Origin of the sequence: Paraburkholderia sejongensis, from assembly GCF_020880815.1 — a bacterium.
GTDB classification, from domain to species: domain Bacteria; phylum Pseudomonadota; class Gammaproteobacteria; order Burkholderiales; family Burkholderiaceae; genus Paraburkholderia; species Paraburkholderia sejongensis.
Genome location: NZ_JAJITD010000016.1, coordinates 1 through 55,068, shown reverse-complemented (window position 1 = coordinate 55,068; position 55,068 = coordinate 1). Strand labels below are relative to the sequence as shown.

The 55,068-nt window shown below is 66.1% G+C and carries 58 protein-coding genes and 1 pseudogene (1 of these 59 only partly in view); 19 read left to right on the top strand and 40 right to left on the bottom strand.

What is annotated here, in order from left to right; genetic code table 11:
- From LJ656_RS34985 to LJ656_RS26455, 6 genes are all read right to left on the bottom strand, one after another.
- Positions 1–610 carry the beginning of an amino acid ABC transporter permease/ATP-binding protein gene (locus tag LJ656_RS34985; protein ID WP_329958903.1) on the bottom strand. Its footprint begins 1,238 nt before the window's first position, so 610 of the gene's 1,848 nt are visible here — the first part of the coding sequence; it begins with the start codon at positions 608–610; its stop codon lies off the left edge, out of view.
- A gap of 19 nt (positions 611–629) precedes the next feature.
- Positions 630–1,982, bottom strand: coding sequence for an LLM class flavin-dependent oxidoreductase (locus LJ656_RS26475; protein ID WP_230512488.1), 1,353 nt, complete (start codon positions 1,980–1,982; stop codon positions 630–632).
- A 39-nt stretch (positions 1,983–2,021) separates the two neighbouring features.
- Positions 2,022–3,023 carry an LLM class flavin-dependent oxidoreductase gene (locus LJ656_RS26470; RefSeq protein WP_230512487.1) on the bottom strand — a complete coding sequence of 334 codons (1,002 nt, stop codon included), beginning with the start codon at positions 3,021–3,023 and terminating at the stop codon, positions 2,022–2,024.
- 46 nt (positions 3,024–3,069) lie between these two features.
- Positions 3,070–3,999 carry an ABC transporter substrate-binding protein gene (locus LJ656_RS26465; RefSeq protein ID WP_230512486.1) on the bottom strand — a complete coding sequence of 310 codons (930 nt, stop codon included), beginning with the start codon at positions 3,997–3,999 and terminating at the stop codon, positions 3,070–3,072.
- Between the two features lie 44 nt (positions 4,000–4,043).
- Positions 4,044–4,595, bottom strand: a complete 552-nt coding sequence (locus LJ656_RS26460) for a GNAT family N-acetyltransferase (protein ID WP_230512485.1) — start codon at positions 4,593–4,595, stop codon at positions 4,044–4,046.
- Between the two features lie 233 nt (positions 4,596–4,828).
- Positions 4,829–5,854, bottom strand: a complete 1,026-nt coding sequence (locus tag LJ656_RS26455) for a succinylglutamate desuccinylase/aspartoacylase family protein (protein ID WP_230512484.1) — start codon at positions 5,852–5,854, stop codon at positions 4,829–4,831.
- A gap of 200 nt (positions 5,855–6,054) precedes the next feature.
- Here LJ656_RS26455 and LJ656_RS26450 point away from each other — a divergent pair, with 200 nt between their 5' ends.
- The 3 genes from LJ656_RS26450 to LJ656_RS26440 are packed head-to-tail and all read left to right on the top strand — an operon-like array spanning position 6,055 to position 8,772.
- Positions 6,055–7,095 (top strand): aliphatic sulfonate ABC transporter substrate-binding protein, encoded by a 1,041-nt coding sequence (locus LJ656_RS26450; protein WP_230512483.1) that lies wholly within the window; start codon positions 6,055–6,057, stop codon positions 7,093–7,095.
- A 52-nt stretch (positions 7,096–7,147) separates the two neighbouring features.
- On the top strand, positions 7,148–8,038 hold the full coding sequence (locus LJ656_RS26445) for an ABC transporter permease (protein WP_230512482.1): 891 nt from the start codon (positions 7,148–7,150) through the stop codon (positions 8,036–8,038).
- Positions 8,035–8,772, top strand: a complete 738-nt coding sequence (locus LJ656_RS26440; RefSeq protein WP_230512481.1) for an ABC transporter ATP-binding protein — start codon at positions 8,035–8,037, stop codon at positions 8,770–8,772. Before LJ656_RS26445 ends, LJ656_RS26440 begins: the two co-directional genes overlap by 4 nt.
- 35 nt (positions 8,773–8,807) lie before the next feature.
- On the opposite strand, the gene LJ656_RS26435 is transcribed toward LJ656_RS26440, so the two are convergent.
- The 8 genes from LJ656_RS26435 to LJ656_RS26400 all read right to left on the bottom strand — a co-directional run bounded on the left by LJ656_RS26435 (position 8,808) and on the right by LJ656_RS26400 (position 15,526).
- Positions 8,808–9,545: an amino acid ABC transporter permease gene (locus LJ656_RS26435; RefSeq protein ID WP_230512581.1), complete on the bottom strand. Its 738-nt coding sequence runs from the start codon at positions 9,543–9,545 to the stop codon at positions 8,808–8,810.
- A complete protein-coding gene (locus tag LJ656_RS26430) occupies positions 9,545–10,273 on the bottom strand; it encodes an amino acid ABC transporter permease (protein ID WP_230512480.1) in 729 nt (242 codons plus the stop codon). Before LJ656_RS26430 ends, LJ656_RS26435 begins: the two co-directional genes overlap by 1 nt.
- 94 nt (positions 10,274–10,367) lie before the next feature.
- Positions 10,368–11,186: an ABC transporter substrate-binding protein gene (locus LJ656_RS26425; protein ID WP_230512479.1), complete on the bottom strand. Its 819-nt coding sequence runs from the start codon at positions 11,184–11,186 to the stop codon at positions 10,368–10,370.
- Positions 11,187–11,365: 179 nt separating this feature from the next.
- Positions 11,366–12,247, bottom strand: a complete 882-nt coding sequence (locus LJ656_RS26420) for an ABC transporter permease subunit (RefSeq protein WP_230512478.1) — start codon at positions 12,245–12,247, stop codon at positions 11,366–11,368.
- A complete protein-coding gene (locus tag LJ656_RS26415) occupies positions 12,247–13,026 on the bottom strand; it encodes a taurine ABC transporter ATP-binding protein (protein ID WP_230512477.1) in 780 nt (259 codons plus the stop codon). Before LJ656_RS26415 ends, LJ656_RS26420 begins: the two co-directional genes overlap by 1 nt.
- Positions 13,023–14,081: a taurine ABC transporter substrate-binding protein gene (gene tauA, locus LJ656_RS26410; RefSeq protein ID WP_230512476.1), complete on the bottom strand. Its 1,059-nt coding sequence runs from the start codon at positions 14,079–14,081 to the stop codon at positions 13,023–13,025. The genes LJ656_RS26415 and tauA overlap by 4 nt, the downstream gene beginning before the upstream one ends.
- Before the next feature lie 182 nt (positions 14,082–14,263).
- Positions 14,264–14,707, bottom strand: a complete 444-nt coding sequence (locus LJ656_RS26405; protein WP_230512475.1) for a zinc-finger-containing protein — start codon at positions 14,705–14,707, stop codon at positions 14,264–14,266.
- Between the two features lie 138 nt (positions 14,708–14,845).
- Entirely contained in the window at positions 14,846–15,526 is a 681-nt protein-coding gene (locus LJ656_RS26400) for a DJ-1/PfpI family protein (RefSeq protein WP_230512474.1), read from the bottom strand.
- Positions 15,527–15,675: 149 nt separating this feature from the next.
- Here LJ656_RS26400 and LJ656_RS26395 point away from each other — a divergent pair, with 149 nt between their 5' ends.
- Positions 15,676–16,650: a GlxA family transcriptional regulator gene (locus LJ656_RS26395; protein WP_230512473.1), complete on the top strand. Its 975-nt coding sequence runs from the start codon at positions 15,676–15,678 to the stop codon at positions 16,648–16,650.
- 50 nt (positions 16,651–16,700) lie between these two features.
- Here LJ656_RS26395 and LJ656_RS26390 read toward each other — a convergent pair whose 3' ends face one another.
- The 13 genes from LJ656_RS26390 to LJ656_RS26335 all read right to left on the bottom strand — a co-directional run bounded on the left by LJ656_RS26390 (position 16,701) and on the right by LJ656_RS26335 (position 28,480).
- Positions 16,701–17,363, bottom strand: coding sequence for a hypothetical protein (locus LJ656_RS26390; protein WP_230512472.1), 663 nt, complete (start codon positions 17,361–17,363; stop codon positions 16,701–16,703).
- Positions 17,364–17,682: 319 nt separating this feature from the next.
- Positions 17,683–18,693, bottom strand: coding sequence for a vWA domain-containing protein (locus LJ656_RS26385; protein ID WP_425606016.1), 1,011 nt, complete (start codon positions 18,691–18,693; stop codon positions 17,683–17,685).
- Positions 18,690–19,247 (bottom strand): tetratricopeptide repeat protein, encoded by a 558-nt coding sequence (locus LJ656_RS26380; RefSeq protein WP_230512471.1) that lies wholly within the window; start codon positions 19,245–19,247, stop codon positions 18,690–18,692. The genes LJ656_RS26385 and LJ656_RS26380 overlap by 4 nt, the downstream gene beginning before the upstream one ends.
- Positions 19,244–20,230 (bottom strand): vWA domain-containing protein, encoded by a 987-nt coding sequence (locus LJ656_RS26375; RefSeq protein WP_230512470.1) that lies wholly within the window; start codon positions 20,228–20,230, stop codon positions 19,244–19,246. The genes LJ656_RS26380 and LJ656_RS26375 overlap by 4 nt, the downstream gene beginning before the upstream one ends.
- Positions 20,227–21,141 (bottom strand): calcium incorporation protein MxaA, encoded by a 915-nt coding sequence (locus LJ656_RS26370; RefSeq protein ID WP_425606015.1) that lies wholly within the window; start codon positions 21,139–21,141, stop codon positions 20,227–20,229. The genes LJ656_RS26375 and LJ656_RS26370 overlap by 4 nt, the downstream gene beginning before the upstream one ends.
- A complete protein-coding gene (locus LJ656_RS26365) occupies positions 21,138–22,001 on the bottom strand; it encodes a DUF58 domain-containing protein (protein WP_230512469.1) in 864 nt (287 codons plus the stop codon). The genes LJ656_RS26370 and LJ656_RS26365 overlap by 4 nt, the downstream gene beginning before the upstream one ends.
- A gap of 22 nt (positions 22,002–22,023) precedes the next feature.
- Positions 22,024–23,046, bottom strand: a complete 1,023-nt coding sequence (locus LJ656_RS26360) for an AAA family ATPase (protein ID WP_230512468.1) — start codon at positions 23,044–23,046, stop codon at positions 22,024–22,026.
- Positions 23,047–23,110: 64 nt separating this feature from the next.
- A complete protein-coding gene (locus LJ656_RS26355; RefSeq protein WP_425606022.1) occupies positions 23,111–24,079 on the bottom strand; it encodes a LysR family transcriptional regulator in 969 nt (322 codons plus the stop codon).
- 41 nt (positions 24,080–24,120) lie between these two features.
- Positions 24,121–24,246 (bottom strand): hypothetical protein, encoded by a 126-nt coding sequence (locus LJ656_RS34915; protein WP_268998793.1) that lies wholly within the window; start codon positions 24,244–24,246, stop codon positions 24,121–24,123.
- A 32-nt stretch (positions 24,247–24,278) separates the two neighbouring features.
- On the bottom strand, positions 24,279–25,040 hold the full coding sequence (locus tag LJ656_RS26350) for a hypothetical protein (protein ID WP_230512466.1): 762 nt from the start codon (positions 25,038–25,040) through the stop codon (positions 24,279–24,281).
- Positions 25,037–25,948, bottom strand: a complete 912-nt coding sequence (locus tag LJ656_RS26345; RefSeq protein WP_230512465.1) for a substrate-binding domain-containing protein — start codon at positions 25,946–25,948, stop codon at positions 25,037–25,039. The genes LJ656_RS26350 and LJ656_RS26345 overlap by 4 nt, the downstream gene beginning before the upstream one ends.
- Positions 25,949–25,999: 51 nt before the next feature.
- Positions 26,000–26,419: a c-type cytochrome gene (locus LJ656_RS26340; protein WP_230512464.1), complete on the bottom strand. Its 420-nt coding sequence runs from the start codon at positions 26,417–26,419 to the stop codon at positions 26,000–26,002.
- A gap of 243 nt (positions 26,420–26,662) precedes the next feature.
- Positions 26,663–28,480, bottom strand: a complete 1,818-nt coding sequence (locus LJ656_RS26335; protein ID WP_230512463.1) for a methanol/ethanol family PQQ-dependent dehydrogenase — start codon at positions 28,478–28,480, stop codon at positions 26,663–26,665.
- 428 nt (positions 28,481–28,908) lie between these two features.
- Between LJ656_RS26335 and LJ656_RS26330 the strand changes: the two genes are divergently transcribed.
- The 9 genes from LJ656_RS26330 (at position 28,909) to LJ656_RS26290 (ending at position 37,121) form a co-directional block, all read left to right on the top strand.
- Entirely contained in the window at positions 28,909–29,298 is a 390-nt protein-coding gene (locus tag LJ656_RS26330) for a 4a-hydroxytetrahydrobiopterin dehydratase (RefSeq protein ID WP_230512462.1), read from the top strand.
- 337 nt (positions 29,299–29,635) lie between these two features.
- Positions 29,636–30,661: a beta-ribofuranosylaminobenzene 5'-phosphate synthase family protein gene (locus LJ656_RS26325; RefSeq protein ID WP_230512461.1), complete on the top strand. Its 1,026-nt coding sequence runs from the start codon at positions 29,636–29,638 to the stop codon at positions 30,659–30,661.
- 130 nt (positions 30,662–30,791) lie between these two features.
- Positions 30,792–31,718 carry an NAD(P)-dependent methylenetetrahydromethanopterin dehydrogenase gene (locus LJ656_RS26320; RefSeq protein ID WP_230512460.1) on the top strand — a complete coding sequence of 309 codons (927 nt, stop codon included), beginning with the start codon at positions 30,792–30,794 and terminating at the stop codon, positions 31,716–31,718.
- Positions 31,719–31,728: 10 nt separating this feature from the next.
- Positions 31,729–32,943: an ATP-grasp domain-containing protein gene (locus LJ656_RS26315; RefSeq protein ID WP_230512459.1), complete on the top strand. Its 1,215-nt coding sequence runs from the start codon at positions 31,729–31,731 to the stop codon at positions 32,941–32,943.
- Positions 32,918–33,955: a methenyltetrahydromethanopterin cyclohydrolase gene (gene mch / locus LJ656_RS26310; protein ID WP_230512458.1), complete on the top strand. Its 1,038-nt coding sequence runs from the start codon at positions 32,918–32,920 to the stop codon at positions 33,953–33,955. Before LJ656_RS26315 ends, mch begins: the two co-directional genes overlap by 26 nt.
- Entirely contained in the window at positions 33,952–34,977 is a 1,026-nt protein-coding gene (locus tag LJ656_RS26305) for an ATP-grasp domain-containing protein (protein WP_230512457.1), read from the top strand. The genes mch and LJ656_RS26305 overlap by 4 nt, the downstream gene beginning before the upstream one ends.
- A gap of 41 nt (positions 34,978–35,018) precedes the next feature.
- Positions 35,019–35,948, top strand: a complete 930-nt coding sequence (locus LJ656_RS26300) for a triphosphoribosyl-dephospho-CoA synthase (RefSeq protein WP_230512456.1) — start codon at positions 35,019–35,021, stop codon at positions 35,946–35,948.
- A gap of 138 nt (positions 35,949–36,086) precedes the next feature.
- Entirely contained in the window at positions 36,087–36,596 is a 510-nt protein-coding gene (gene fae / locus LJ656_RS26295) for a formaldehyde-activating enzyme (protein ID WP_230512455.1), read from the top strand.
- A gap of 114 nt (positions 36,597–36,710) precedes the next feature.
- Positions 36,711–37,121 (top strand): hypothetical protein, encoded by a 411-nt coding sequence (locus LJ656_RS26290; protein ID WP_230512454.1) that lies wholly within the window; start codon positions 36,711–36,713, stop codon positions 37,119–37,121.
- Positions 37,122–37,182: 61 nt separating this feature from the next.
- Here LJ656_RS26290 and LJ656_RS26285 read toward each other — a convergent pair whose 3' ends face one another.
- Entirely contained in the window at positions 37,183–37,677 is a 495-nt protein-coding gene (locus tag LJ656_RS26285) for a dihydroneopterin aldolase (RefSeq protein WP_230512453.1), read from the bottom strand.
- Between the two features lie 456 nt (positions 37,678–38,133).
- On the opposite strand from LJ656_RS26285, the gene LJ656_RS26280 reads away from it, so the two are divergent.
- The 3 genes from LJ656_RS26280 to LJ656_RS26270 are packed head-to-tail and all read left to right on the top strand — an operon-like array spanning position 38,134 to position 42,229.
- Positions 38,134–40,203: a sigma-54-dependent Fis family transcriptional regulator gene (locus LJ656_RS26280; protein ID WP_230512452.1), complete on the top strand. Its 2,070-nt coding sequence runs from the start codon at positions 38,134–38,136 to the stop codon at positions 40,201–40,203.
- Positions 40,200–40,868: a flavoprotein gene (locus LJ656_RS26275; RefSeq protein ID WP_230512451.1), complete on the top strand. Its 669-nt coding sequence runs from the start codon at positions 40,200–40,202 to the stop codon at positions 40,866–40,868. The genes LJ656_RS26280 and LJ656_RS26275 overlap by 4 nt, the downstream gene beginning before the upstream one ends.
- Complete coding sequence (locus tag LJ656_RS26270; protein WP_230512450.1) at positions 40,847–42,229, top strand: DUF6513 domain-containing protein; 1,383 nt, start codon at positions 40,847–40,849, stop codon at positions 42,227–42,229. Before LJ656_RS26275 ends, LJ656_RS26270 begins: the two co-directional genes overlap by 22 nt.
- Positions 42,230–42,256: 27 nt before the next feature.
- Here LJ656_RS26270 and rpe read toward each other — a convergent pair whose 3' ends face one another.
- From rpe to LJ656_RS26235, 7 genes are all read right to left on the bottom strand, one after another.
- The gene (gene rpe / locus LJ656_RS26265) at positions 42,257–42,964 is read right to left on the bottom strand and encodes a ribulose-phosphate 3-epimerase (protein ID WP_230512449.1); all 708 of its coding nucleotides are present in this window, start codon (positions 42,962–42,964) and stop codon (positions 42,257–42,259) included.
- Positions 42,965–43,026: 62 nt separating this feature from the next.
- A complete protein-coding gene (gene fba / locus LJ656_RS26260; RefSeq protein WP_230512448.1) occupies positions 43,027–44,064 on the bottom strand; it encodes a class II fructose-bisphosphate aldolase in 1,038 nt (345 codons plus the stop codon).
- Positions 44,065–44,110: 46 nt separating this feature from the next.
- Positions 44,111–44,983 (bottom strand): phosphoribulokinase, encoded by an 873-nt coding sequence (locus tag LJ656_RS26255; RefSeq protein ID WP_230512447.1) that lies wholly within the window; start codon positions 44,981–44,983, stop codon positions 44,111–44,113.
- A gap of 91 nt (positions 44,984–45,074) precedes the next feature.
- On the bottom strand, positions 45,075–46,178 hold the full coding sequence (locus LJ656_RS26250; RefSeq protein ID WP_230512446.1) for a class 1 fructose-bisphosphatase: 1,104 nt from the start codon (positions 46,176–46,178) through the stop codon (positions 45,075–45,077).
- Positions 46,179–46,234: 56 nt separating this feature from the next.
- Positions 46,235–47,221, bottom strand: a complete 987-nt coding sequence (cbbX, locus tag LJ656_RS26245; protein WP_230512445.1) for a CbbX protein — start codon at positions 47,219–47,221, stop codon at positions 46,235–46,237.
- Positions 47,222–47,321: 100 nt separating this feature from the next.
- The gene (locus tag LJ656_RS26240) at positions 47,322–47,750 is read right to left on the bottom strand and encodes a ribulose bisphosphate carboxylase small subunit (RefSeq protein WP_230512444.1); all 429 of its coding nucleotides are present in this window, start codon (positions 47,748–47,750) and stop codon (positions 47,322–47,324) included.
- A 59-nt stretch (positions 47,751–47,809) separates the two neighbouring features.
- Complete coding sequence (locus tag LJ656_RS26235) at positions 47,810–49,309, bottom strand: ribulose-bisphosphate carboxylase large subunit (RefSeq protein ID WP_230512443.1); 1,500 nt, start codon at positions 49,307–49,309, stop codon at positions 47,810–47,812.
- Between the two features lie 388 nt (positions 49,310–49,697).
- On the opposite strand from LJ656_RS26235, the gene pqqA reads away from it, so the two are divergent.
- The 3 genes from pqqA (at position 49,698) to LJ656_RS26220 (ending at position 51,326) form a co-directional block, all read left to right on the top strand.
- Positions 49,698–49,862, top strand: coding sequence for a pyrroloquinoline quinone precursor peptide PqqA (gene pqqA, locus LJ656_RS34980; protein ID WP_329958904.1), 165 nt, complete (start codon positions 49,698–49,700; stop codon positions 49,860–49,862).
- 100 nt (positions 49,863–49,962) lie between these two features.
- A complete protein-coding gene (locus LJ656_RS26225; protein WP_230512442.1) occupies positions 49,963–50,565 on the top strand; it encodes a DUF447 domain-containing protein in 603 nt (200 codons plus the stop codon).
- A 20-nt stretch (positions 50,566–50,585) separates the two neighbouring features.
- Complete coding sequence (locus LJ656_RS26220; RefSeq protein WP_230512441.1) at positions 50,586–51,326, top strand: (5-formylfuran-3-yl)methyl phosphate synthase; 741 nt, start codon at positions 50,586–50,588, stop codon at positions 51,324–51,326.
- 61 nt (positions 51,327–51,387) lie between these two features.
- On the opposite strand, the gene LJ656_RS26215 is transcribed toward LJ656_RS26220, so the two are convergent.
- The 5 genes and pseudogenes from LJ656_RS26215 to LJ656_RS35135 form a co-directional block, all read right to left on the bottom strand.
- Positions 51,388–51,858 (bottom strand): ribonuclease, encoded by a 471-nt coding sequence (locus tag LJ656_RS26215; protein WP_230512440.1) that lies wholly within the window; start codon positions 51,856–51,858, stop codon positions 51,388–51,390.
- A 239-nt stretch (positions 51,859–52,097) separates the two neighbouring features.
- Positions 52,098–53,621: a D-arabinono-1,4-lactone oxidase gene (locus LJ656_RS26210; protein ID WP_230512439.1), complete on the bottom strand. Its 1,524-nt coding sequence runs from the start codon at positions 53,619–53,621 to the stop codon at positions 52,098–52,100.
- A gap of 105 nt (positions 53,622–53,726) precedes the next feature.
- On the bottom strand, positions 53,727–54,056 hold the full coding sequence (locus LJ656_RS26205; protein ID WP_230512438.1) for a hypothetical protein: 330 nt from the start codon (positions 54,054–54,056) through the stop codon (positions 53,727–53,729).
- A 257-nt stretch (positions 54,057–54,313) separates the two neighbouring features.
- Complete coding sequence (locus tag LJ656_RS26200) at positions 54,314–54,610, bottom strand: hypothetical protein (RefSeq protein WP_230512437.1); 297 nt, start codon at positions 54,608–54,610, stop codon at positions 54,314–54,316.
- A gap of 249 nt (positions 54,611–54,859) precedes the next feature.
- A pseudogene (locus LJ656_RS35135) lies at positions 54,860–54,949 on the bottom strand (peptide transporter); the annotation flags it as partial.
- Positions 54,950–55,068: the final 119 nt, after the last annotated feature.

Genomic DNA, 55,068 nt, shown 5'->3' with positions numbered 1-55,068 from the left:
CCGCTTCGAGCTGGCCGTGATCGACCGACTGAATCCCGCCGCGTATTACTTCCGCCGAAAACGCCGCGTGATTGAGCGTCAAGCCGAGTACCGCGGCGAGAAATGGACTGATCAACTCGGTAGTCGGCACGTCGAGCAGCAGCACGTTCGTGAACGGCACGCCGAGCCGCACGGTTTCATACAGATAGCCGAGGTTGTTCAGGATCAGCAGCAACACGATCAGCGGAATCGAGCGGAACAGCCACACGAATGCCCACGCGCAACCGGCCAGCAACGGCGAGCGCGACACGCGCGCGAGCGCGAGCGGAATTCCGAGCGCGAAGCCGAACACCGCGCCGAGCGCGGTCAAGAGCAAAGTGCGGCCGAGTCCGGACAGCACCGGCTCGGACAGAAACCACTCGGCGAATACCGGCCAGCCCCAACGCGGATTGCCGAGTACCGAATGCAGCACGAGGCCGATCAGCAGCGCCGCCGCGAGGGTGCCGAGCGTGCGTGCGCGATGCCTGGCCGGCACGATCCGGAAGTGGTCGCGCTCGCGTGGCGAGTCGGCGTGCGCGCCGGCGTGCGCACCGGACAGCGGCGGGTTGGCGAGTTCTGCGGTGTCGTTCATCGTCGTCTGCTCCGTGCCGTCAGGCCGCTGCGGCCACAGTGGCCCGTTCCGGCGCCGCTGCCGCCGTCGCATAACGGCTCGCCTTGCGCGGCAAACCAAGGTGGTCGCGCAACGTCGCGCCCGTCAGCGTGCGCTCGTAGCGGCCGCGCTGTTCGAGTTCGGGCACCACATAGCGCACGAAATCGTCGAGGCCTTGCGCCTGTACCGCGAAGCCGAGAATGAAGCCGTCGGCCGCCCCCGCGTCGAGCCAGCGGATCAGCTCGTCCGCGATCTGCGCGGGCGTGCCGATAAAATGCGTGCGCGGCGTCGCCACTTCGAGCGCGACTTCGCGCAGCGTCGAGCCGTTCTTGCGGGCATCGGCCTTGATGCGGTCGGTGGTCGAACGGAAACTGTTGCGGCCGATCTCGCCCAACTCGGGGAACGGCTCGTCGAGCGGGTACTGGGTGAAGTCGTGGTGATCGAAATAGCGGCCCAGATACGCGAGCGCTTCGTCGATCGTCAATAGCTCGCGAATTGCGCGGTATTTTTCTTCCGCTTCTTCCGGCGTCGCGCCGACGATCGGGCTGATACCGGGGAAAATTTTCACATCGTCGCGGCTGCGGCCGTGCTCGACCGCGCTGTCTTTCACACGCTGCGCGAACGCGCGGGTTTCTTCGAGCGACACCGAATGCGTAAACACCGCATCCGCGTATTTGCCGGCGAGCTCAATGCCCGCATCCGACGATCCCGCCTGAAAGATCACCGGCTGTCCCTGCGCCGAGCGCTGAATATTCAGCGGCCCCGCTACCTGGAAGAACTTGCCCGCGTGATTGAGCGTATGCAGCTTGTCGCGCTCGAAAAACACTCCGCTCTCGCGTTCGCGCACGAATGCATCGTCGTCCCAACTATCCCACAGCCCTTGCGCGACGCTCAGGTATTCGTCGGCGATCTCATAGCGCAACGCGTGCTCCGGGTGCGAGCCGCCGTAGTTTTTCGCGGTCCCTTCGAGCGGCGTCGTCACCACGTTCCAGCCGGCCCGGCCGCCACTGATCAGATCGAGCGACGCGAACTGCCGCGCGACCGTAAACGGATCGCTATACGACGTCGATACGGTGCCCGCCAGGCCGATTTTCGACGTAACCGTCGCGAGCGCCGACAGGATCGAGATCGGTTCGAAGCGGTTCAGAAAGTGCGGGATCGATTTTTCGTTGATATACAGGCCGTCCGCGACGAACGCGAACGAAATTCCGAACGCCTCGGCCTTGCGCACCGTATCGACGAGAAACTTCAGGTTCACGCTCGCGTCGGCGGGCCCGGCCGGATGCTTCCACGCATTCATATGGCTGCCGGCGCCTTGCAGCATGATGCCGAAATTGAGTTTGCGAGTACTCATGGGATCGTCCGCGAATCGATGATGGGTCGTTGGGAAAGGTCACGCATACGCGGGCTCGATAGTGCCGCCGAGCAGCTCGACCGAGCGCAGGCGCGCCGGATAGTGTTGCAGCGGCGAATCGATCACGAATTCGTCGATGCCGTAGCGACGGCTCAGCGCGTCCAGCTGCTCGCGCACCTCCCCGGCCGTGCCTTTGACGACGTGCGGACGACGCTCTTCGAGCGTGTAGTCGCTCACGCCCGCTTGCCGCGCGTATTCCTGCGCGGCTTCGACGCTCGGCAGATTCACGCTCTGGCCGCCGGCCAGTTGCAGACGGAAAACCCGCAGCGGTCCGCTGAGCCGCTCCGCTTCGTCGCGTGTAGTTGCGGCGAGCGCGTACAGCGCCAGCAACGGCGCGCGGCCGCTTGCGTCGCGATACGTCTGCACGGTGCGCTCGATATTCGCTTCGTCGCCATTGAAATGGCCGGCGTAGCAGAACTGCCAGCCCTGGCGTGCGGCGAGCGCCGCGCTGTCGGGACTGCCGCCCAGCACGACGCGTTCGAGCGGCGCGGGCGCAATGGGAAACGCGAGCGCGCCCGCCAACGGATGGTCCGCGTCGACGCCGTCGCCGAGAAACGCATCGAGTTGCGCGAGCTGCGTGTCGAAGCCCGGCTTGTTGTGCCGGTCGTGCAGCCATTGCAGTGCCCGCGTGGTCTGCGGCAGTCCGCCCGGCGCCTTGCCGACGCCGAGATCGACGCGGCCCGGCGCGAGCGCCGCGAGCAGCTTGAACGATTCGGCGACCTTGAACGGACTGTAGTGCTGCAACATCACGCCGCCCGAGCCGACCCGGATCCGCGACGTATGCGCGAGCAGATGCGCGACCACCAGTTCCGGTGCGGAACTCGCGAGGCCCGGCGCGCCGTGATGTTCGGCGACCCAGAAGCGTTTGAAGCCGAGCGCTTCGGCGCGCTTCGCGAGCGCGACCGTGAAGCGCAGCGCGTCGGCCGCGCTCGCGCCGGCGGCGATCGGGCTTTTATCCAGTAACGAAAGCGAATAAGTCATGGGATAGCGAATAGGCGAAGAAGGGAGACGACACGCGCTCGCGGGTTCAGGATTTCGGCAGACCCGGCGGATTGGTCGCGGCTTTGTCGATCGCTTCCGAGCCGAGATTCCAGCGCTCCAGCACCGAGCGGTACTGGCCATTGCCGATCAGATCGTTCAGCACGATCGTCACCGGCGCCGCGAGCCCGCTGCCTTTGCGCGTGGTCACCGCGACTTCGGCGGTGCGCGGCCAGCCGCCGCTGACGGTGCCGACCTGGCGGGTCTTGCCGTGCGCGGCCGAGTCGTACGACAGCGCGGCATTGACGCTGAAAATCGCGTCGGCGCGGCCCGATTGCAGCGCGACCGATTTGACCGCGTCGTCGTCGTAGTACTGCACCTGGATCGGCTTCAGTCCGTGCGCGACGTTGTCCTTGTCCCATGCCAGCAGGATCTTTTCCTGATTCGTGCCGGCGTCGGTAATCACGCGAAGGCCCGCCACGTCCTTAGGTTCCCTGATCGATTTGATCGGGCTGTCGGTCTTCACGAAGAAGCCGACCTCATCGCGCCGGTAAGTCGAGAAGTCGAACTTGGCTTTGCGCTCTTCGGTCACCGTGACGTTCGAAATCACCGCGTCGACCTTGCCGGATGCAAGCGCGAGCGGCCAGTCCGGCCACGAAAGAATCACCACGTTCAGTTTGCGGCCCAGGCTGTCCGCGACCAGTTGCGCGAGATCGGGATCGAAGCCGACCACGGTTTTCGCATCGGTCGCGTAGGTGCTGATCGGCGGATGCGCGACCACGATGCCGATCGTCAACGCGTCTTTCGCGACGAACGGAAAGTTCGCGGGCAATGCCTTGGTCGCGGCCACGTCCTGTTGTGCGCGAATCCGGCTGTGCTGTTCAGGGCTCAGATCGAACGAGGTCGCGGCGAACGCGCTGCCGCCCGCATACAACAGCGCGGCCGCCACGAGCGACGACAGTTGCAATACTGCTTTCATGTTTTGGTCCGTTGCAGGGTGGGGAGGGTGAAACGAATGGCTATCTACCGCGCCGCCAGTGTCGCGTCTTGTGCGCGCAGATCGTCGAGCGTGTCGATCCGTTGCGGCGCGAGCAGGTCCTTGCCGTAGCGCAGCTGCACGTGTACTTCCGGCGGCAACGCGGGATCGAACAGGGACGCGTAACCGGTGCGCTCGTAAAGCGCCCACGCTTCAGGCTGTTTGAAGCCGGTGGTCAGATAGATGCGGGTATAGCCCTGTGAGAGAGCGCGCTCTTCGAGCGCCTCCACGACCTGGCGGGCGAGTCCCTGGCGACGCAGATCGTCGCGCGTCCAGATGCGTTTGAGTTCGGCCGTGCGCGCGTCATAGCGCTTGAACGCGCCGCCGCCGACCGTCTCGCCGTCGCGGATCAGCAGTACGAATGCGCCATGCGGCGGCGCGAACAGCTCGGCCGGATAGCGCGCCATTTCCTGCGCGGCGGCCGCGCCGCCATCCTTGCGATACTCCTCGTAGCGGCTCGCGTATTCGAATAGCAGCGCATCAAGCAGCGGCTTGGCGCGCGGATCGTGCGGCGTGGTGTCAACGACGATAGTGCTCATGAACGATCGACTCGAAGTCGGCGGATATTCAGGAGCTCATACGATAGCGTGCGGCCACGTTGCCGCTAACGAAGCAATTTCGCTATGTTTATCTAGTATCGAGATTCGCTGCGATCGTTGCGAAACGTGCTGCGATAGCGGCTTCGAATGACGATGCGATGCCGTGATGGAGGCCGTAGCGAACGGCCGCGCGCAGTGTCTGTTCGATGTGCGATGCGCGCCGCATTGCACTTTTAGCGGGTCACTTCTTCGGCGAGATGGAATAGACAATCGCCGCGCCTGACGAGCGCGGGCACGCGTTTGCAGACCACTTCGCCCGCGCTCTGGAATACGCAGGTCACCGGTTCCTTTAACGGCGTGTCGGGAAAATGAATGCGCGCGGCCGGCTGCCCTTCAATGACCCGTTCGCCCAGTTCGACCAGCGGCTCGAACAGACCATTGTCGTATGCATACACATAGTGACGCGCGCCGGCCACGCGCAGAAAGCGCGTGTCGGCCGGCGGCGCATCCGGCACGAGCGGACCGTGCAATAGTTCGATCGCGCCGAGAAAATGCAACAGGCCGTGGCGCGCCTCGCGCAGCAGCGTTGCATCGACGGTGCCCGCGCCGCCCAGTTCGGCTGTGATCGACAGCGCCCGTTGCCGGCGCGCGGCGCTCGCCGCGTGCACCGGATTCTCCGCATGCACGAACGCGCTCGGCAAACCGAACGCGCGCAATGCGTATTGCAGTCGCCGCCGTTCTTCGTCGTCGCGCGGCTCGATCGCCAGCATATTGTTGCCGCGATACAGCAGCGAACTGCCGCCCGAATGCAGATCGAGCAGATAGTCCGCGCGCGCCAAGAGTCGGTGCTCGATGAAATCGGCGATCACCTGGGTCGGTGTGCCTCGCGGATTGCCGGGAAACTCGCGATTGAGATTACCGCCGTCGAGCGGCGACGTGCGCAAACCGGCCTCGGCGGCCGGCGCATTGGCCATCGGCAGAAGAATCAGCTGGCCGGACACGGTGGCCGGATCGATTTCGCGGATCAGTTGCGAAACGAGAATCTGGCCTTCGTATTCGTCGCCGTGATTGCCCGCCATCACCAGCACGACCGGCCCCGCGCGGTTGCGGATCGACGCGATCGGGATCGGCAGCCAGCCATACGCGGACCGATGCACCGAATGCGGCAAGCGCAGATAGCCGGCGTGCTTGCCGGGCGCGTCGAGGTCGATTTCGCAGCGGATGGGATTCGGGTGGGTCGAGGAGGCTGGTTGGTTCATTGGATGATTCGCGGAAGTTGACGGGCGGGCTGCCGTCCAGTTGTGCAGTATTGCCCCACTGTATTGCCCCACTATTACCCGCTCGGAGCCCGAACCGCAAAGCGCCAAAACTGCTTTGATTCTTACCTTTAATTGGTTAGCCCGCGCGCGAGCATCCGCTACATTCGGAGTCTGACCACACGCAACCATAAGGACAACCGATGTCACTCGCCCGGGGCCTGGCATTCTCCACTCGGCGTCGCCTGCTGAAAGCGGCAGCGGCAGCAGCGGCCGCCGCACTCGCATTCGGCCTGGCCGGCAACGCGCACGCCGCGCCTCTGGGCGAACTGAAACTCGACTACGCGTACTACTCGCCGGAAAGCCTGGTGATCAAACGCAACGGCTGGCTCGAACAGGAGTTCGCCGCCGACCATACCCAGGTCAAATGGATACTGAGCCTCGGCAGCAATCGCGCGCTCGAATACCTGAATAGCGGCGCGATCGACATCGGTTCGACCGCGGGACTGGCCGCGGTACTCGGCAAGGCGAACGGCAACCCGATTCGCGCGGTGTATATCTTCTCGCGCCCGGAATGGACCGCGCTCGTCGTGCGCAAGGATTCGCCGTACAAAACTCTCGCCGATCTGAAGGGCAAGAAGATCGCCGCGACCAAGGGCACCGACCCGTTCCTGTTCACGCTGCGCGCGTTGCACACGGCCGGTCTGTCGCGCGACGACGTCGAGATCGTCAATCTGCAACACCCGGACGGCCGCGTCGCGCTCGCCAACGGCCAGGTCGATGCATGGGCCGGCCTCGATCCGCATATGGCCGCCGCGCAGATCGACGACGGCGCGCGGCTTCTGTACCGCAATGTCGACTTCAACACCTGGGGCTTTCTGAACGCGCGCGAAGACTTTATTCGCGAGCATCCGGAAGCGCTCGCGCGGGTGTTGAAAGTCTACGAAAAAGCCCGCGTATGGATCGCCGCGCATCCGGACGACACCGCGAAGATCGTCGCGGAAGAATCGAAGGTATCGCTGCCGGTCGCGAAGCTGCAACTGAGCCGCAATGATTTCAGCCAGCCGCAACCGGGCCCACGCCAGATCGCCGCGCTGAAAGCCGCCGCGCCGATTCTGGTCGACGAGCAACTGGTGAAGAGCGGCACCAATCTGAACCAGATCATCGATACGCTGATCGACCCGCATATCGCCGGCGCAGCGCTCGCAACCGCCGCCACAAATAACACCGGCAGCACGCAATAACGCATCGAATCGAATCCCCGCGTGGTGTTGCCGCGCGGGTTTCCGTCAAATCATGACAGTCGCAGAAGAATCCGTCGCCCGCCTCGGCCACGCCGACGAACGCACCGGCGAACGCACCGACGAACGCACCGCGGGCAATGCAACCGCACCTGCCCAACCCACGCGCGATCCATTGCGACGCTGGCGCTATGCAGGCCTCGCGCTGCCGTTTGTGTTTCTCGCCGCAATCGAAGCACTGGTGCGCGCGTCAGTGCTGCCCGCGCATCTGGTGCCGGCCCCCAGCTCGATCGCGCAAACGCTGTGGGACCTCGGCGCCGCCCGCCTCGCCCGTCATATCGGCGCAAGCGTGCTGCGCGTGTACGCCGGCTTCGCGCTCGGCGCGGTGTTTGCAGTGCTGATCGGCGCGGCGATGGGTTTGAGCCGGCGCATCGATGCATTGCTCGACCCGGCGTTCCAGGCGTTGCGCGCGATTCCGTCGCTCGCGTGGGTGCCCATTCTGCTGCTGTGGATGGGCATCGACGAAGCGCCCAAAATCACGCTGATAGCAATCGGCGCGTTCTTTCCGGTGCAACTCGCGGTGGTCGCCGGCATCCGGGGCGTCGATCGCAAGCTGATCGAATTTGGCCAATTGAACCGCTTGAGCCGGCGCGCGCTGTTCACCCGTATTCTGCTGCCGGCATCGATGCCGCAGATTTTCACCGGCTTGCGTACCGGATTGAGCCTCGCATGGATGTTCATGGTCGCCGCCGAACTGATCGCGGCGACGCGCGGACTCGGCTATCTGCTCAGCGACGGCCGCGAGACCGGCCGTCCCGATCTGGTGTTCGGTGCGATTCTGCTGCTCGCGCTGCTCGGCAAACTGAGCGACGGCCTGCTGAAAGCGCTGGAAATACACGTGTTGTCGTGGCGCGATGCACACGAAGTATCTGGAGCCGCGCGATGAATCAGGCACTCGCCCCGCTGCTCGAAGTGCGCGCGCTATCGCGGCGCTTCGCCGGCCGCAAGATTTTCGATCAGGTCTCCTTCACGCTCGCACGCGGCGAGATCGTCAGCCTCGTCGGTCCGAGCGGCTGCGGCAAGAGCACATTGTTGCGCGCGCTGGCCGGTCTCGATCATGACACCCAGGGCAGCGTGCTGTTCGAGCGCGAGCCGCTTCGCGAACCGTCGCCGCGGGTCGGCATGATCTTTCAGGAGCCGCGTCTGCTGCCGTGGCTCAGCGTCGCCGATAACATCGCATTCGCCGCCGGCCCGCGCGCGGGCGACGATCCGCGCGTCGCCGCGCTGCTCGCCGAAGTCGGTCTCGCGGGCGTGCACGATGCACTGCCGAAGCAGCTGTCCGGCGGCATGGCGCAGCGCGTTGCGCTCGCGCGCGGTCTGTTCACCGAACCCGATCTGCTGCTGCTCGACGAACCGTTCAGCGCGGTCGACGCGCTCACGCGCGCGCGCCTGCAGCAGTTGCTGCTCACGCTGAAGCAGGCACGCGGCACGACAGTGCTGCTGGTCACGCACGATCTCGACGAAGCGCTGGCGCTGTCCGATCGCGTTCTGCTGCTATCGCCGGCGGGCACGGACGGGCCCAGCCGGATTGCGCGAGAACTGCCGATTACATTGCAGCGGCCGAGAAATCCGCGCGACGCATCGCTGGATGCGCTGCGCGACGTGCTGCTCACAATGTAACGAGGGGTAGCGCGGACGCTATTTCACGACAGCGTTCACACGCGAAAAGGCAACGTCCATTTGCGCTTTGCCGCGCGAGCCGCCGGCGCGCTTCCGGCTTCCGCGCGACGACTCAACAAACGCGTCGCGCCGTATTGCAGCAGCGAACACAACAGCAGATAAACGACGCCGACGAATAGAAAGATCTGCACCGGGTAGATCATTAGCCGGTTATTGACCTGATTGGCGAGAAAAGTAAACTCGGGCACGCCGACGATATACGCAAGCGACGTATCCTTCACCAGCGACACCCACTGATTGACGAACGACGGCGTCATGATCCGGATCGCCTGCGGCAACTGCACGTAGCGTAGCGCCTGCCAGCGCGTCATACCGAGCGAAACCGCCGCCTGCGCCTGCCCCACGCCGACCGCTGCAATTCCCGCCTGCACCGAATGCGACAGATACGCGCCGCCGATCAGCGCGAGCGCGCAGACCACGGTCGCGAGGCCGGGCACGTCGACGTGCAACAGCATCGGCATCAGGAAGAAAGTCCAGAAGATCAGCATCAGCACCGGAATCGCGCGAAAGAAACCGATAAGCGCGGTCAGCGCGAGATGCGCGGCGCCGCGCGTGAGCGACAACGCAATGCCGCCGGCGAGACCGAGCACGGCCGACAGCAGCGCCGACACGAGCGCCAGCGCGACCGTCAACGCGAGGCCGCCGAGCGGTCCATCGGGGAACGTGCCGAGCAGCAGATAGCGCAGCGTCGGCAACCAGTCGAGCGCGCTCATCATTGCCCCGCCTGCCATGCGCGTGCGCTGCCGCGCTGCCAGAGCAGCAGCGCCGCTTCGATCACCGCGATGATCGCGATATACAGCACGGTCGCCGCGCCGAACGCCTGAAAAGTCTTGAACGTCTCGGTATCGACCTGGCGCGATACGTACGACAGTTCCGCGAGACCGATGGTCATTGCCAGCGACGAATTCTTCACGAGGTTCATGTACTGCCCGGCCAGCGGCGGCGTCGCGATGCGGATCGCCTGCGGCAGGATCACGTAGCGGAAGGCGGCGAGAGGCGTCAGCCCCAACGCGGCGGCGGCCTGATGCTGCGCGTCCTTCACGCCGCGCATGCCGGCGCGAAATTCCTCGCCGACGAACGCGGTCGTATAGCAGGTGAGCCCGACCCAGCCGGCGACGAATTCGAACGGCGGCCACGCGATATGCCAGCCCCACAGTGTGAGCGTGTGACCCGCATTGAGCCATTCCATCCAGCTTTGCGGCAGCAACGTCGCCGCGCCGAAATACCAGAACAGCAATTGCACGAGCAATGGCGAATTGCGGAACGCCAGCACGTAGAGCGCCGCGCTTCGCGCGAGAGCGGCGTGGCGCGCATCACGCGCGAGCGCCAGCACGAAACCGGCAAACGTCGCCGCGATGCCCGCGCATGCGGATAACAGCAGCGTCAATAGAAAGCCGTGGGCGATCCAGCCAAGGTACTTCGGTTCCAGCCAACCGTTCATGCCGTTCTTCTGCTCGGATATTTACGTTGCGAAATGAAATGCGGCCCGCCGTGTCGATCCGGCGGGCCGCTCACAAAAGTTCTGATTCGCCGACTCAGCTCTTTTGCGGATCGCCGATCTTGAACAGACGCGGCAGCGGCGCGCGGCTCTCCGGTCCGAACCAGTGGTCATAAATCTTCGCCGCGCTGCCGTCCGCTTCGAGGCTCTTGAGCGTATCGTCGACCGCGTTCAGCAGACGCACTTCGCCTTTCGGCACGCCGACGCCTTCGTAGTCGTTCGAAATCGTGAAAGCGGGAATCTCGTAGTTCGTCTTGTCGGGTATGTTCGCGAGCAGCGCGACCAGTTTCGGGCCGTCCTGAGTGATCGCCTGCACGTTGCCGGCACGCAGCGCGGCGAACGCGAACGGCGTGTCGTCGTACGCGACGATCGTCGCGCCCGGGAATTGCGCGCGCACCTGCTGTTCGTTGGTGGTGCCCTTGTCGGCGCCGACGCGCAGCGTATTGAGCTGCTGCGGCGACTTCAGCACACCCTTCTTCGCGATGAACTGCGTGCCCGACGAAAAATATGGGGTGCTGAAATCGACTTCCTTTTTACGCTCGTCGGTGATCGTGAAGTTCGCGAACACGAGGTCTACCTTGCCGGACTTCAGGAACGCGATCCGGTTAGCCGGATTGGTCGGCTGGATTTCGAGCTTCACGCCGAGCTTGTTCGCCACCGCGCGCGCATAGTCGACGTCGAGCCCGACGATCTGGTTGCTCTTCGCGTCGACGAAACCGAACGGCGCATTGCTGTCGAAGGTGGCCACGCGCAGCACGCCGGCTTTCTTGATGTCGTCGAGACGGTCGGCGTGGGCGGCGCCGGAAAGTGCGAGCAGCAACCCCATGACTGCTGCGCCAGCGATTCTGATCTTCATGATTTGGCCTTGTTTTTGAGTGTGGGCGCGGCGCAATGCATTCAATCGTGCGTTCCGCCGGCGTCATTCGGGACTGTCATTCGGGACTGCGAGACGCGACTGTAGCAACGCGTCGCGCGGCGGCGAACCAATCAATCGTCAGGAGCTATGCGGCATAACTGATATGCGGCGAACGGCGCTCATTGCTTGCCTTTCCACGGCACCAGCCGGCGCTCGAGCGCGCGCATGCCGAGATCGAACAGCCACGCGATCAGACCGATCAGCACGATGCCCATCACGACCACGTCGGTGCGCAGAAAGCCCGATGCGTTCAGCACCATCTGGCCGAGGCCGGCGGTCGCCGCGACCATTTCGGCGGCCACCAGCGTGGTCCAGCCGAAGCCGATCGCGATCCGCAGGCCGGTGAGAATTTCCGGCAGCGCCGCGGGCAACACCACGTGCAGCACCACCTGGCGGAAACTCGCGCCGAGCGACCACGCGGCGTTGACCTGCTCGACGCTCGCGCTGCGCACCCCGGCGCGCGCGGCCATCGCGATCGGCGCGAAGCACGCGAGCCAGATCACGACGATCTTCGCGGTCTCGTCGATGCCGAACCAGATCACGACGAGCGGCAGGTACGCGAGCGGCGGCAGCGGCCGGTAGAACTCCAACGGCGGATCGAGCAAACCGCGCGCGATCCGGCTCACACCCATCAGAATGCCGAGCGGAATCGCGGTGACGGCGGCGAGCAGGAATGCGCCGAACACGCGAAGCGCGCTCCACAACAAATGCTCGGACAACGGCAGGCCGCCTTGCAGACGGCCGTTCCATGCATCGACGAACGCGTGCCAGACCGCTTCCGGTGCGGGCAGGAACAGCGGTGCAAGCCAGTGGAAATGCGTGGCGGTCCACCACAGGATCGCAAACGCGACGACGCAGCCCACGCTGAGCCAAGCGGTCGGCCCTTCGCCGGGCATCCCGCGAAAGGTCTTTCCAGCGCGTACAGCGAAGCGCTTGCCGCGCGGTTGCTTCGCGCTACCACGCGATCCGCGAGCGACGCGCGACGATTCGAGCACGCTCATCAGGCAGCCTCCCGCAAGGTTTCATGCAACCGCCGCGTAAGCCGCTCGCGCCAGCCGATGAAATCCGCCGACGACTTCACCGCGCGCGCGTCGCGGCTCGCCAGATACTCGCGGGCGAACGGCAGGTCGTGAACCTCGGCGATGCGGCCGGGGCCCGGCGTCATCAGCACGAGTCGGGTGGCGAGAAACAGCGCCTCCTCGACGCTATGTGTGATGAAAAACACCGTCTTGTGCGTGCGGTCCCACACGTCGAGCACGAGTTCCTGGATCGTCTCGCGGGTCAACGCGTCGAGCGCGCCCATCGGTTCGTCCATCAGCAGTACTTCGGGATCGCTCGCGAGCGCGCGGGCAATGCCGACCCGCTGCTGCATGCCGCCCGACAGCGCATAGATCTTCGCGTGCGCATGACGTTCGAGCCCGACCAGCGCGAGCGTGCGACGCGCGATCTCCTCGCGCTCGGCGCGCGCGACACCGCGAAAGCGCAAGCCAAGCGCGACGTTGTCGAGCACGTCGAGCCACGGCATCAGCGCATGCTTCTGGAACACCACGCCGCGCTCGGCGCCCGGCCCGGCGATCGGCTCGCCGTTCAGACGCACCTGCCCTTCGCTCGGATCGACGAAGCCGGCGATGCAGTTCAGCAGCGTGGTCTTGCCGCAACCCGACGCGCCGAGCGCGACCACGAATTCGCCGCGCTCGATGCGCAGATCGACACCCGCGAGCGCGGGCTCGGCCGCGCCGTCGTAGGTCACGCGCAGTCCGCGGATGTCGAGCATGCTCATCGCGCGGCCTGCTGCGCGAAGCGCGGATTGACGGCCGTCGAGTAGTCGGGCAGCACGTTCTGGATCGTGCCCTGGGTCTTCAGAAACGCCGCGGTGGCCGCCAGCGATTGCGCGGCGCCCGACTGCTTGCCGCCGCCGAGCCACGTCGGCGATGCCTGTTCGGCCGCGCTCGGGAATGCGTACAGCGCGAGGCTCGCGGGCACGTCGGCGGCCGTTGCGCCGGACTCCTGAGCAACCGCCTGCACCTGCTTCGAGGTCGCGGTCCAGTCTGCCTTGTGATCGCGATACAGCGCGTCGGTGTCGGCGAGCACCTTGACGAGGCCGGCCATGAAAGCGGCGTTGTCGCGCTCGAACTGACGCGACGCGACGAAGCCGTCGAAGGTCGCCTTGCCCGATTGCTTCGCGACGTCGCCGGACGTGATCAGCACCTTGCCGTTCTGCTTGACCTTCGCGAGCACCGGGTCCCAGATATAGGTCGCGTCGATGTTGCCGCGCTGCCACGCGGCGGCCACTTCGGGCGGACGCAGATTGAGGATTTTCACCGTCGCGGGATCGACGCCCGCCTGCTGCAACGCCACCAGCGTGTGGAAATGCGAAGTCGACACATACGGCACGCCGATGGTCTTGCCCTTCAGGTCCGCGAGTCGGCTCACGCCCGAACCGTCGCGCGCGACCAGCGCTTCCGCGTCGTTGATGTTGTCGAGAATCCAGAACAGCGACAGGTCGACACCTTGCGACAGACCCGCCGCAATCGGGCTCGACCCCGCCTCGCCCAGCTGGATCGAGCCGGACGCGAGCGCGCGCACCACGTCGGCGCCGCTGCCGAGCTTGCGGTAGGTGACCTTGTAGCCGGTGGCTTTTTCGACCGCGCCGGTGGCCTGCGCGTAGCGCCACGGCACGACCATGTCCTGATAGCCGATTACGACTTCGCGGCTTTGCGCGTGCGCGGATGAAGCGAACGGCGAAAACGCGGCGACAGCCGCCGAAGCCGCGACGAACGCGACGGCACGCAGCGCGCGGCGGGCGCGCAGCAAGGAAGTATTGAGCGGGAGCATGCGGATGGAATGAGGTTCGGTGAAGGCTCCGACTATAGGGAGTTTTCAGCGGCTTCGTTCCAACGAATCGTGCATTGCTAATGACGGCGCGGCGCGATTGCTCCGCGATGTTCTGTTTTACCGCCGGCTAGCGCTGGGTCGTGCTGGTTCGCGCCGGGTCGTGCTGGTGAGTGCCGGCTCGCTTACCCGCCCGGGCGCCGCGCCGCCATAAACGCCTCGACGTAACGCAACGCCTGTTCGCATTGCTCAGGCGTTAACGCATGAATACTGCCCGGCAGCGGCTCGAAACCGAGTTCGATCGCGACCCAGCGGATCGCCTTGGCGCGCGCCTCGAATGCATTAACGCCGTCGCGCCGCACCTTGCCGGCGACCAGCGGTTCGAGCGCGTCATGCAGATTGCTCTTCGCTTCGCGCAATGCGGCGTCGGCGAGACGGCCGAGCGGCACGTTGTGTTTGCTGCGCGCATATACGCCGATCCACGCCTGACAAGCGGTGCAGATCCACAGCGGCCCCTGGTCGCCGCGATACGGATAGCTGTCGTCGCCATAACGGACGAGCAGCGCGCGGCTGCCGCAATAGTCGCAGGACGGTTGCGGCAGCGCCTTGACGGGTTTGCCTACACGCATCGGGATGCCTCCCGCGCGAACTGGGTGCGCTTCATCGGATAAACGTGGCTTACGTAACACTTGAGTAAGCCAGCAGTTTAATGGAAACGACACGCGGTACCCGGCCGGAAAGGCACAGCCAGCGCGATGCGGATCACGTCAGGCGCCGCGCTGCGCGATCTCCATCACGATTCGACGCCGCTCGGCAAAGCCGGACGCCGAACGCTGCTTGACGAGTTCGACCACGTCGCGCGGCGCGGTCCGCGGGTCCCCGGCGGCAAACGGCGGCGCCGGCGCATATTCGAGTTCGAGCTGGATCGCCTGCGCCTCCTGCTGCCCCGCCAGTTCGGCCGCCACGGTCAAGCCGAAATCGATGCCCGCCGTCACCCCGCCACCGGTAATCAGATTGCCGTCACGCACGACACGCGCCTGGGTCGGAATCGCGCCGAGCGGTTCGAGCAGCGCGTGAAATGCCCAGTGCGTCGTCGCGCGACGGCCGCGCAGCAAACCGGCCGCGCCGAGCAGCAACGCGCCGGTGCACACCGACGTCACATAGCGCGCGCCCGCCGCCTGGCGGCGCACGAAGTCGACGGTCTGCGCGTCCTGCAACAGCGCGGTGACGCCGCTGCCGCCGGGCACGCAGATGACGTCGAGCGCTGGACAGCTTTCGTAAGTCACGTTCGGCGTCAGCACGAGCCCGTTAGTCGACACCACCGGCTCGAGCGTCTTGCCGATCAGGTACGTGGTCGCGCCGGGCACCGATGCGAGCACGTCGTGCGGGCCGGTCAGGTCGAGTTGCTGGACTTGCGGAAACACCAGAAAGCCGATGTGCAGCGTCATAGGGAAACCTTATTTGATGGAGGAATCGGACTGCAACGCCGGTTCTGTTGCAGGTGGACGAATCGATTCTAGGCGCGTAGTCTTTGGCGAGATTGCCAATCATCCCTTGTTTTCTGCCACGCTTGCCGGTGGCGGCATCCCACCTTGCCATGTCTGACGAACCGCGCTCCGTCGTACTGCTCACTTTCCCGAACGTGCAATTGCTCGACGTGAGCGGCCCGTTGCAGGTATTTGCATCCGCCAACGCACTCGCCGCGCAGCGCGGTCTCGCTCCGCTGTATGCGCCGCGCGCGGTCGCGGCCGAAGCCGGACCGGTTACGTCTTCTTCGGGTCTGGCGTTGGTCGCCGGTTCGATTCGTTCGGTGAAAAACCCGCTCGATACGCTGATCGTTCCCGGCGGCTTCGGCGTGAACGACGCGTTGACCGACAGCCGGCTGATCCGTTGGACCCAGCGCCAGGCGACGCGCGCGCGGCGCGTCGCGTCGGTCTGCTCCGGCGCGTTCCTGCTCGCGGAGGCGGGGCTGCTCGACGGCCGGCGCGTGGTCACGCACTGGGCGCGCTGTGACGAGCTCACGCAACGCTATCCGCAACTGCGCGTCGAAGCCGATCCGATCTTTATTCGCGATGGCGCGATCTGGACGTCGGCGGGCGTGACCGCCGGCATCGATCTCGCGCTGGCGCTGCTCGAAGAAGATCACGGCCGCGCGCTCGCGCTCGATGTCGCGCGCGACCTCGTCGTGTTTCTGAAGCGACCCGGCGGGCAGTCGCAGTTCAGCGCGACGCTGTCGCTGCAAAACGCCGACGATCGCTTTGCGCAATTGCACGCGTGGATGGCCGCGCATCTGGCGGCGGATCTGTCGGTGCCCGCGCTGGCGCGGCGCCTGCATATGAGCGAGCGCAGTTTCATGCGCCACTACAAGGCGCAAACCGGGCGCACGCCGGCTCGCGCGGTCGAGCAATTGCGTTTGGAGACCGCGCAACGCTTGCTTAGCGAGACCTCATGGTCGATCAAGCGGATTGCCGCGCGCTGTGGCTTCGGCAGTGAGGAAACGATGCGGTGCAGTTTCGTGCGGCTGTTGAAAGTCGCACCGCAGGTTTACCGGCAGAGGTTTTCGTTGCAGTGAGATGCGGGACGTTCAATTTCGGGAGATTGGAAAGGGGTAATCCGGACATCTCAGTACTTCTTCTTAACAATCAAAGTCGCCCCAGTATCATGCGAGCGCAACAGCGCGACCCTTGCCGTCCCCGTGAACACCCAATCATCGACGGTCAGCGACAGCCGCCGTTGCGGCGAAGCGCCGATCGACAAGGTTGAACTGTTCATCTGAACGATCGAGATTTGCGGCCCGGTTCCCGAAGTGAAATGAACGGCCGTGGAAGCCTGCTTCGAAACCGGCCCGGAGACAGTCCCGGAAGCCGCCCCACCATCCCCATCGGCACCAGAAACAGACCCAGCCTCACCAGCCGACCCAGGCGCCATCCCCGCCTCGAACGCAGGATCGAAGCCCGCCCCACTCACCGGCAGGAACTGCACCGTCGACGAAACCAGCGGTTTACTCTCACTGAGCCGCACGTCATGCGTCACGTCCGCGCTATAAAAATTCTCGATTTGCGCATAAAACGGCTTGTCGTGATTCGACTGATATTCCATCGCGTAGCGCTGCTGCTGAAAGTAGCGCTTCGGCTCAGGTATTCGCGGCACGACTTCGGCGGGTACCGCGACGATGTTCGCGACGATCATCGGTTGGGGCGAGTCGAACACCGGGCCGCCCGCGAACGCGGAGCCGCTCAGCACGACGAAAATCGCTCCCACAATCCTCTCGTTCGGGCACGTCATGCATGCCTCCAGTAAAGGAGTGCAACCTCATCTGCCTGTCGGTCATGGCCGAACAGACCTCCCCGCCGCTGCGCCGGCATTCACCCATTGTAGTCAGCGATTTGCGCAACGGTAGGTCAAAGTGTGAGGTATCGCGTGCGCTCGCGAATACAGCGGAGCAGCATCATTCGCCGGAAGCGCTTTCAGGGAATAAATGACCGGCACACGGCGAGCCCGATACCCTCCCGTCGCCCACGCCCGGCAAGTCTTGCAGCGTAGGCCGCGTCGCATCGTTGCAACCGTCCATGCTTGCAGAGTCAACCTTTGCCGGAGAAACGTTTCATTCGACGCGCGGCCGCCGGTTCGACATCCGCGGTACCCGCCAAAGTGCCGTTCGAATCCGTCGCGGCCATGTGCTCAACCACTGCCAGGCCACGTCGGGTACGAAGCGCGCGACCAGCAACAGCAACGCGAGCAACGCCGGCGCCCAGCGCAAATCGGTCGGCACCGGTTCCCGACGAACGAAGCGCGCATCGAGCAGCGCGTCGCCGAGCGTGGTCACGGCCCACAGGCGTCGATAGTCGAAGCCCGTTTGCGCCGCCACCGACGCCAGATACTGCCCGCGCAACTGCGACAACTCCTCGTGAGAGTCCTCCTGCACGGCGGCGCCCGGCACGGTCGGCAGCTGGATCACGTCGGCGGCTTGCCAGTAGCCGATTCGCTTGCCGTCCGCGTCGCTCTTCGGAATCGCCGCCGGCTGGTCGCCGCCCACGCCGATCAGCCAGCCCTTGATGCGCGCGGCATTGATATCCGGCATCAGCGCGCGCGACGCGGCGACCGGCGGCGCCTCCTGCCCGTCGGTGACGAACACGATCGCCGCGCCGTCGCCGACGCCCTGCGCGACCCGCACCGCCGAGTAAAGCCCGCCCTCGGCAATCCGGCTCCAGTTGGTCCAGCGCATCCGTCCATCGATGCCGTCGAGCGACCCCAGCAGCGCATCGTAGTTGCCGCACACTTCCACCGGCGGCAGCAGCAGCAGGGTCTGTTGCCCGGTAAACACGCTCCAGCCGACCTTCGAGCCGCACGGCAAGCGGCCGAGCGCATCGCGCATCGCGGCCTGCGCGAACTTCAACCGGCTCAGCGGCGCGCCGTTGAGCAGCACGTCCTCGACATCCATGCTCTGGGTGATATCGAACGACACGATGTAGTCGTACGTGTCGCGCGGCAGCGTCACGTCCGGCATCGCGACCGCCGCGATCAACGCGGCCAGCGCGAGCGGCGTCGACCATTGCCGCCATCCGGCCAGGCCGCCGCTGCCGCTATCGCCCCTGCCTCGCCGCGTGCCCCTCATGGCAAATCCTGACTCTGCGCGCCGCGCAGCTTGACGCCGTGCTGCTCCTTCACGTCGGGGCGTTCGAGCGCGGCGCCGGTTTCCGGTGCGAGCCACAGCGCGCGTTCGAGGTTGTAGCGCGCGTCCCAGTCGTCGGGCGCCGCGCGCAGCACGAGCCGGTAGCGCGCCTTCGCCTCGCCGATCATCGCGAGCGATTTCAGCGCCTGCGCGCTGCCGTCGATGCTGCCCTCGCGCAGATACAGGTTGCCGAGATCGAACAGCGCCGCGCGGCCGACCTCGTCGAGTCGTCCGCCGTCGGGAACCAGACCGTTATAAAGCCGCGCGGCCTGCTCGTAGGAGCCCGCTTTCGACAACGCGATCGCACGCGCCAGTTGCACCTGGCGGGCGTCATCGGCGGCGCGGTCATTGCGCGGATCCGCGTGCGGCGTGCTCGCCGCGACGACGGCCGCGTTGATCCGCTCGGCCTGTTGCAGACGCGCCCAGCCGTACGCGGCCGACACCGCGCAAGCGACGGCGACGCCGCCGAACATCGCGTGTATCAGCGTGCGCTTCATGCCCAACTCCTCAGCTGCAACGTGTGCAGCAGCACCAGCAGCGCCGAGCACAGCAGCGCAAGCGCGAAGCAATACGGACTCAGGTCCTGGCGCGGCAGATGCTCGATGAACGTGGTGGCCGCGTTCTGCTGGCGGTTGATCTCGGCGATCGCGGCCATCATCCCCTTCGCGTCCTCCGCCTGGAACAGCCGGTAAGGGGTGCGAAGCGTCAGAAAGAAGCGATGCAGCTCGGCTTCGGCCGAGCTTTCGCTGGCCGGCAGCCGCGCGTTCAGATCGGGGCTGTAGACGCTGCTGCGCAAGTAGATGAAGTACAGCGAGATATTCTGCCGTTGCAGCGCCGTCTGAATGCGCCGCTGCACGTCCGCTTCGAGCCGCGCGCCGCCGTCCGACACCAGCACGATCGCGCGACGCCCCGAACTCGGCTGGTCGTCGAACTGTTCGAGCGCGGCCAGCATCCCGCGATCGAGTTCGGTGTCGGGCATCCCGCGGCCGATCGCGGTCGCCGCGATCGCCGCATCGATCACCCGATGGTTGTACGTGAACGGCATCGCCAGCACCGGGCTGGTGCCGAACATCATCAGCGCGAGCCGGTCGTTGGGCCGCAATTCGACGAAGCGCGTCAGCGCGGCGCGCGCGACCTTGTTCTTCGAATCGCCGCGCGGCGACTCGACGCCCTTGCTGCCCATCGGCTCGTCCATGCTCGCGCTGCGGTCCATCAGCACCAGGATCTGCGCGCCGCTGCCCGTGCGGACCACTTGCAGTTGCGAGCGGCCGGGCCCGGCGAGCCCAACCACGATCGCCGCGATCGACAGCACCGCGCAGCCGCGTTCGAGCCAGCTGGCCCAGCGTCCGAGATGATCGGCCGGCAGCCACGCGACGCTCGCGAACACCAGCGTATCGCTGCGCCTGCGCAGCAGCGGCAGCAGCGCGAGCGGCAGCAGAAGCAGCAGCCACGGAAACACGAAATCGACGGGCCGGCTCATTGCTGGTGACGCCGTTCGGCCCGGTACAGCGCGCGACTGAGCGCCTGCAACGGAAACTCGGCGGCGCCCGGCGCCGGCGTGAAAAAACGCTCGGACGACACCCGGTAGAAATGTTCGAGTTGCGCGCGCAACGGTTGCAGATACGGCGCGCGCGTCAGCAACGCGGCCAGCGATCCCGCATGCACGACCTGACCGGCCGCTTCGTTCAGCGCGCGGTGCACGCACAACCACGCATCGCTCGATGCCGCCGCCTGCGGGTCCGGCACGCGTTGCATCTGTTGCCACGCGCGCGCGAACGGCAGCCGCGCCGCTTCGCGCCGGTTGCGCCACCCCCACCAGCCGGCCCACGCGAGCAAGCTCACGAGCAACAGCCCGAGCGACCACGCGATCTGCCGGCGCCAGCCGGCCGTCGGCAACGGCGGCGCCGCGCGGTCCGGGCGCAACGGCAGCAGGTCGCCGCTCGCGAACGCGCTCGGCGGCGTCAGCGGCCCGATGCTGGCCGGCCATTCGGCGACCTGCAACTGCGCGCCGCTCGCCGAGGTCAGCGTCAACGCGGGCAACGCGATCTGCGTGAGCGTTTGCGGCGCGTTGACGACCTGATACGCGATCACCATCCACGTGCGGCCGCCCGCATCGGTTTCGAGCGCCACCGGCCGGCGTTCGAGCCACAAGCCAGTGCGGCCGACCGACGGCGGCGCGACGGCGTCGATGTTCTGGCCGTTCGCCTGCAGCAGCACGCGCTGGATCAGCACGTCGCCGACCGTATAGCCGAACGCGCGCGGCTCCTGCACGGTCGCGGGCAGCGGGGCCGCCGCGACGGCGCAGGGCGCGAAAGCAAATACACACGCAAAGACGAACGCGCCTACAGCGCCGGCGCAAACGCAGCGCCCCCACCGCCGCCGCCCATTCATACCGTCATCTCCAGGAAGTACCGCGACATCGCTTCCGGATCGAACTCGCCTTCCAGATAGAACGGCCGCATCCCGCGCGCGCCGAACAGCGCGGCGAGTTCGTCGCGCCGCTTCGCGACGCCGTCGCGCCAGCGCTCGCGCATCGCGCGGCTCAGCCACACGCGGCGTTCCTCGCCGGACTCGGCATCGTTGACCGCCAGCAGTTGCGCGCGGCGCGGCGGCGCGGTCTCCGCTTCGTCCCACACGACGACCGGCACCACGCACGCATGCACCAGCATGTCGAGCACCGGCGCCAGTTGCGCGAGCGGCCAATGAAAATCGGAGACGACGAACACCAGCGCCTGGCGGCCGGCGAGCCGCACCCCGCAGCGCCGCAAGCCTTCCACCGCGCCGCTGCCGGCCGGGCGGCTGGCGCAATCGCGCAGCATCGTCGCGAGCAGATGGCCGGTGCCCCGGCCGGTGCGCGGCGGCATGAACAGGTCGTCGCGCTCGCGCGTGTCGAAGGCCATCATGCCGAGCCGGTCGCCGACCCGAAACGCGCTATGGCCGAGCGCTTCGACAAAATCCGCGGCCACTTGCAGCTTCGCGCGGCGCCGGCCGAACTGCATCGACGCCGACACGTCGACGATCGCGACCACCTGCACCGCGACCCGTTGCAGATGCACACGCACCAGCCACTCGGAGCGCGCCGCGCGCAAGCTCGCGCGCAGATCGAGGCGGCGCGGATCGGGGTAGTCGAACAGGCGGCCGTGCATCGCGAACTGCTGGCCCGAGCCGAAGCTCGCGCCGGGGTGCGAACCGGGCCGCGCGCCGGCCGCGCGCATCGGCAGACGGTAGTGGAATTCGGCAGTGCCGTTCATGATCGTTCAGTTATCCAGACGTTCAGCGCGGCACCGCGATCGTGGCCTTGATCCGCGCGATCAGCGCTTCAGCCAGCTCATGACGGCGCAGCTCGTAGATCGGCGTGAAGAACACCCGGTGACCGAGCGCCGGCAGCAGCACTTCGTGAATGTCCTCGGGCAGCAGATGGGTTCTGCCCGCGAGCCACGCGACCACCCGCGCGGCCCGCAGCAGCGCGCTCATCCCGCGCGGACTCGCACCGGCGAGAATCAATTGCTCCATATCGACACCGTCGAGCGCGATGCCGAAGCGCGCCGGCGTTTCGGTCGCCTGCCAGATGTCGAGCACGTAGCGCTCGATCGTCTCGCTCGCGTGCACGCCCTGCTGGATCGCCGCGCCGATCCGGTTCAGTTGCTCCCACGGCACGATCGACGGCGTCAGCTGCGCGAGCAGAGCATCGACGTCGTGAAAGCGCGTGTCGAACACCAGCGCGCGGCGCGCGTCGGCTTCCTCCGGGGTCGGCATGTTCAGCTCGAACAGGAAGCGGTCGCGCGCCGCCGACGCCAGCTCGAAGGTCTCTTCCTTCTCGACCTTGTTGCGGTCGGCGAACACGGTCATATGCGGAAAGCGGTGCTCGCGGCCGAACGCCCATACCGAGCGCTCGGCCATCGCGCGCAACAGCAGCGACTGCACCTGCGGGCGGGCGCGATTGATCTCGTTGAAGAAGAACGTGGTCAGTTGCTCGCCGTGGCGCAGCAGCGGACCGGGCTCGATGCGCGGCTTGCCGTCGACGTCGACATAGGTGTGATAGACGAGGTCGCCCGGCATCAGATCGATCGTGCCTTCGACGCGCTCGAAGTCGCCGCCGACCACCCGCGCGAACGCGCGCAGCACGGTGGTCTTGCCGACCCCGACGCCGCCTTCGAGCAGCACGTGACCGCGCGCGAACAGCGCGACGTTGATGAGCCGCAGCGTGTGCTGCTGACCGACCACGACCCGCGCGACTTCGGATTCGATCTGCTCGGCGTGAGCACGCCAGTCCTGAAGCTGTTCGGCGGAAACCATCGTTGCGCTCCCCTTCGCCGGTAGTGGGCGTTGAAACTGGAACCAAACCCGCCTGAACCTCGGGCTACCGCTGCGCGTCGACCGGCGCCTTCGCGAAACCACCGGTAAACGCCGCATATTCCTGCTCCAGATGCAGCGCCGCGTGATCGAGCAGAAACTGCCGGAACATCATGCTGGTCGGCGACAACTGCTTCGAGCGCAGATGCACGATCTGCCACGTACGCTCGATCGGCGTGCCGTTCACGTCGAGCACCGCGATCTCGCCGGTGCGCAATTCGAGCAGCAACGTATGCAGCGAAATCAGACTCACGCCCATCCCCGCCATCACCGCCTGCTTGATCGTCTCGTTGCTGCCGAGCGTGACGGTTTTCGCGGGCGTGAACAGATGCTGGCGAAACATCGCCTCGGCGGCGATGCGCGTGCCCGAGCCCGGTTCGCGCAACAGAAACGTGTCGCCGCGCAGCTCCTGCAGATCGAAGCGGCGTGCACCGCGCAACGGGTGATTCAACGGCGCGATCAGCACCTGCGGATGGCTCGCCAGCGGCTCGGCGGTCGTGTCGAGTTCCGGCGGCGGGCGGCCCATGATCGCCAGATCGATCGCGTTGTCCTGCAACAGCCGCAGCAGCGCGTCGCGATTGCCGACCGAGAAATGAATATCGACCTTCGGGTAAAGATGCGAATACATCGCCAGCAGCTTCGGCGCGAAATAAGTCGCGGAACTGACGATCCCGACGTTGATCGAGCCGCTGTCCGCCTGCTTCAGCGACATCATCGCGTCCTCGGCGTCCTTGATCTCGCCGAGAATGCGGCTCGCGTGATGGGTCAGCACCTCGCCCGCTTCGGTCAGCGTGAGCTTGCGCGCGACGCGCTCGAACAGCCGCAGGCCCACCGCGTCTTCGAGCTGATGAATCTGCATCGAGACCGCCGGCTGCGTCAGATGCAGTTCTTCGGCCGCGCGCGCGAAACTCGTATAACGGCTCGCGACCACGAAGATCTGCAACTGCCGCAGCGTCAGCGTGCGGACGAAATTCAGCTTGATCCGGCTCGCCGCCGCACGCGCGCTTTGCATCGGGACTAGCCGCTTTGCCGACCGAACGCGTCGAGCGCCTTGGAGCCCGCCAGCGTGGCCGGCGCGGCCGCGCCGAGCTGGCCGAGCGCTTCGAGAAGTTTCGGCGTGTAGTCGCTGGTGTCGATCAACATGCATGCGCTCCATGCGAAGGGAAACGGTGTGCTCAACGGCTCGCCCGCGGCGCGTTCGCCGCCGGCTTCGCCGGCATCCTGTCGGACGGCAGCTTGCGCAACGCGGACTGGAAACTCAGCGTCTCGCTATGGGCCGGATGCGCGAAATCGTTGTTCGGCCCCGGCACGTCGGTGCGAATCTGCACGATCTGGCCGGGCACGTCGTCGGCGAGCACGAACGTGTAGCGCTTGCCCGTCAACTGCTCGAAGCGCGCCGCGTTCGGATCGTGCAGATACGGTTGCACGACGATTCGCCGCGTATTGACCTGCTTGCCGCCGAACTGGCCCGGCGCGTTCTCGATCTTCGGCCCGGCGGCGAGCGCCAGACGCAAACGCTGCTGGAAATAGCGGCGCTGCCCGCCGGTCGCGCCCTGCATCTCCGCGATGTCGTGCTCGAGAAAATAGATGATCGCCGGATTGCACTGCAGCCCGCCGATCGGCAGGTTCACGTTGCCGCCATGGTCCGACACCTGCGCGTCGCCCTTCGCGTTGTCCGGGCTCACCACCAGCACCTTGACGACATCGGCGGCGTGCGACGGCTGCGCGGAATCGACAAACGCGTAGTCCAGTTCGGTTTGCGCGGCGACCCCATGCAGGTGATCGGTCAGAAAGATCAGCCGCTCGGCCGGCGTGATGTCGCCGGTGCCGGGCTCGCTCGCCGCGCGCGCCGCGCCCGGCAACGCGCACAGCACCCACAGTGTCGAGGTCAAGGCGGCAACAGCCGCGCGCGGCCACGCGCGTCGCGCCGCCGTCATTGCGACGCGGCGCCGGAACCGGGCGCCGGCGCGTCGATCGGCTTGAGCATCGGCACCTGGTAGGTCGCGAGGATGCTGTCGATCTTGTCGTGATTCGCGCCGATCCATTGATCCACCTTGTCCTTCCAGTCTTTTTCGCCGTAGCGCACGCCCATCGAGATCGTGTAGTCGAAGCGGATGCCCGGTTGCGGCGCGAACGGCACCAGCCGCACCGAATCGCCGGCGCGCTTTGCGAAGTAGCCGGCAATCGGCCCCCACAGGAACACCACGTCGACGTTGCCCGCGCTCAGATCGTGTTCGATCATCTGCCCGGGGTACTCGCCCGGATCGCCGCTTTGCACCCGGTACGACACCGCCTGATCGATCAGGTTGTGGGCGAGCAACCAGTCCACCGCTGGCGTCTGCGAAAAGATTCCGAAGCGCAGCTTGCCCAGTTGTTCCGGCGGCAGCTTCAACAGATCGTCAGGCGTCCTGATGCTGGCGAACTCGGGTTTGTTCGGCACCACCATCGCGTAAGTGGAGTGCAGATACGGCTGGGTCGTCGAGGTCAGGTCGTAACCCTTCGGCACGCCGATGATCAGGTCGCAGCGGTAGCGGTCGCTGCCCTGCTCCTTCTCGCGCAACGTATGGCGCACGAAGCCCATCCGTTGCGGGAAGTACGTGTATTCGAGCTTGTAGCCGAAGTCGCTGGCCATCTGCGCGGCGATCCGGTTCTCGTAGCCCTCGCCCTTGTCGTTCGACAACGGCATGTTGTTCGGGTCCGCGCACACTCTGAGCACACCGTCGGCGCCGTCGTTGTTCGGCAGCGCGGGGCCGTCGGCCCGGACCGCGGCACTCGCGAGCGCCGCGCAGAACAGCGCGGCCGCGACGACGGTGACATGCACGGACATGCTTCTCTTATCATGCATCGTGAGCCTCCGGGGGGAGTGGCAATAGTGCCGATAGCGGCGATAGCGGTGTTATTGCGAGTCGATCGCGTGCAGGTCGCCCGGCTTGATCTGCCCGTCCGAGCGGCCTTTCAGATACGCGTAGAGGTTTTCCCAGTTCTTCTGCATCATCTGGCTCGAGCTGAAATCGGGCATGCCCTTGGCGACCCGTCCGCCGAATACCGTGCGATGGAACTCTTCCTTGTCGAGCGTCTTGAACGCGTCGATCAGCGACGGTCCGACCATCCCCTGTTGCTGCGCGCCGTGGCAGCGCTCGCAAGCGAGCGCCCGCCAGGTCTTCCATCCCTGCAGCGTATTGCTGTCGACCTTGTTGCCGTCGACCACCTTGAACGCGACCTGCGCAACCGAGGGATTGTTCTGCGCGTAGACCACCGGCAACAGAAAGAGCGCCGCGGGCAATGCCGCGAGCAACAGGATTGATCGGCCTTTCATGCACATGTCTCCTTCGTCCTTCAATATGAAACCGCGCGTCGCTACGCTGCGGGAGCGTCTGGCTGCGCGCGCGAATGGGGTAAGGCGTCGTCTGTGAGCTGTTGCGGGGGTATCGGGTAATGAATGCGTCGCCCATCCGGCCAGCGGCCGGGCCGGCCGGTGCGTCCGGCCGGTGCGTCCGCCTGCTGCGCGGACGCACCGGCCCCGCCGTTTCCGGGCTAGCCGTTCAGCGAGCCGTTGGCATCAGCCCTTTTCGTTAGGAATCGCGAACACGAACAGCGTGCCGCCGAGCGCGGTGTACTTCGACAGCTCGCGATAGCCGCCGACCGCGCCGAGACCTTCGGTCGACTTCTCGAGACCGGCCGCCATGCCGATGCCGGCCCAGCCGCCGATGCCCGAGTAGACGCCGACATACTGCTTGCCGTCGTGCTCGTAGGTGAAGACGTTGCCGATGATTCCGGACGGCGTCTTGAAGCGCCACAGTTCCTTGCCGTCCTTGATCCGAACCGCCTTCAGGTAGCCTTCGAGCGTGCCGTAGAACGCGATGCCGCCGCCGGTCGCGAGCACGCCCGACCACACCGAGAACTTCTCCGGCTTCGAGTACAGGATCTTGCCCTTGCTCGCATCCCATGCGATGAAGTTGCCCATCGCGTTGTTCTCGTTCGGGCCCGGATACATCGACAGCGTCGCGCCGACATACGGCTGGCCGGACACGTAATCGACATCGAACGGTTCGTAGTCCATACACACGTGGTTGGTCGGCACGAGGAACACGCTGGTGTTCGGATCGAACGCGGCCGGTTGCTGATCCTTCGAGCCGAGCGCCGCCGGGCAGATGCCCTTCACGTTGTGATCCGAGCCGGCTGCCTGGGTCGAATACGCCGCGTTGCGAACCGGCAGACCGCTTTGCAGATCGACGCGATCGGCCCAGTTCACCGCCGGGTCGTACTTCTGCGCGACCAGCAGCTGGCCGGTTTCACGATTGAGCGTATAGCCGAAGCCGTTGCGGTCGAAGTGAACGATCGCCGGCACCTTCTTGCCGTTGATGTTCAGGTCCGACAGGATCATTTCGTTGACGCCGTCATAGTCCCATTCGTCGTGCGGCGTCATCTGGTAGACCCAGCGCGCCGTGCCGGTATTCAGGTCGCGCGCGAAGATCGACATCGACCATTTGTTGTCGCCCGGACGTTGCGTCGGATTCCATGTGCCCGGATTGCCGGTACCGTAGTAGACAAGATTGAGCTTCGGATCCCACGCATACCAGCCCCATGTGGTGCCGCCGCCGAGCTTCCACTGATCGCCCTTCCACGACTTCAGCGACGAATCCGCGCCGACCGGCACCATCTGGCCGTTCGCGTACGTCATGGTCTTTTGCGGATCGAGCAGCATCTCGTTGTCCGGGCCGGTGCTGTATGCGGTCCAGACCGGTTTGCCGGTCTTGATGTCGTACGCGATCAGCCGGCCGCGAACGCCGAATTCGCCGCCCGAAATGCCGGTCAGCACCTTGTCGCCGAATACGTGCGGCGCGTTGGTGTTGGTTTCGCCCGCTTTCGGATTGCCGTTCTGCGCGGTCCACACCACGTCGCCGGTCTTCGCGTTCAGCGCGACCAGTTTGGTGTCGGCCTGTTGCAGGAAGATCTTGCCGTCGCCGTACGCGAGACCGCGATTAACGGTGTCGCAGCACATCACGGAGACGACCTGGTCGTCCTGTTTCGGCTGGTACTGCCACAGGAAGGTCTGATCTTTCAGGTTGACGGCGATGACCTTGTTCGGAAACGGCGAATGGATATACATCGTGTCGCCGATCACGAGCGGCGAGCCTTCGTGACCGCGCAGCACGCCCGTGGACATCGTCCACGCGACCTGCAGCTTGCCGACGTTGTTCTCGTTGATCTGCTTGAGCGGGCTGTAGCGGTGATTCGCGTAGTCGCCTGCCTGGGCGGCCCAGTTCGATGAGTTCTTCATCATAGTGTCGAGCTGCGAATCGGCCTGCGCAGCGAACGAACTAAAGGCTGCGGATGCGAGGATCGCGAGCCCAAGAACCACAGTGCGTAAGTTCATGTCTCCTCCAGAATTGTCCTGCGTTCAACTCACGAATGACCCACGCTACCTCGTCGCATCGTTCGCGCCTTCTCGAGTACAGGTAACGATTAACGCGCTATCCCGATTCGATGTCGGGCTTCGCGGCGCATGGACGGCCGATGCAGGTTCCATGCCGGAATCTCGCGAGCCTTGCGCACGAACGGCTCGCGCGGGCGGCAACGGCAGATGTGCGTCGCGTAGCGGGCGATTTGCGCCGCTCGTGTGGCGCACGCGACGCGCCGCGATGTGGCAACCTTGAACTGGTTGCGTCACCGGAGGCGACACATACTGTGTCACTTCGTGATACGAAACGTGTCCTTTGCGAATCGTGCGCCGCAGCACGATTGCGCCGCCTGGCGCGGTGCAGCGTGCGAGCCGCGATTGCCCGACCTTCAGGAGTCCACGTCATGGCCAATACCGAGCACGTTTATTCCGACGACGAAATCCAGCAGCGCCTCGTCGGTCCGTTGCAGCACTGGTATCTCGAAGACGGCTGGCTGCGCCGCAAGTACCGCACCGAAGGCTGGAAAGGCACGCTGATGGTGGTCAACGCGGTCGGCCATCTGGCGGAGGCCGCATGGCATCACCCGGATCTGACGGTGTCCTACGCGTTCGTCACCGTCAAACTCAAAACCCACAGCGCTAAGGGCATCACCGACAAGGACTTCGCGCTCGCCAGCAAGATCGAGTCGGTGATCCACTGGCAGCCGGGGCTCGAAGGCGGGCCGCTCGAAGGCACCCCGGCCGACGATCAGCGCTTCCGCTATATCAAGTACGACGCGCCGAAATCCGCGTAGCGCGATGGGGCGTGCGATGGGTTGCGCGACTGAGGGGGCCGACTGGGGCGCGCGGCTGACCCGGGCCGCTGCGCCCATGCAACAGCGCGTTACACAGTGCACCTTCCGCGTCACATAGCGTCCGCGCGCCGCCGCGCCAATGCGCCCGAGCCCCGCGGCGGCGGCCCTTCCGCGCACTGGTACGGCTTCTGCTTGAAGTCGCCGGACGTCCCGCCGCGAGCCCGCGCGCGGCTCCGCCGGGACACGCCGCCGCGCCCGCGCGCCGGCCGCGTGAAGCGGTCGCGCACACCGGCAGGACCCCGAAACAAAACGCGAGCCCCACCCGAGGACACTCGAGATGCCGCTTCAGCTTCATCGCCTGCAGCAGCGCGGGCCCATCACGGTCGATGCCCCCGCGCGTCTGCATCTGGGCTTTCTCGATCCGAACGCGTCGCTCGGCCGCGCGTTCGGCAGCCTCGGCCTCGTGATCGACGGTTACGGCACGCGCATCGACGCGCGTCTGGCCGAACGCGAACGGATCGACGGCGCGATCGGCGACGCCGAGCGCGAACGCATCGCGCTGTGTCTCGAACGCCTGCAAGCCGCGTACGGTCCGGCGTCGCTCGCGATCGACGTGGTCCATGCGCCGCGCCCCCACACCGGGCTCGGCTCCGGCACCCAGCTCGCGCTGGCGGTCGGCACCGCGTTCGCCCGGCTCGTCGGCGAGCCCGCCAGCAGCGCCGAAATCGCCGCGCTGCTGGGGCGCGGCGCGCGCTCCGGGATCGGCATTCTCGGCTTCGATTGCGGCGGCCTGCTGGTCGACGGCGGGCCGCCCGGCGATCTGCGCCAGAGCGCGCCGCCGCTGCTCGCGCGCCAGCCGTTTCCCGCCGAGTGGCGCGTGCTGCTGGTCAGCGACAGCCGCCTCGAAGGCCTGCACGGCGCCGCCGAGCGGCGCGCGCTGGCGTCGCTCGCGCCGTTCCCGCAACGGCTCGCCGCGCATCTGTGCCATCTGGTGCTGATGCAGATCCTGCCGGGCGCCGCCGAGCACGACTTCGCGCCGTTCGCGCGCGGCCTCACCGAGTTGCAGCAGACCATCGGCGAATACTTCGCGAACGCGCAAGGCGGCGTGTTCGCGAGCCCTGACGTCGAGCGGGTGCTGCGCGCGGTCGCCGCCGAGCGCACCGCCGGGATCGGCCAGACCTCGTGGGGGCCGACTGGCTTCGCGGTGCTGGCGAGCGCGCGCGAAGCCGAGCACGCGCTCGCCACCGCGCGCGCGGCGGCGCAGACGCTGCCGCATCTCGAATGCTGCGTGGTCGCCGGCCGCAACAGCGGCGCGACGATCCGCAACGCCGAGGCGCGCGCGCCGCGCAGCGACGCCGCATGACGCGCGGCCGCCCAACTCCCGGCCGCCCGCCGGCTGGTCTCGCAGCGGCCGGTCTCGCTCCGGCCGGTCGCCGTGTCGGCGGCGCGATCTTCAGGATTGCCACTCAATCCCATTCAATCGAGCCTGAGCCATGTCCGAAACCATTGAAAGGCCCTACATCCTGCACATGTTCACGGCCACCCCGCAGATGAGCCCGTTCGACGTGAACATGGCCGCCGACGCCGGCTACCAGGTGATCGTCCCGTACTGCAACGTCGACCCCGGCATGGTCACGAACCTGACCCAGGACGCGATCTTTTCGCGCGGGCCGAAAGGCGTGTCGCGCACCGGCATCTTTATCGGCGGACGCGACGTGATGCAGGCCGCCGACATGCTCGACACCGCGCGCCGCGCGATGGTGCCGCCTTTCGAGGTGTCGGTGTTCGCCGATCCGAGCGGCTCGTACACGACCGCGGCCGCGCTGGTCGCGCTGGTCGAACGGCATCTGGGCAAGCAGCACGGCGTGGAACTGGGCGGCAAGCGCGTGCTGATTCCGGGCGGCACCGGCGCGGTCGGCCGCATCGCGGCGGCGATCGCCGCGTCGCGCGGCGCCGACGTGACGATCGCGAGCCATCACGACGAAGCCCGCGCGCGCCGCGCGGCGAGCGAGCTGAACGAGCGCTTCGGGATCGTCGTCAACGGCATCGGCACCGCGACGCCGGACGCGCTGCGCGGTGCGCTGGCCGACGCCGAGATCGTGCTGGCCACCGCGATCGCCGGCGTGCAGGTGATCGGCAGCGCCGATCTCGCGGTCGCCAAACGCCTGCTGGTCGCCGCCGACGTCAACGCGGTGCCGCCGGAAGGAATCGCCGGCGTCAACGTGATGAACGACGGCAAGCCGATCGACGGCGTGCCGAGCACGGGCGCGATCGGCATCGGCGCGCTGGCGATCGGCAACGTCAAGTATCAGGTCGAGCACCGGCTGTTCATGCGCATGCGCACCGGCGGCAAGCCGGTCTACCTCGGCTTCCGCGAAGCGTACGACGAGGCCCGCGCGGTCGCGGCCGGGCTCGGCTGAGCGCGCGGCGATGAAAACCTCGCGCTCGTGTGCGCCGTTCGTCGCGGTGGCGGGGCTGTCCGCGCGGCTGCTCGCGCAGTCGGCCGCGCGCGCCGGGCTGCGGGTCGCCGCGCTCGACACGTTCGGCGATCGCGACACTCGCGAGGCCGCCGAGCTGTGGTTCGACATCGGCAGCGGCGCGCTGGAGATCGAACGGGCGCGCCTCGTCGATGCGCTCGCGCGGGTCGCGCGGCTGCCGGGGCTGCTCGGCTGGATCGGCGGCAGCGGGCTCGAACCGCTGATCGGCGAACTGTGCGACGAAGCGGGCCTGCCGCGCCTGATCGGCAACGACGCGCGGGCGCTCGCCGCGGTGCGCGAGCCGCGACGATTCTTCGGACTGCTCGACGAACTCGGGATCGCGCATCCGGCGGTGTCGTTCGAGCGGCCGGCCGATCCGCCCGGCTGGCTGTTCAAGCTCGCGCACGGCTGCGGCGGCACCCATATCAGAGCGGCCGAACTGCTCGACTTCTCATCGCTCGACCGGCAGGGCTATTTCCAGCGGCTCGGCCAGGGGCGTTCGCTTTCGACGCTCTTCATCGCCGCGCGCGGCCGCGCGTATCTGCTGGGCTTCGCCGAGCAACTGATCTGCACGGTCGGCACGCTGCGCTTCGTGCATGCCGGCTCGCTCGGCCCGATCGACGTGCCGGCCGCGCTCGCCGCCCGCGTGCAGCAGGCGCTCGACGCGCTGTGCGAACGCAGCGGCCTCGTCGGCCTGAACAGTTGCGACTTCCTGTCCGACGGCAGCACGTTCGACCTGCTGGAAATCAACGCGCGCCCATCGGCGACGCTGGCTCTGTACGAAGCCGCGTCGCCCGATGCGTGGCCGGCCGGCCTGCTCGCCTGCCATCTCGACGCGTGCCGCTACGGTCACGCGCCGCCCGCCGCGAATCTGGCGCTCGCGCGGCGGCCGCGCTGGCGCGCCGGCCAGCGGGTGCTGTTCGCGCCCGCGCCGTTCACCGTCACCGACGCGTTTTCCGACGCCTGTGTGCGCGACCCGCAATGCCGCGACGTGCCGATGCCGCGCACCCGCATCGATGCCGGCCAGCCGGTCTGCACGCTGCTGGTTCGCGCGGCGTCGCTGGACGCGGTGACCGCCGGACTCGACGCGCAGCACGCGCGCGTGCTGCAACGAATCGAAACCTGCGAAGAAGAAACCGACCATGCCTGCCTCCCCATCCACTCCTGAACCCACAGCCGACGCCAACGACGCCACGCTGCCGAGCGTCAACGCGCTGAGCGAGCGCCTGGTCGCGCGCCTGTTGGAGCAGGCCGGGCGGCTGCGCGTCGCGCTCACCCGCACCGACGCCGGCACCGTGATCGCGGACGCCGGCGTCGCGGCGCGCGGCGGCATCGAAGCGGGCCTGCTGATCGCGCGCATCTGCATGGGCGGGCTCGGCCGCGTCGCGTTGCGCGCGAACCTCGACGCCGCGCCGCTCTGGCCAACGATGCTCGAAGTCAGCACCTCGGCGCCGGTGCTCGCGTGCCTGGGGAGCCAGTACGCGGGCTGGAGTCTGTCGGCGACGAAGGAGCAGACCGGCGGCAAGAAGTTTTTCTCGCTCGGCTCCGGGCCGGCGCGCGCGCTCGCGGTCAAGGAGCCGCTGTTTGCCGAACTCGGCTATCGCGACCGCCATACGCGCGGCGCGCTGGTGCTGGAGGTGGACCGGCTGCCGCCGCAGGTCGTGATCGACAAGGTGCTGCACGACTGCGGCCTCGCTCCCGATCAGTTGACGCTGATCGTCACGCCGACACAGTCTGTCGCGGGAACGGTACAGGTGGTCGCGCGGGTCGTCGAAGTGGCGCTGCACAAGGTCCATGTGCTCGGCGTGCCGCTCGACGAAGTGCGCGAAGCGAGCGGCTGCGCGCCGCTGCCGCCGCCCGCGCCGGACGGCATCCAGGCGATGGGCCGCACCAACGACGCGATCCTGTACGGCGGCCGCGTGCATCTGACCGTGCAGCACGACGAAGTCGCGCGGCGGCTCGCGGACGAACTGCCGTCGGCCACCTCGCGCGACTACGGGCGGCCGTTCGCGGAGATTTTTACGTCGTTCAATTTCGACTTCTATCAGATCGATCCGGCGCTGTTCGCGCCGGCCGAGGTGTGGGTCAGCAGCCTCGAAAGCGGCGCGACCTATCACGGCGGTCAGCTCGACGGCGCGCTGCTGCATCACCAGTGGGGCGGCCCGGCCGGCACGCGATGATGCTCACGCCCGCCGCCGCGACACAGGTTGGCCTGCGCGTCGCGATCATGACCGACGAGACCGGCTGGCACACCGGCCGCCTGAAAAAAGCGCTGCGCGCGCGCGGCGCTGAAGGCCGCTGCGTCGACCTCGCCGATTGCCGGATCGACACCACGCAGCCGCAGGGGCTCGTCGTGCCCGGCTTCGGTCACGCGCTACCGGACGCGGTATTCGTGCGCGGGATCGCCGGCGGCAGCTTCGAGCAGGTCACGCTGCGGCTCGGCATCCTGCATGCGCTGCGCGAAGCAGGCGTGCCGGTCTATAACGACGCGCGTGCGATCGAGCGCAGCGTCGACAAATCCATGACGAGTTTCCTGCTGCATCGCGCGGGCGTGCCGACGCCGGCCACGTGGGCGGTCGAATCGGCGGCGGTCGCGCAACGCGTACTGATGCGCGAAGCGGCCGCCGGCCGCCAGGTCGTGCTCAAGCCGCTGTTCGGCTCGCAGGGGCATGGGCTCAAGCGGCTCGGCGCGCGCGCCGGCGTGCTCGCGCCGTTGCCGTCGCTGCGGCCGTACCGGCAGGTCGCTTATTTGCAGCGCTTCGTTCCCGCACAGCTGACTGGCAATGCACCGGGCTTCGATTGGCGGGTGCTGGTGATCGGCGGCAACGCGGTCGCCGCGATGCGGCGCAGCGGCGGCAAGGGCTGGATTCACAACGTCGCGCAAGGCGCGCGCTGCGAGGCCGCCGAACTGACGCTGCCGCTCGCGCAGAGCGCCGTGCAGGCGAGCGCCGCGCTCGGGCTCGACTATGCGGGCGTCGATTTGATTCCGAATCCTGACGATCCGGCGCGGCCGTTGGTGCTCGAAGTGAACGGCGTGGCCGCGTGGCGCGGTTTGCAGTCGGTCACGTCACTCGATATCGCGGCGGCGCTGGTCGCCGATCTGCTCGAGCGCAAGCTGGCGGCCGCGCGAAATGCGGACAAACCAGGCGAGCCGGGCAACGAGGCGGCGGTGGCCGGCTTGTCCGGACGCAGCAGCGCGTGAGCGTAACCGGGCATAGCGAACCAACCCAGCGGAGCCGCCGCGTGACCTTTGAGCCTCCCGCCGTTCCACTCGAAGCCGCCCGCGCGGCCTTCCTCGAAGCCTGCGCGCTCGACGTATCGACGCCGAAACCCGGCAACGTCAGCGCGCAAAGCCCCGGTCACGGCATGAACGCCGCGCAGTTTCTCGCCAGCGCCGACGCATCGGCCGATGCGCTGTTCGCGCGAGGCGCGCGCGTCGGCCAGCGAATTTTCGACGCGGTCACGCGCACCCGCGCGGCGGCCGGCTGCAATACCAATCTCGGCATCGTGCTGCTGGTCGCACCGCTCGCGGCCGCGCTCGACGAGATCGGCGCGATGGACGCCACGCGCGCCACCACCCTCACCGCAACGAGCTGGCGCGCAGCCGTCACCCAGGTGCTCGCGAAGCTCGACGTCGACGACGCCCGCCTCGCGTACCGCGCGATCGCACTGGCCAATCCGGGCGGCCTCGGCGACGCGCCCGAGCAATCGGTCCACGCGGCGCCGACCATCGGCTTGCGCGACGCGATGCAGCTTGCGGCAGAGCGCGACAGCATCGCACGGCAATACGCGAACGGCTTCGCCGATATCTTCGACACCGGCCTCGCCGCGTTCGCGCAAGCGCCGGCCGACGCGCCGCAAGCCGCGATGCTCAACGTCTTTCTCGCGTTTCTCGCCGGCTGGCCCGACTCTCACATTGTGCGCAAGCACGGGCTGGCGCTGGCGCAGAGTGTCACGCTTGCGGCACGCGAGCAGCACGCGCGCTGGCGCGCGACGGCGCGCGAAGCAGCACGCCGCGCGCTCGCCGACCCGCAACTCGACACCTGGGATACCGAACTGAAGGCCCGCGCGATCAACCCCGGCACCAGCGCCGATCTGGCGGTGGTCACGCTGTTCGTCGCGCGCGTGCTCGCAAACGCCGGCCAGCCGCGCGCCGCAACCCCGCACGGTTAGCGTCATACCGAAACTGGCACGGAACCTGTTAGTTAGTACCGCCGTGCATCCCCCGCGCCGCCGCGCGATGTTCCAAGCCAAGGCAAGCGCGCGCGGCGCCCCGTCAGCAAGTCCATACCTACTCATCGGAGGAACAGAATGGCCAAGATCAACCGCGTCATGATCGGCGAGTCGCTAGTCGGCGACGGCAACGAGGTCGCGCACATCGACTTGCTGATCGGACCGCGAGGTTCCGCTGCGGAAACCGCGTTCTGCAACGCGCTCACCAACAATAAGGACGGCTTCACATCGCTGCTGGCCGTCGTCGCGCCCAATCTGCTCACCAAACCGAACACGATCCTGTTCAACAAGGTCACGATCAAGGGCGCCAAACAGGCGGTGCAGATGTTCGGTCCGGCGCAGCACGCGGTCGCGCTCGCGGTCGCCGACAGCGTCGAGGACGGCACGATCCCGCAGGAAGAAGCCGACGATCTGTTCCTGTGCGTCGGCGTGTTCATTCACTGGCAGGCGGAGGACGACAAGAAGATCCAACAGTTCAACTATCAGGCCACGCGCGAGGCGATCAAGCGCGCGGTCAACGGCGAACCGAGCGCGGCCGAAGTGGTGTCGAAGAAGAGCACCGTCGCGCATCCGTTCGCGCCGAACTGAGCGCCGCCGCACGAGGCTGGGCAGGCGCGGCGCCGCCGGCCCGTCCCGCCTCCTCGCGCAGCCGCCCGCCGGGCGGTGCGTGACGCAGACTCCATGCACTCGCAGAGGCATCACATGATCAGCAGATGTCGCGCGCTTCTCGCCTTTACCTGGGTCGCGCTGGCCGCGCCGCTCGCTGCCGCGCAAAACGATGCGCCCCCGCGCGCCGCGCCCGCGAGCGGCTACAACTATCCGACCGAAGGCCGCGTCGAATACGTGCTTACCTGCATGGACGAGAACGGCCACGATTTCGCCAACGTCTACAAGTGCTCGTGCGTGATCGACAGGATGGCCGCGTCGCTGCCGTACGACGACTTCGTCGATCAATCGACGTTCTCGAAGTACGCGACGCTCGGCGGCGAAGGCGGCGCGGAATTTCGCGTCGACCACGCGAAGGCGCAGACCAAACGCTTCCGCGCGCTGCAGACCGCCGCGTATAAGGCCTGTGGACTCGGGCCGCAGAAGAGTTCGACCGTGGCGAAATGAGCGGCATTTGACGCGCATTGCCCGAGAGGCGGCGCGCCCGCCTCCGGTCGTGCCGCTCGCGTCAGTCCGGCACCAGCCCCTCGCCCAGCGACGCATAACGCGCGAGCCCCACCTGCGCCACCGACGCATCGCCGCGGCGCCGCTCGATCTGCACGCCGACCGCCGCGACGTCGTCGAATTTCGCGGGCTTTGCGAGCGACACCCGCACCCAGTGGGCGCCGAAATCGGCGATCAGCATCTGCGCGATCGTTTCCGCGAGCGCTTCGAGCAGCCGCAGCCGGTGCGACTCGAACAGCGCGAGCAGCGCGTCGCGCACCGCCGCGTAGTTGACCGTGTCCTCGATCCGGTCGGTCGTGCACGCGCGGATCGCCGGCACGCCGATGGTCAGATTCACGCGCACCGGTTGTGGCACGTGCAACTCGCTGCTGTCGATACCGATAACCGTATGGCCTACGAAGTTTTCGATGAAGACGAGGTCTAGCCGCTCGGCCGGCGCGCCCGCGTCGGCGCCGAGGTTGGAGAAAGCGGCAAGGCGAACGGTGTCGATACGATCCATGATGGTCTCCGCCGCGGCGCGGCCAGGGAATTAAACAGCCTGTCGATTCAACCCCAGGTGGTTCGGTAATAACGAAATTGCGCGCTACGCCTGCGGGTGTCGACGGGTAACAGTGACATGCTCAGCGTCTTACCAGGTGACACGCGCAACGGCAGGGCGCGGCACACTGTGTGTCGAGGTCGCGACAGACTTACGTTATGCACCCCTTAGCGCGGCGCTTCGTCATGAAAAGCAAAATCCGCGCGCGCTGCGGTAAACACGGGGTGACTTTCTGTTGAACGAAAACGACATCGGGCGTATTGTTTTCAGTACCCGCTTGAAATGCCGGGCGGTCGCGAACGCGCACGCGAACACCAGCTTCGCAGCGCCGAGGGCAATACAAGACTTGATAAAGCGGCATTCGCGGCGCGCGAAGCAGGCGCCGTTTCCCGGAATGACGCAACGGAGACAGATCCCATGTCATTGCTCGCTGACAGCAGTTCCCACGTCCGTGAAGTGCTGAACGTCGTCAACCATCAACTGACCACCCGCCCGACCAGCGACTCCGTCGCCCAATCGTGGGCACGCTGCATCAACGAATTCCGGCTCGATCCGGGCCGCTTCGTGCCGCCGCCGGTGCTCACCGAATACGAACTGACCGCCCGGCGTGAGGCGGTCGGCGATCTGATCGCGTGTTCGAAGCTCGAAATGACGACGCTCTATCAGCAGCTCGCCGATCCCGAACTCGCGGTCGTGCTGGTCGACTCGGGCGGCGTGATCGTGCATCAGGTGTCGTCGGTGCCGTTCGCCGAGGCGGTCGCCGGCGACGGCTTCCGGGTCGGCGCGCTGTGGAACGAGCGCGAAGCGGGCACCAACGGGATGGGCACCTGTCTGGCCGAGCGCGACTGCATCGCGGTCTGCCAGCACGAACATTTCTATCCGCGCTATACGTCGCTGACCTGCTCGGCCGCGCCGATCTTCGACGACAGCGGCGAGATCGCCGGCGTGCTCGACGTGACGAGCCGCTCGAAACTGTTGCAGCAGCATTCGCTGGTGCTGGTCGGGATGTCGCGGCAGATGATCGAAAACCGCCTGCTCGACGCGCGCTACCGGCACGCGAACATGATTCACTTCCACAGCCGCCCGGAATTCGTCGGCACGCTGCACGGCGGCAAGCTCGCGGTCGCCGACGACAGCACCGTGCTCGCCGCGAATCGCAGCGCGCTGTTCCAGCTCGGCTTCCGCTCGCTCAGCGAATTGCGCGGCCGGCGCATCGAGGAAGCGTTCAACGCGTCGCTCGAAGACATGATCGCGCGCAGCATCCGCGGCTCGTTCCATCCGGTCACCGTGTACAGCGCGAACGCGACCAACCGCTTTTTCCTCGTCGCGCAGACGCCGCAAAACAGCGCGGGCCGCGCGTCGCGGGTGCTGCTGTCGGACACTTCCACGGCGACGCCCGCGAGCCGCGCCGGCAGCGCGAGCGCGTCCGAGCGGCCCGCCACGTCGCCGAAGCTCGACGAAATCGCGCACCTGGAATTCGGCGACCCGCGCATGGCCTCGCAGATCCAGCTCGCCGCGCGGGTGATTCAACGCAAGATTCCGATCGTGTTGCGCGGCCAGACCGGCACCGGCAAGGAAGTGTTCGCGCAGGCGCTGCACAGCATCAGCCCGCATGCGGACGGGCCGTTCGTGCCGGTCAACTGCGCGTCGTTGCCGGAGAACCTGATCGAGAGCGAGCTGTTCGGTTATCGCGCCGGCGCGTTTACCGGCGCGCAGCGCGAAGGCCGGCGCGGCAAGATCGTGCAGGCTAACGGCGGCACACTGTTCCTCGACGAAATCGGCGACATGCCGCTGGTGTTGCAGGCGCGGCTGCTGCGTGTGATCGAGGAACACGAGGTCACGCCGCTCGGCGCGGAGACCACCGTCAAGGTCAATTTCCAGCTGATCAGCGCGAGCCACCGCAATCTGCTCGAACTGGTGGAAAGCGGCCAGTTCCGCGAGGACCTGTATTACCGGCTCAAAGGCGTCGAGCTGAATCTCCCGGCGCTGCGCGAGCGGGTCGACAAACTGCCGCTGATCCATCATCTGCTCGCCAGCGAAACCGACGACCCGCCCGAGCTGAGCGCGCAAGCCAAAGAGGCACTGCTGAGCTATGCGTGGCCGGGCAACATCCGCCAGTTGCGTCACGTGTTGCAAACGGCGATCGCGCTGTCCGACGGTCAGCCGATCCGCTGCGAACACCTGCCGCCCGAAGTCACGCATCGCGCATCGGCGCTCGACATGCCGGCCGCGTTGCGGCTCGCGAGCGCGGAACTGGACCCGCATCTGAGCGACGACGCCGATATCTCGTCGCTGAACGCGATCCAGCTGAACGAGCGCGAGACCGTGCTGTCGCTGCTCGACGAGCATCGCTGGAACGTCAGCAACGTCGCCAAGGCGCTCGGCATCAGCCGCAACACGCTGTATCGCAAGATGCGCCGGCTGCATATCCGGCTTTCGCACGAGGGCTCGTCGCCCGACGGCATGCCGTTCGATCTCGACGCATGACGCGCGCGCCGGGGGATGACGCCAGCCGCGAGCCGGAACGCGAAACTTCGCGAGAACCATCGCGCGACCCGACGCACGAACCCGCGCGCGACCTCGCCGACTTCAAGGCGGATGCGCGCTTCGCGTGGTGCGTGACCGGCTCCGGTCACATGCTCGAAGAATCGATCGCGCTCGCGCGGCGGCTGCCGCGCGTCGATCTGTTTCTGTCGGCCGCCGCCGAGGAAGTGTTGCCGCTGTACGGCTGGGCGCTCGACAAACTGCGCGAGCAGTTCCGCGTGCTGCGCGACAACAGTGCGAGCGGCGTGCCGGTCGGCATGCTGTATCACGGCGTCTATCACACGGTGGTGATCGCGCCGGCGACCAGCAACACGGTCGCCAAATGCGCGTACGGAATCTCCGATACGCTGCCCACCAATATGTACGCGCAGGCCGGCAAGCAATGCATTCCCGGCATCGTCTATGCATGCGACACCGAACCGAGCGTCGTCACGCATAGCCCCGACGAATGGGTCGAACTGCGGCCACGCCGGATCGAACTGGAGAACGTCGAACGGCTCGCGCGCTTCGAATACACGACGCTCGTGCGCTCGCTCGACGAACTCGAAACAGCGCTCGCCCAACGCCTCGCGACTCTCGATCTCGCATGGACCACCTCCTCTTCCTGACCGGCCGGCTCGCCGAACCGAGCCTGCGGCGCGTGCTCGACGGTATGGCGCCCGCGCCGTTCAGCTGGGAGGTGCGCGAAATCGGCGTACAGGTCGCCGCGTTGATGACCGCCGATCTGATCCAGCGCCGCCTCGCCCTGCCGCTCGCCGCGCAACGGGTGATCGTGCCGGGCCGTTGCCGCGGCGATCTCGATGCGTTGAGCGCGCATTACGGCGTGCCGTTCGAGCGCGGGCCGGAAGAGGTGAAGGACCTGCCGCAGTTCTTCGGCCACAAGGCGAAGCCGTTCGATCTGAGCCGCTACGACACCGAGATCTTCGCGGAGATCGTCGATGCGCCGCGCCTCGACCTCGACGGCATTGCAGCGCGGGCGCGCGAATACACCGCGCAAGGCGCGGACGTGATCGATCTCGGCTGTCTGCCGGATACGCCGTTCGTGCATCTGGAAGACGCGGTGCGGCGGCTCAAAAGCGAAGGCTACCGGGTCAGCGTCGATTCGATGCGCACGGAAGAATTGCTACGCGGCGGCCGCGCGGGCGCCGACTATCTGATGAGCCTGAACCTCGACACGCTATGGATCGCCGACGAAGTGCCGGCCACGCCGATCCTGGTGGCGCGCGAACCGGGCGACCCGGCCTCGCTCGATGCGGCGATCGACGCACTGTCCGCGCGCGGTCGCGCGTTTCTCGCCGACCCGATTCTCGATCCGATTCCGTTCGGGCTGGCGGGGTCGATCGCACGTTATGTGCGGCTGCGCGAACGCTATCCGGACATCGCGATCATGATGGGCATCGGCAACGTGACCGAACTGACCGAGGCCGACACCAGCGGCATTAACGCAGTACTGCTCGGGATGGCCGCCGAATTGCGGATCGGCGCGGTGCTGACCACGTCGGTGAGTCTGCACGCGCGCCGCGCGCTGCGCGAAGCCGATGTCGCGCGGCGCGTGATGCATGCGGCGCGCGACGCGCAGGTGCTGCCCAAGGGAATCAGCCCGGACCTCGCGCAAGTGCACGCGAAGCGGCCGTTTCCGTATAGCGCCGACGAGATCGACGAACTCGCGCGCGGCGTGCGCGATCCGAATTTCCGCGTGCAGGTCAGCAGCGACGGTATCCACGTGTATAACCGCGACGGCCACCGGCGCGGCGACGATCCGTTCGTGCTGTACCCGCAGTTGAAGCTGGAAAACGACGGCGGCCACGCGTTCTATATGGGCGTGCAGCTCGCGCGCGCGGAAATCGCGTGGCGGCTGGGCAAGCGCTTCGATCAGGATCAGCCGCTCGACTGGGGCTGTGCGCTCGAGCGGCCCGAACAGGATCTGCTCGCGTGGTGCGCGCCGGGCGAGACGATGAAAAAGCGTTGAGACGCGCAGGAAACGGAAACGCCTGCCTCATTTCGACGCCGCGACACTCAGCGGATCGTGCACGCTCGCCAGCTCGTCGCGCATCCCGCCAATCGCCCGCGCGCGGTCGCTCGCGCCGAACACCGCCGAGCCGGCAACGAACACGTCGGCGCCCGCCTGCGCGATCGCCGCAATATTCGACGCCTTCACGCCGCCGTCCACTTCGATCGGCAACGGCCGCCCGGTGCGCTGCATCGTTGCGTCGACGCGCACGCGCAACCGCCGCAATTTGTCGAGCGTGTGCGGGATGAACGCCTGACCGCCGAAGCCCGGATTGACCGACATCACCAGCACGACGTCGAGCATCTCTATCACGTGATCGAGCGCCACGAGCGGGGTCGCCGGATTCAACGCCAGCCCAGCGCGCACGCCGTGCGAACGGATCAGCTCGATGGTCCGGTGCACATGCCGGGTCGCCTCCGGATGAAAACTGATCAGGTTCGCGCCGGCCTGCGCGAACGCCGACACCAGCGGATCGACCGGCGCGGTCATCAGATGCACGTCGAACGGCAACGCGCTGTACGGGCGGATCGCCGAGCACAGCAGCGGCCCGAACGTCAGGTTCGGCACATAGTGGTTGTCCATCACGTCGAGATGGATCCAGTCTGCGCCGGCCGCGGTCACGTCGCGAATCTCGTCGGCGAGCCGCGCAAAATCCGCCGACAGCAGCGACGGAGCAATCAGGAATTCGCGCATCGCGTTCTCCGTGCAAGTGAGCTGATTATTCAGGCTCCCGAACCATTACTGCGTGACAGACGCTAGTGATAGCGGCGCGCCATCGTCTCGAGCGGCAGCGGCTTGATGCGCGCGGCCTGCCCCGCGCAGCCGAACGCCTCGAACCGCTCGACGCAGATCGCGCTGGCCGCCGCGGTCGCGGCCTTCAATGCGGCGCGCGGATCGAATTCGGAACGCGCGCTGGCGAGCGACTTGCGCATTGCGCCGCTCATCGCCAGACGGATGTCGGTGTCGATATTGACCTTGCGCACGCCGTGCGCGATGCCACGCCGGATTTCCTCGACCGGCACGCCGTAGGTGGTCGGAATCTCGCCGCCGTATTCGCGGATCACCGCGAGCCATTCCTGCGGCACCGACGACGAACCGTGCATCACCAGATGCGTGTTCGGAATGCGCGCGTGAATGTCGGCGATGCGGTCGATCGCGAGAATGTCGCCGGTCGGCTCGCGGCTGAATTTATACGCGCCGTGCGAGGTGCCGATCGCGATCGCGAGCGCGTCGACGCCGGTCGCTTCGACGAAGTGCACCGCTTCGTCCGGGTCGGTCAGCAGATGGTCGAGCGAAAGTTTTCCCGCTGCGCCCACACCGTCTTCCTCGCCGACGGTGCCGGTTTCGAGCGAGCCGAGACAGCCGAGCTCGCCCTCCACCGACACACCGACCGCGTGCGCGGCATCCACCACGCGCCGGCTCACGTCGACGTTGTAGTCGTATGCGGCGGGGGTTTTCTGATCGGGCAGCAGCGAGCCGTCCATCATCACCGAGGTGAAGCCCGAGCGGATCGCCTGCTGACAGACAGCCGGGCTCGCGCCGTGGTCCTGATGCAGCACCAGCGGAATGTCCGGATGCGCTTCGAGCGCGGCGAGCACCAGGTGCCGCAGATACGGCTCGCCCGCGTATTTGCGCGCGCCCGCCGACGCCTGCAGGATCACCGGGCTCGCGGTCGCCTCGGCGGCCCGCATGATCGCGTGAATCTGCTCCATGTTGTTGACGTTGAACGCTGGCACGCCGTAGTCGTGCTCGGCCGCGTGATCCAGTAGTTGGCGCAGGGTGATGAAGGCCATTGCGTGCTCCTCGTTTAGCTCGTGATCGGATTCGGTGCGGGCCCGCTCAGGCGCGCGAGCGGCGGTCGATCAATTGCAGAATCATCGGCGTGAAAATCAGCTGCATCGCCAGTCCCATCTTGCCGCCCGGCACCACGATCACGTTCGGCCGCGACATGAACGAGTCGTGCAGCATCGTCAGCAGATACTGGAAGTCGATTCCTTTCGGCCGCGCGAAGCGGATCACCACGAAGCTCTCGTCGGGCGCCGGAATCTCGCGCGCGGTGAACGGGTTCGACGTGTCCACGGTCGGCACGCGCTGGAAATTCACATGGGTGCGCGAGAACTGCGGACAGATGTAATTCACGTAGTCGGGCATGCGCCGCAGGATCGTGTCGAGCACCGCTTCATGCGTATAGCCGCGCATCGTCTGATCGCGATGCAGCTTCTGGATCCATTCGAGGTTGATGATCGGCACCACGCCGATCAACAGATCCGCGTGCCGCGCCATGTCGACCTTATCGGTGACCGCCGCGCCGTGCAGCCCTTCGTAGAACATCAGGTCGGTGCCGGCCGCGACGTCCTCCCAAGGCGTGAAGGTGCCGCCGTCCTGTTTGTAGAACTGCGCCTCGGCCGCGTCGTGCACGTAGTGGCGCAACTGGCCGGTGCCGTTCTCGCCGTAGCGGGTAAACAGCGTCTCCAGCTCTTCGAGCAGATTCGCGTCGGGGCCGAAGTGGCTGAAGTTCGGCACGCCGTCGCGCTCGCGCTCCCTCATCGCCGCGCGCATGCCGAGCCGGTCGTAGCGATGAAACGCGTCGCCCTCGACGATCTGCGCATTGATGTGCTCGCGCCTGAAGATGTGCATGAAACTCTTCATGACGGTGGTGGTGCCCGCGCCGCTCGAGCCGGTCACCGCGATGATCGGGTGTTTGACTGACATGCGTTTGTCTCCGGATGACTGTGTTTCGTGCGCTGCCTGGGCTCGCGCGCTAGCGGCCCGCAGCGACTTGTTATGCGCAGGCGGTGGCGGCTCACACCGAGAAATCCGGCAGAAACAGCGAGCGCGTGCCGAACAGCGGCGAGCTGAACGGCTTGTCCTCGCCGCGGTCGTATTCGCCGTGATAGCGCGCGATCCGCTCGACCTCGTTCTTCGAGCCGAGGATCACCGGCACGCGGCCATGCAGGCTCCGCGGCTGCACGTCCAGGATCCTCTCGCGCCCGGTGCTCGACAGACCGCCCGCCTGTTCGACCAGAAAGCTCATCGGGTTCGCTTCGTACAGCAGCCGCAGGCGTCCTTCCATCGCCGGGGTTTTCGAGTCGCGCGGATACATGAACACGCCGCCGCGCATCAGAATCCGGTGCACCTCCGCGACCATCGACGCGATCCAGCGCATATTGAAGTCGCGCCCGCGGCAGCCGCTGCGGCCGTCCTTGCACTCCTGCACGTAGCGGCGCACCGGGGGCTCCCAGAAGCGCTCGTTCGATGCATTGATCGCGAACTCCCCTGTTTCCTCAGGAATCCGGATGTTCGAATGGGTCAGCACGAAGTTGCCGATCTCGCGTTCGAGCGTGAAGCCATGCGTACCGTTGCCGACCGACAGCACCAGCATCGTCGAGGGTCCGTAGACCGCGTAGCCGGCCGCGACCTGCTCGCAGCCCGGACGCAGAAAGGCCGCGTCGCTGCCGGCCTCGTCGGCCGGATCGCGCGCCCGCAGCACCGAGAAGATCGAGCCGACCACGCCGTTGATGTCGATATTCGACGAACCGTCGAGCGGATCGAACGCGAGCAGATAGTCGCCGCGCGGATAGCCGTCCGGAATCGCGTAGACCTGCTCCATTTCCTCCGACACCATCGCCGCGAGCAGCCCGTCCCATTCGCATTGCTGCACAAAGACCTCGTTGGTCGCGACGTCGAGCTTCTTCTGCTGCTCGCCGTGCGTGTTGACGGTTTGCGCGGAACCGTAGTTGCCGCCGAGCGCGCCCTTGGTCAGCATCGCCGAGATCGACTTGATCGCGGCCGCGACGTCGATCAGCAGCGCCGAGAGTCCCGCCGTTTCCTGCGAGTTCGCCGCGCACGGCTGACGATCGAGCGTGTCGATCAGGAATTTCGAAAGTGTCGTGCGTCCGTCTTGCATGGCGATCTCCGTGGAATAGGTCTTGACGTCTTCACTCGCTCACTCGCCGCTTCGAGTCAGCCCGGCGGCGCCGCGGCCGGATGTCCGGTGGCACTCGACGCTTCGTCGAATACGCGGCTCGCGCGCACGTCGGTCGCGTCGATAAGCGTCAGCGTCGCCGCGTCGATCGGCTTGCCGCCATGCAGCGCGCCCGCGAACAGCCGGTTCGCCTGGCGCAGCCGCGCGCGGTCGAGCGCGTTGCGCACCGAACGCGCATTGGCGAAATTCGGCTGGCGGATGCGGCGTGCCAGATAGTCGGCGAACGCGCGGCGCGACGCGGCATCGAAGCGGTAGTGCATGGTGCCGAGCATGCGTTCGGCGATTTCCAGCAGTTCGGTTTCCTGATAATCGGGAAACGTGATGTGATGCGCGATGCGCGAGCGAAAGCCCGGATTGCTCTCGAAGAACACTTCCATCCGCGCCGCGTAGCCGGCGAGGATCACCACCAGATCGCTGCGCTGGTTCTCCATCGTCTGCAACAGGATCTCGATCGCTTCCTGGCCGTAGTCGCGCTCGTTTTCCGGGCGATACAGGTAATACGCTTCGTCGATGAACAGCACGCCGCCCATCGCGCGCTTGAGCACATCGCGGGTTTTCGGCGCGGTGTGGCCGATGTACTGGCCGACGAGATCGTCGCGCGTGACCGACACCAGATGGTTGCGGCGGATATAGCCGAGCCGGTGCAGCACCTCGGCCATCCGCAGCGCGACCGTGGTCTTGCCGGTGCCGGGGTTGCCCGAGAAGCACATATGCAGGGTCGGCGCGCCGCCGGCGAGGCCGAGCGAAGCGCGCGCGCGTTCCACCAGTAAGTGCGCGGCGACTTCGCGAATGCGGGTCTTGACCGGCGCGAGCCCGACCAGATCGCGATCGAGTTCGCCGAGCACGTCGCCGATCCCGGAGTCGCGATACAGCGCGGCGAGATCGACTTGCGACGCGGGTTCAGTGGCGCCCGGCGCTTGCGTGGCGGACGGCGGCAGCGCGTCCACAATGGCATCGACTGTCATTGCTCCTCCTTGCGATTCGCGCGCGGCGCGCGGCCACAGCTCGCGCGGCGCGCGCGAATCGCCTGATGGCGAATTGGTCGCGACGCCCGCCTGGCGACGCTCAATTTGCGGACCCGTAGCGCTCGCCCGCCGGCCGGTCGAGCGCATAACCGGCGATGCTGTAGCGCTGCGTACGTCCCGGCGCGTCCTGGCGTTCGAGCCGGAAGCCCGGCTCCACTTCGGGCCGGTGCACGATGAACGACAGCCGCATCGTCTCGAAGGTGCGCACCGAATCGAATGCGTTGACCTTGATGTAGTGCCGCGGGCGTGCTTCGCGGCAGGCCTTGACCTCCTGCATCACGCCGGCCGGGTCGCGCAGATCGAACATCGGCAGCCCCCACATTTCCCAGTAGGTGTTGCGCGGATGCGGATCGTCGGTGAATTCGACCGAGCAGGCCCAGCCCTGGCGCAACGCATAGTCGATCTGCAGGCTGATTTCCTCGTCGCTCAACTCGGGCAGAAAGGAGAACGTTCCCTGGGTAATTCGCATGACTCACCTCGTTGATGGATGTCGCGATAGGCGGCGCTCAGGCCGCACTCAGGCCGCACTCAGGCCGCGGTCGGCGTGGCGGCAAAATCCGGCGTGTCGGTCGACGCGTAGTTGAACGTCACGTCGCGCCACGTATCGAGCGCCTGCTTCAGCGGCGTGCACCAGCGCGCGGCGGCTTCGAGCACGTCGGGCCCTTCGTTCGCGATGTCGCGGCCCTCGTTGCGCGCCTTCACCATCGCTTCGAGCGCGACGCGGTTCGCGGTCGCCCCCGCCTGGATGCCGCCCGGATGGCCGATCGTGCCGCCGCCGAACTGCAGGATCGCGTCGTCGCCGAACAGATCGAGCAGCTGATGCATCTGCCCCGCGTGAATCCCGCCCGACGCCACCGGCATCACCTTGCGCAAGCCGGCCCACGGCTGATCGAAGAACAGCCCGCGCGACAGATCGACCTCGTTGCGCGCGTCGCGGCACACGTTGTAGTAGCCCTGCACCGACAACGGATCGCCTTCGAGCTTGCCGACCGCGGTGCCCGCATGCGCGTGATCGACGCCCGCCATTCGCAGCCATTTGGCGATCACGCGAAACGAGATGCCGTGATTGCGCTGGCGCGTATAGGTGCCGTGCCCGGCGCGATGCAGATGCAGGATCATGTCGTTCTTGCGGGCCCAGCGCGACATCGACTGGATCGCGGTCCAACCGATCACGAGGTCGATCATCACGATGCACGAGCCCAGTTCCTTCGCGAATTCGGCGCGCTCGTAGATGTCTTCCATCGTCGCGGCCGTCACGTTCATGTAGTGCCCTTTGACTTCGCCGGTCTCCGCCTGCGCGCGGTTCACCGCGTCCATCGCGAACAGGAAGCGGTCGCGCCAATGCATGAACGCCTGCGAGTTGATGTTCTCGTCGTCTTTCAGGAAGTCGAGCCCGCCGCGCAGACCTTCGTACACCACGCGCCCGTAGTTCTTGCCCGACAGACCGAGCTTCGGCTTGACGGTCGCGCCGAGCAGCGGCCGGCCATACTTGTCGAGCCGTTCGCGCTCGACCACGATGCCGGTCGGCGGCCCCTGAAAAGTCTTCAGGTAGGCCACCGGAATGCGCATGTCTTCGAGCCGCAACGCCTTCAGCGGTTTGAAGCCGAACACGTTGCCGATGATCGACGCGGTCAGGTTCGCGACCGATCCTTCTTCGAACAGATCGAGCTCGTAAGCGATGTACGCGAAGTACTGCGGTTCGCCGGCGCTCGACACCGGCACCGGTTCGACCCGGTACGCTTTCGCGCGATACATGTCGCAAGCAGTGAGGCGGTCGGTCCACACCACCGTCCAGGTCGCGGTCGACGATTCGCCGGCCACCGCCGCCGCCGCTTCCTCGGGCTCGACGCCGGGTTGCGGCGTAATCCGGAACAGCGCGATCACGTCGGTTTCCTTCGGCTCGTAGTCCGGTTGCCAGTAACCCATCTCGCGGTACTTCATCACTCCCGCCGCATAACGCTCGCGCGGATTGCCCGCATCACGCTGCTGGTGTTCCGGCCGGATCACCGGTTGACTGAAATCGTTCATGACGTGTCCTCGAAAGTGGCAAGCGCACTGCCGGAAGAACGAAGCGCTTGAGTTGCACTGTAGGCACGGACGTCACGAAGCGGAATTCACGATTTTATTTGGCAGAGTTAAGCGATCGGTTATCGCTTGCACATCGTGATGGCCTGTTTCGGCACTTGCGAGGGAATCGGAGCAGAATGTGCCGGTGAGCGATGCGAGCACTGCGTGATGACCCAACCGGCTGCGCCGGCGGGCCGATGACACACTTTGCTTCGTTTTCGCCACACCGCGCGGCAGCGGTCGCACCGCAAGCCGTGGGTTTTTTGCACGGCGGCGTAATTCGGCAAGCACTGTATTGCGAGCCGATGCGCTGCAACCGCGCGGACCCGGTCGGCTGGCACACGTGGGCATGGAGCTTGCGTGTAGCGGCCTGCCGTCGATGTCGGCGTCTTGCCGGCGCGGCGGCGCAACGCCGTTTCAACTCATGGAGGAAGCACGTATGCAATGGACAACTCCGAGCTACACCGACGTACGCCTCGGGTTTGAAATCGTGATGTATGTCGCTACGCGTTAAGCCCGTAAGCGGGCCGCACGCCGCGGCCCCTTTGCGGATCCTGTTTGACCCTAGCTGAACGGCCGGCCTTGCCGTGCTGTCGGGACACGCGTTCCCAACCATGATCCACGAAACGATCGTCACCACGGCAGCGCGCGATGGCCGTCCTCATATCGCGCCGATGGGCGCGCGCTCCGAGGGTGAGCGCATCATCCTTGCCCCTTTCCGTCCGTCCACGACACTCGAAAACATCCTCGCGTCGCGGGCGGCGGTGCTCAATTTCACGACCGACGTGCGGATATTCGCCGGCTGCGTCACGCACTGCGCGACCGACTGGCCGACCGTGCGCGCGAGCCGCGTTGCGAGCGTGCGGCTCGCCGAATCGCTCGCGCACGCCGAACTCGAACTCGACGAGATTCGCGAGGACCCGCAGCGTCCGGTGCTGGTGATGAAATACGTGCACCGCGAAAATCACGCGCCGTTCGCGGGCTTTAACCGCGCGCAGTCGGCGGTGGTCGAAGGCGCGATTCTGGTGAGCCGGCTCTTCATGCTGCCGGCCGACAAGATCGATCGCGAAGTCGCTTATCTGCAGATTGCCATCGATAAAACCGCCGGCGAACGCGAACGCATCGCGTGGGACTGGCTGCTTGCCGCCATCGCGCGCCATCGCGCGAGTCTCGCGACGGCCGGCGGCGAGGTTGCCGCTCCCGTCCACCACGAGTAGTTTTCTTCCGGAGAGTTTCGATGACCGCATTGCTCGCGAGCGTTCGCTCGGCAGAGGAAGCATTCGACGCGGCTCGCGCCGGCGCCGAACTGATCGACCTGAAGGAACCGAACGAAGGCGCGCTCGGCGCTCTGCCGAGCGTTGCAATCGCGGACATCGCGCGGCAGTTGCGCGCGCGTTATCCGGTCAAGCCGATCAGCGCGACGATCGGCGACGTGCCTGCCGATGCGGTCGATGAAATCGCCGCGCGCGTGATCGACGTCGGCGATGCGGGCGTCGATTATGTGAAGGTCGGCGTTGCGCGTGGGCCGAGTGCGCGGAAATGTATCGAGCAGCTCGCGAATCTGCCGGCGACTGTCGTACCGGTGCTGTTGTGCGACGGCGGGATGGACGACGAACTGGTCAGTCATACCGCCGCGCTCGGCTTTGCCGGGATGATGTTCGATACCGCCGGCAAGGACGGCAGTACGTTGTTCGATCATGTCGATGTCGAGTCGTTGACGCGCTGGTTGCGGCTCGCTCGTTCGCGCGGCGCGATGGTTGGAATTGCCGGCGCGCTCGGCTGGGCTCAGTTGCAACAGATTCGTGCGCTGGCACCGGACGTGGCGGGTTTCCGAACTGCGTTGTGCGCGGATGGGCGGCGCTCGAAGTTGGACCCGGAGCGCGTCGCGCAGTGGGTTAGCGCTTTGCATCGGTCGGGTGTCGCGGGTGCGGGCGCGAGCGCGTCGATTCCGGGGATGGCGGGCGACGCCCGGATGTAGATCCGCGCCGGTAGCAGACAGCAAAATTCCAGCGCGTGAATGAGGTCGCTCGCCGCTCTCTTCAGTCCGAAATGCGCTTGAAGCTGACGTAGTAATCCTCGGTGTAATAACAGTCGCCGATCTGTTTGCGCGGTCCGCCGCAAACGATCCGGCGCAGCCCGCGATCCGTCGCGCCGGGCGTGCGAACCGTGTAGGTGCGGTAGTAGCCACGCGGATGCTGCGGCAGCAGACCCGCGCTGTTACGGAACATCACGCCATCCTCGCTGAACGGGAACGGCCCGCCCGCCTTGATCAGCCGCAGTGTTTCGGCCGCTTCCGCCGGCAACTGCGCCTTCGCGATCGAACCCAGCATGCCCGCCGGCTGCGGACCCGACGCGGCGATCGGACCGCTCGCACCCGACGCGGCCGAACCCGGCGCGTCGGCCGCGGACGCGCCCGAGGCCTCCGTCCCGTTGCCCGAACCCTGCTTGCCACATCCGCCGGCGATCACGCTTACGGCGACGATGCACGAGAAAACCCATGCTCTCTTCACGAAACGGTTCTCCCTTCGTTGATCAGCATTCGACGCCAGGATGGATGTAAAGGTATCGCTAATGGCTGGGCTAATCAACGTCCGTCTGCAATGAGAGTCTGTTGCACTGCAAGCAAGTCCTCCTGCCTGTTTTGCGAACCAGCGGTCGTCGATCGCCTGGTCGCGGGATAGAAAACGGAGGGCAGCGATTCGCGGATCGCGCCCTTCCCGGTGCTCCGATACCGCGTTCGAATAGCCGCTCAGGAGAACAGTCCCTGCTGCGCGAGGAAGTGATTGACGAACATCCCGCCCGGATCGAGCCGGCTGCGCAACGAATTGAACGCGGCAAGGTTCTGCTGCGGATAAAGCGCCTTCACGTCGACATGCGGTTTGATGTATTGCCAGTTCTTCGCCCAGTGCGGCCGCGCATGCCGCGTGCCGATCCAGTCCGCCATCACCGCATTGATCATCGCCAGATGAGACGCCATCGCCTGCGCCCGCTTGTTCGCATCGGGCTCCGACTTCGGATAGGCGCTGAGAATTTCCATCCAGCACACCCGGTCCTCGGCCGCCGTCGAAAATGCCGGCGATAGCAGCGATTCGCTGGTACGCGTAAAGCGCGCATGCAGACAGGTGGTCAACGGAAAGTCGCGCTGGAACTTGTACGCGTAGTTCAACGCGGCGTACCACCCGCGCACCACGTTGCCGACGTCCCAGGTGCCCGGCCCGGTCGCGGGAATTGGAATCGCCACCTCCAGATCGAGAATCGGAAACGCCTGGTCCGCGTAGAAGAACACCCGCGGCGCGGGCGCGACGAAACCACCTTTCGCTTCGATGGCCTTCGCGCGGTCGTTGATCGTGTTCCACGTCGTCGACAGGATCGGCGGCCACAGCAGCGGATGGGTCGACGTCCATTCCATCACCGCAGTGGCCATCTTGTCGATCCAGCCATCCGGACGCAATGGAATGTCGCGCGGCTCCTCAGTTGTGCGATTGAACTTCTTGATCCAGATCTGGCCGTTGTTGTAGCCGCTGCCCGGGAACCAGAACAACTCGACATACTCGTTTTCGGTCACCAGCTTGTGCAGATTCTGCGGCCGGATCTCGCCGCCGGTGCCCTGCGGATTCGGGCCCATCACACTTTCGGTCGCGGTGACGATCTCTTCGTCATGCAGATTAAACAGCGGCTCGACCCGCAGCGTCAGCTTCGTAATCACGCCGAGGGTGCCCAGGCTCACGCGCGCGGCTGCCATCTCGTTTGGCGTGGTGTCGTCGGAAAACACATGGAGTTTCCCGTCGGCGGCGACGAATTCGATCGCGTGAACAAAGTCGGAAACCGTCCGCTGATGCCAGCCGGTGCCGTGACAGCCGGCGGCGACGAAACCGGTCGCATTGATCGACGCGAGCGCGCCGGTCGACGACAGGTACATCGGCGGCAAGGCCGGATCGGGCGCGGTGAGCGCGTCGCGCACCTGGGCCCAACTCGCGGAAGGCAAAAAGCTCACGAGGTCGAGCCCCTTGTCCTGCCAGCGCCATGCTTTTCGCTGGCCCTTCGCGAAGTTCGACATGTCGACCAGCGTCTCTGCGTTATTGACGACCAGCGGGCTGAACGAATGCCCGGTGCCGATCATGCGCAGCGTGCTGCCGCGCGAGCGTGCCACCAATGCCTGGACGTCAGCCACGCTGCCGGGACGCTCGATCGCGTCCGGTACCGACGTGAGGTTCCCGGCCCAATTGGTCCAACGGCTCTCGTTGCTGTCGCCGCTATCATCCGGAATAGTCATGATTTATCTCTTTGGCGGCCGCGAAGGTCCGCGCGGTGGATTGTGCTTCGTGCATTGGCCAGAGGCAGGCGCCGGAGCCTCGCTCCGGCGAGCGGATAAAGCGCGTCACTCCACCGAAATGAGACCCAGCGTATTGCTCAAGGTCGTGCCGGTAATCGTGTAATTGGCGGTGACCGGCGATCCGCTCTGGTAAATGAAGGATTGCCTGGCTTCATTGTCGGTGCCCCACACGACGAACACGTAGAGCGAAATGATGGTGCCGTCCGGCACGCCCAGCTTGCCCGGATCGACGTCCTTGGTCTGGCCCAGCAGAATGTCGCCCGCGTTGCCCGACAGATGCTTTTCTCCGTTGTCATCGAGATAGGCGACTTCGCCCCTCGCCACAAAACCCCCACCATTGTGCAAAGTGAATTTGCCAATTTTTGTCATGGCCATGACATCTGCTCCTTAATGGATTTGAAGTGGACGTGCGACTGCGATTTCCCGGGCAAATAAATACCCGGAAAACTTAATTTCCTTTTTATCGATTCGATGAATATTTAAAATTTTCTTATTTAAACCACTGCTTTCATCCTCCATATCCGGGATGAACATTAGGGCTTTCGTGACGTTCGACGATGCGTTGTGTCGCTGCAAAGGCCGGCGCAGAGCATCGAAATGAATGCTGCGGCGGCTGGGTGAGACCAATTAATTTACGGAAAAATGAGGCTCAGGCTTCCGTCCGGCGCGCCTGGCTGTGCTGGGTCGACCATCGCGTGTTGAGCGAGGAGGATTTCGCCCGTCGTCGCGGATAGACGCGGGGTGCCATTTTGCTCTATGGACGCGTTCGCGCCTCTGGCAACGAAAGCCCCATCAGGGTCCAGAATAAATTTACTAATCGCTTGGATAGCCATTACATTCACCCCGTCATTGGCTTCAAGTAAATATTCGTGTAAATCTTCTATCTGCAAAGCGAGGCTTCGGCAGATCTGGAAGCACTCGCTGCGCATTGCCTCGCTGGGTTTTTCTTTTACTTTTTTATACGGTCGTTTAAAGCGACTTCATGTTGATAAGAATGTTATGCCACCCGGAAAATTTTGCGCATGCAAATTCTGGCTCCGGTTGGCACCCTGCTCACCTGGATAGGTCGGTGGGATTACGGCATGGAGTCTGCTTTAGGGCATTTGTAGCGGAGTTGTCGTCGTCTCGTTTCACGATGTCGGGAAACGCACTGCGTTGACGCGGGCCAATTGCGGATTTCAGACGTGAGCAGTCAACTGGAAACCGATCGTCACGCGCGCAGTGGGAAGACCGGACGGCTTCTAGATCGGCGTGCCGGCAAACAGGTCACCGTCGCGCCCGCTCACGACCTCGCACCGCATATTGGATTTGGCCGGGATGATGTAATGCCGGTTCTCGCCGCCCGAGACCAGATTGCACAGGAGCTGGGCCGACATGAACCCCCTGT

Bases quoted from the DNA above. Each gene is read 5' to 3' on its own strand.
- LJ656_RS26395 (WP_230512473.1), top strand. From the start codon at position 15,676: ATGTCTGACGAACCGCGCTCCGTCGTACTGCTCACTTTCCCGAACGTG.
- LJ656_RS26455 (WP_230512484.1), bottom strand. From the start codon at position 5,854: ATGAACCAACCAGCCTCCTCGACCCACCCGAATCCCATCCGCTGCGAA.
- LJ656_RS26450 (WP_230512483.1), top strand. From the start codon at position 6,055: ATGTCACTCGCCCGGGGCCTGGCATTCTCCACTCGGCGTCGCCTGCTG.
- LJ656_RS26250 (WP_230512446.1), bottom strand. From the start codon at position 46,178: ATGCAAGACGGACGCACGACACTTTCGAAATTCCTGATCGACACGCTC.
- LJ656_RS26350 (WP_230512466.1), bottom strand. From the start codon at position 25,040: ATGACGGCGGCGCGACGCGCGTGGCCGCGCGCGGCTGTTGCCGCCTTG.
- LJ656_RS26220 (WP_230512441.1), top strand. From the start codon at position 50,586: ATGACCGCATTGCTCGCGAGCGTTCGCTCGGCAGAGGAAGCATTCGAC.
- LJ656_RS26375 (WP_230512470.1), bottom strand. From the start codon at position 20,230: ATGAGCCGGCCCGTCGATTTCGTGTTTCCGTGGCTGCTGCTTCTGCTG.
- tauA (WP_230512476.1), bottom strand. From the start codon at position 14,081: ATGCTCCCGCTCAATACTTCCTTGCTGCGCGCCCGCCGCGCGCTGCGT.
- LJ656_RS26305 (WP_230512457.1), top strand. From the start codon at position 33,952: ATGATGCTCACGCCCGCCGCCGCGACACAGGTTGGCCTGCGCGTCGCG.
- LJ656_RS26420 (WP_230512478.1), bottom strand. From the start codon at position 12,247: ATGAGCGTGCTCGAATCGTCGCGCGTCGCTCGCGGATCGCGTGGTAGC.
- LJ656_RS26415 (WP_230512477.1), bottom strand. From the start codon at position 13,026: ATGAGCATGCTCGACATCCGCGGACTGCGCGTGACCTACGACGGCGCG.
- LJ656_RS26290 (WP_230512454.1), top strand. From the start codon at position 36,711: ATGATCAGCAGATGTCGCGCGCTTCTCGCCTTTACCTGGGTCGCGCTG.
- LJ656_RS26285 (WP_230512453.1), bottom strand. From the start codon at position 37,677: ATGGATCGTATCGACACCGTTCGCCTTGCCGCTTTCTCCAACCTCGGC.
- LJ656_RS26475 (WP_230512488.1), bottom strand. From the start codon at position 1,982: ATGAGTACTCGCAAACTCAATTTCGGCATCATGCTGCAAGGCGCCGGC.
- LJ656_RS26275 (WP_230512451.1), top strand. From the start codon at position 40,200: ATGACGCGCGCGCCGGGGGATGACGCCAGCCGCGAGCCGGAACGCGAA.
- LJ656_RS26390 (WP_230512472.1), bottom strand. From the start codon at position 17,363: ATGACGTGCCCGAACGAGAGGATTGTGGGAGCGATTTTCGTCGTGCTG.
- LJ656_RS26270 (WP_230512450.1), top strand. From the start codon at position 40,847: ATGGACCACCTCCTCTTCCTGACCGGCCGGCTCGCCGAACCGAGCCTG.
- LJ656_RS26360 (WP_230512468.1), bottom strand. From the start codon at position 23,046: ATGGTTTCCGCCGAACAGCTTCAGGACTGGCGTGCTCACGCCGAGCAG.
- fba (WP_230512448.1), bottom strand. From the start codon at position 44,064: ATGGCCTTCATCACCCTGCGCCAACTACTGGATCACGCGGCCGAGCAC.
- LJ656_RS26200 (WP_230512437.1), bottom strand. From the start codon at position 54,610: ATGCGCAGCGAGTGCTTCCAGATCTGCCGAAGCCTCGCTTTGCAGATA.
- LJ656_RS26225 (WP_230512442.1), top strand. From the start codon at position 49,963: ATGATCCACGAAACGATCGTCACCACGGCAGCGCGCGATGGCCGTCCT.
- LJ656_RS26470 (WP_230512487.1), bottom strand. From the start codon at position 3,023: ATGACTTATTCGCTTTCGTTACTGGATAAAAGCCCGATCGCCGCCGGC.
- LJ656_RS26370 (WP_425606015.1), bottom strand. From the start codon at position 21,141: ATGAATGGGCGGCGGCGGTGGGGGCGCTGCGTTTGCGCCGGCGCTGTA.
- LJ656_RS26460 (WP_230512485.1), bottom strand. From the start codon at position 4,595: ATGAGCACTATCGTCGTTGACACCACGCCGCACGATCCGCGCGCCAAG.
- LJ656_RS26435 (WP_230512581.1), bottom strand. From the start codon at position 9,545: ATGAGCGCGCTCGACTGGTTGCCGACGCTGCGCTATCTGCTGCTCGGC.
- cbbX (WP_230512445.1), bottom strand. From the start codon at position 47,221: ATGACAGTCGATGCCATTGTGGACGCGCTGCCGCCGTCCGCCACGCAA.
- LJ656_RS26330 (WP_230512462.1), top strand. From the start codon at position 28,909: ATGGCCAATACCGAGCACGTTTATTCCGACGACGAAATCCAGCAGCGC.
- LJ656_RS26445 (WP_230512482.1), top strand. From the start codon at position 7,148: ATGACAGTCGCAGAAGAATCCGTCGCCCGCCTCGGCCACGCCGACGAA.
- fae (WP_230512455.1), top strand. From the start codon at position 36,087: ATGGCCAAGATCAACCGCGTCATGATCGGCGAGTCGCTAGTCGGCGAC.
- LJ656_RS26240 (WP_230512444.1), bottom strand. From the start codon at position 47,750: ATGCGAATTACCCAGGGAACGTTCTCCTTTCTGCCCGAGTTGAGCGAC.
- LJ656_RS26280 (WP_230512452.1), top strand. From the start codon at position 38,134: ATGTCATTGCTCGCTGACAGCAGTTCCCACGTCCGTGAAGTGCTGAAC.
- rpe (WP_230512449.1), bottom strand. From the start codon at position 42,964: ATGCGCGAATTCCTGATTGCTCCGTCGCTGCTGTCGGCGGATTTTGCG.
- LJ656_RS26335 (WP_230512463.1), bottom strand. From the start codon at position 28,480: ATGAACTTACGCACTGTGGTTCTTGGGCTCGCGATCCTCGCATCCGCA.
- LJ656_RS26255 (WP_230512447.1), bottom strand. From the start codon at position 44,983: ATGTCAGTCAAACACCCGATCATCGCGGTGACCGGCTCGAGCGGCGCG.
- LJ656_RS26365 (WP_230512469.1), bottom strand. From the start codon at position 22,001: ATGAACGGCACTGCCGAATTCCACTACCGTCTGCCGATGCGCGCGGCC.
- mch (WP_230512458.1), top strand. From the start codon at position 32,918: ATGCCTGCCTCCCCATCCACTCCTGAACCCACAGCCGACGCCAACGAC.
- LJ656_RS26440 (WP_230512481.1), top strand. From the start codon at position 8,035: ATGAATCAGGCACTCGCCCCGCTGCTCGAAGTGCGCGCGCTATCGCGG.
- LJ656_RS34915 (WP_268998793.1), bottom strand. From the start codon at position 24,246: ATGTTGATCGACACCAGCGACTACACGCCGAAACTTCTCGAAGCGCTC.
- LJ656_RS26380 (WP_230512471.1), bottom strand. From the start codon at position 19,247: ATGAAGCGCACGCTGATACACGCGATGTTCGGCGGCGTCGCCGTCGCT.
- LJ656_RS26235 (WP_230512443.1), bottom strand. From the start codon at position 49,309: ATGAACGATTTCAGTCAACCGGTGATCCGGCCGGAACACCAGCAGCGT.
- LJ656_RS26210 (WP_230512439.1), bottom strand. From the start codon at position 53,621: ATGACTATTCCGGATGATAGCGGCGACAGCAACGAGAGCCGTTGGACC.
- LJ656_RS26400 (WP_230512474.1), bottom strand. From the start codon at position 15,526: ATGACGCTGCACATCGGCTTTCTGGTGTTTCCGCAAGTCCAGCAACTC.
- LJ656_RS26320 (WP_230512460.1), top strand. From the start codon at position 30,792: ATGTCCGAAACCATTGAAAGGCCCTACATCCTGCACATGTTCACGGCC.
- LJ656_RS26430 (WP_230512480.1), bottom strand. From the start codon at position 10,273: ATGAACGGTTGGCTGGAACCGAAGTACCTTGGCTGGATCGCCCACGGC.
- pqqA (WP_329958904.1), top strand. From the start codon at position 49,698: ATGGAGCTTGCGTGTAGCGGCCTGCCGTCGATGTCGGCGTCTTGCCGG.
- LJ656_RS26205 (WP_230512438.1), bottom strand. From the start codon at position 54,056: ATGGCCATGACAAAAATTGGCAAATTCACTTTGCACAATGGTGGGGGT.
- LJ656_RS26425 (WP_230512479.1), bottom strand. From the start codon at position 11,186: ATGAAGATCAGAATCGCTGGCGCAGCAGTCATGGGGTTGCTGCTCGCA.
- LJ656_RS26405 (WP_230512475.1), bottom strand. From the start codon at position 14,707: ATGCGTGTAGGCAAACCCGTCAAGGCGCTGCCGCAACCGTCCTGCGAC.
- LJ656_RS26315 (WP_230512459.1), top strand. From the start codon at position 31,729: ATGAAAACCTCGCGCTCGTGTGCGCCGTTCGTCGCGGTGGCGGGGCTG.
- LJ656_RS26340 (WP_230512464.1), bottom strand. From the start codon at position 26,419: ATGAAAGGCCGATCAATCCTGTTGCTCGCGGCATTGCCCGCGGCGCTC.
- LJ656_RS26345 (WP_230512465.1), bottom strand. From the start codon at position 25,948: ATGCATGATAAGAGAAGCATGTCCGTGCATGTCACCGTCGTCGCGGCC.
- LJ656_RS26385 (WP_425606016.1), bottom strand. From the start codon at position 18,693: ATGAGGGGCACGCGGCGAGGCAGGGGCGATAGCGGCAGCGGCGGCCTG.
- LJ656_RS26465 (WP_230512486.1), bottom strand. From the start codon at position 3,999: ATGAAAGCAGTATTGCAACTGTCGTCGCTCGTGGCGGCCGCGCTGTTG.
- LJ656_RS26325 (WP_230512461.1), top strand. From the start codon at position 29,636: ATGCCGCTTCAGCTTCATCGCCTGCAGCAGCGCGGGCCCATCACGGTC.